We start from the raw sequence: 44,814 nt of genomic DNA, 5'->3' as shown, positions 1-44,814 counted from the left end.
ACTACATGCCCCCGATCGAACGGGAAATGCTGTACGCTACGGCCATCGCCCAACAGGGTGCGGTGGCCTGAACCTCAGCCTCTCGCAGACCCAGGACGGTTCACAACGACGCCATTCCAGCAACGGAATGCTAAGCCCAATCGACTACGAAGCAGCCCACACCGAGCCCGACCACGACCACTGACCTCACACCGTCAGTGTCCGGCGCTGGGGCCAAGCTCATCAAAGTCAAGCTCAGGTCTGGCCAGCCGGCCGAAGAGTCGTGAGCGGGAGGTCGGCGGCCGTGAGCACCGCCGGAACACATGTCGTGGCCGCCACCATCCGAGCCGTCTCGACGAAGTCACGGACCAGGTCAGACGTGTCGTCGCTACGCCAAGCGATCGCCACGTCGGAGGGCGGGATATCCACGACGGGAACCGCGGTTAGCCCGGGGCGGGAGTAGTACCTCAAGGTCGAGATCTGTGTGAAGCCGATTCCGCGGCCCGCGATCACCGCCTCGAGACACTCCTCGAGCTGCGAGATCTGCGCGCCGATGCGCGCCGTATGCCCGCCTCGTTGCTCCGTCGCGAGCCAGAAGTCCCGCCACGAGTCGGGTCCGTTCCGGGCGACGAAGGGCTGGTCCAGGAGCTGTTGGATCGTTACCTCCGACAGGCTGGCCAGGGGAGAGTCGACGCTGACCGCCAACACCCTCGGCTCCCGGAACAGTACCTCCGCGGACAGCCAGTCGGGGAGGTCGGTGGTTGGGCGGATGAAGGCGACGTCGACCGCGCCGTCAGCCAGGCCGACGAACGGGTCGGTGAGATCGCGCGAGCGCATCTCAGACCGCCGCAACGGATAGCGTTTCGCATATAGCGCCAGGATCCGAGGAGTCAGTTCGGCCGCGGCGTTGGCTTGGAACCCGACGAGAATCGACCGCCGATCGCGTTCGCCAGCGTGCCGGGTGACGTGGGCGATCCGCTCAGCGTCGGCGAGGAGAGACCGCGCCTCCGCCAGGAGCGTCTCGCCTGCGCGAGTGAGACTGACGCTCCGGCTCGTCCGCACCAGGAGCGGGACTCCCAGAGCGCTCTCCAGCTTGCGAATCTGCACGCTCAGGGACGGCTGGGCGATGTGAAGTCGTGCCGCAGCCCGACCGAAATGGAGCTCCTCGGCAACGGCGACGAAGTATCGCAGCGTCCGAAGTTCGAACGGTACGTCCATACCAGTGACACTAGCCCCGCAGGACGATCACCAAGAACGATAGGGGCTGGCTATCAATCGATAGTTCGGCAGTCTTGGACTCGCCTGGCCGAGAACGATCTGATGGAGCCGATCACCGCTGCTCGCACCAAGGAACGGGGCGAGCGGCACTCAATGAGGAGAACTCGTGACCACGACACCGGACCGGACCTACCACGGGATGCCGTCCCAACTGTGGGCGCCACCCGCCCCGCAGCTGATCCGGAACGCTCGCATGCTGATTGTCGGCTACGAGGCAGATCGTGCGGCCCTGGAAGCCGTCCTGCCGCCCGGGTTAACCGCGAATCCCAGCAACCTCGTCCAGATGAACATGTACGAGGTCGACTCCGCTCAGACCAGCGGTTTCGGCGGCTTCTCGCTGACCTACCTGACCGTCGAATTGGAGGGGCGCGACAGCGTCGCCGCCGACGGCGCGCTCCGGATCCCCGGCCGGTACTTCGCCTACTACTGGAACTCCTCGCCGCGGATGATCTCTTACGTGCGGGAGGTGGCAGGGATCCCCGCCCTCCCCGGATCCCGACGCAGCACGATCGAGTCAGGAACGCTGACATCGACCCTGACGGTCGACGGCAGGGACGTCATCACGGCCCGAGCCGCCGTCACCGAGACCCCTGCAGGGACACTTGGTGGACATCTCAACTACTACGCGCACCGCCAGTTCCCCGATCTTGCAGGGGGAACTGCAGTGCTGAGTGAGCTCGTCGAACTCCCCCTGCCGTTCGTCGTCGACCTGATCGACGCAACTGTCCAGGACATCACCTTCGACTTCCCGGACGACCATCCCGCGGCGGCGCTCGCCCCCACCTCGCCGCTGCGCACCCCGTCCGTCCTCTACGGCGACGTGACCTTCACCTACTCGACGGGCCGCCGCGTCCGCGACTATCTCGCGACAACCGACTGACTGGCCCGATGCGCCTTCCCTACCCCAGACAGGAGACTGTGATGGACGACATGACCCAGACGATCTCCGTGCCTCATCTCGGCACCTCCACCGTCGGCTACCGGTTCGGCAAGCCGTACAACCCTGCACTGCCCACCCTGGTGCTTACCAACTCGTTCACGACGTCGGTCGATCTCTACCGACCTCAGTTCGCCGACGAGTCGCTCAGCGACATCACCAACCTCCTGGCCATCGAGCCGTACGGCCACGGTGAGACCCGCGCGACTTACGACCAGTTCACATACTGGGACACCGCGATTGCGAACCTGCAGGTCCTCGACGCGCTTCAGATCCCGGAGGCCTTCGTCCTCGGCACGTCGCAGGGCGGCTGGATCGCGGCCCGGATGGCGATGCTCTCCCCAAAAAGGATCAAGGGAATCATCCCGCTCGGTACGTCAATGGACCACGAGAGCGCGCAGAGCCGAGAACTCGGCTGCTGGGACGGGATCGAGTTCTGCACGCCGTCGATCGACGCACTCGCGGGGAGTGTCGGCGATGACTGGGTCGTGCAGGACGAGTTCGTCGACGCCGTCCTCCAGGCTGGGCTGGGCGACTCGGTGTCGGCGGAGGATCGTGATTTCTGGCTCGCCGCGTACCGGAAGCACTACACCGGAGACGCGGGTAGACATCGCCTGCGGGTTAGCACGATCAACCTTCGCGACCGGGACGGTCTCCATGCACGGTTGGACGGGATTCGGTGCCCCGTTCTGTGGATGCACGGCACGGCCGACGCAGTCTACTCGGTGCGAAACGCCGAGCGGACGATCCCGCTGTTCGTCAACTCCGTGGGCGCCGAACTCATGGTCGTCGAAGGGGGCCAACACTTCCTCAGCGCCTCGGATCCCGATGCCGTGAACGCCGCAACCACGGAGTTCATCGCCAGGTGGCGGTAGCCACCACGTCGGCCACGTACCCCCTGGCGCGGGTCGGTGCTGCTGTCGTCGAGCGTGGTCACGTTCCCCGCCGCCCCAAGGCGTCCCAGCGTGGCTGCAGAGACATCCTGGACTTGAGTGTCAACACCGGCCGAATCCTGACCCGGGGTGGTCCGTCTGAAAACTGACCCACCTGGTTGTTGCTGGTCTTCGGTTGTCGGTTTTGGCGGCGGGGACGCGGCCGAGGTCGTGGTCTTTGAGCCGGTAGCTGTCGTGGTGGACGAGGCGGTCGATCATGGCGGCGGCGACGATGTCATCGCCGAATACTCCGCCCCGGCGCCCGAAGGGCTTGTTGCCGGTGACGACCAGGGAGGCGCAGTGGGACTCGGCCGAGCTTGACGAGATCGTCTTGGAGCCGGCCGGAGTGGTGGGCCTTGGCGAGGCGGGCGACCCATACGGCGGCGATGGCGAACAGCGTCCGATGGCTGGCCTGGCAAACGTGGATGCCGAGTCCGATCGACTGGTAGGTCGCCGGCGGGGATGTCGACCGGCGGAACCACAGATCGCACTGCGTCAACTCGACCCGGCTGATACTCGGTGCGCGAGACCGGATCCGGAATCCCGAACAGGGGCCGCAGCTCGGCGATACGCTCGGACAACAGCGTTCGGCCCCGCGTCCATCGCCGGTGCCGTCGGCGCCCGAGCGAACCGGTGCCGCGGTCCCGGTGGCCCCGGCCGGACGCACGGTCGTCGTATGCGACGCACGGGCCAGTGTCTGTTCGTGGCCTTACTACAGCTGTCTGTGCTGGGAAGGCCCGTGCTCCTCGTCGTTCTTTGCGGCGAGGGTGTGGCTGCGGCAGCGACCGCACGGCGGAGTCAGATCGCGTGGCGACCCGGTCCCCGGTGGTGCCCCATTCGGTCCTGCTTGGTCCGCAGGTACCGGATGTTGTGCGGGTTCTCCGCCGGAGGCAGGGCGACCCGGCTGACGATCTCCAGGCCGTGGCCGTCGAGGCCGCCGTACTTCGCCGGGTTGTTGGTGATCAGGCGGATCCGCCGGACACCCAGGTCGGTGAGGATCTGCGCGCCCGTGCCGTAGTTGCGCGAGTCGACGGGCAGTCCCTGTGCGGTGTTGGCGTCGACCGTATCGAGGCCCTGTTCCTGCAGCGCATAGGCCCTGATCTTGTGCGCGAGGCCGATGCCGCGGCCCTCGTGGCCGCGCAGGTACACGACCGCACCGCAGCCCTCGTCGGCGATGGCGCGCAGCGCCTGTTCGAGCTGGGCGCCGCAGTCGCAGCGCAGGGAGCCGAGGATGTCGCCGGTGAGACATTCGCTGTGCACGCGCACGAGTGCGCCGCCCGCGGAGCCGCCGGCCTCGGCCACGTCACCGAGAACCATGGCCAGATGCTCGGTCCCGTCGAGCGTGGAGCGGTAGGCCACGGCGCGGAAGTCGCCGAACACGGTGGGCATGGTCGAGGTGGCGACGTGCTCGATCAGGCGCTCGGTCGCGCGGCGGTAACGAACCAGGTCGGCGATGTCGAGCACGGGAAGGTCGTGCTCGCGGGCGAAGGCGCGGAGGCTCTCGCCGCGGGACATGGAGCCATCCGGGGCGACGATCTCGCCGATGACCGCGATCGGTTCGTGCCCGGCAAGGGTCATCAGGTCGACGGCGGCCTCGGTGTGGCCGGCCCGGACGAGCACGCCGCCGTCGCGGGCGCGCAGCGGGAACACATGTCCGGGACGCCGCAGGTCGGCCGGTCGCGTCGCCGGATCGGCGAGCGCACGCAGCGTCCGTGCCCGGTCCGCCGCGGACACGCCGGTGCCGCTGTCGACGTGGTCGACGCTGACGGTGAAGGCCGTGCCGTGGATGTCGGTGTTGGCGGCGACCATCTGCGGCAGCTGCAGCGCGTCGACCCGTTCCCCGCGCATGGGCGCGCACAGGATCCCCGTGGTGTGCCGGACGATGAAGGCCACCTGCTCGGTGGTGACCGTCGCGGCCGAGGTGACGAGGTCGCCCTCGTCCTCGCGGGCGGCGTCGTCGACGACGACGATCATGCGGCCGGCGGCGAGGGCGGCGACGGCCTGCTGGACCGCGCGCGTGGCCGGCAGCGCTGCGACAGCGTTCGTGGAGGTGTCTGCAGAGCGCGTCATCACAACCCTTTCCCGTGGCGTGCCCGGGGACGCTAATGGCGCATGGGGCGGCGAGCTATCCGCAGAGCGCGCCGCAATATCCACCGACAGGCAGAGGATCAAAGACCCGACGCCCCGCGGATATTCGACTGCCGTTCGCGGATAGTGCGTGACGCGGGCCCTCCATACCGTCGGTTCGCATGGACGACTGCACGCACCTCGATGTGCTCGCCGCCGCCGTGGAGCCGCGCCGACTGCGCGAGGTGCTCGGGCACTTCGCGTCCGGGATCGTCATCGTCACCGCCCACGACCAGCGGGCCCCGATGGGCTTCACCTGCCAGTCGTTCGCCTCGCTCTCGCTCGATCCGCCGCTGGTCAGCTTCTGCCCGGCGCGCACGTCCGCCACCTGGCCCCGCATCCGCGACGTCGGCCGCTTCTGCGTCAACGTGCTCGCGGACCACCAGGAAAAGCTCAGTGATGCATTCGCCCGCTCGGGCATCGACAAGTTCGCCGGTGTGCGGTGGCGCCCTTCGCCCGCCGGATCGCCGATCCTCGACGGTGTCTGCGCGTGGATCGACTGCGTCCTCGAGGATGAGTTCGACGGTGGCGACCACACCATCGTCGTCGGACGGATCCGGGATCTCGCCGCGGACCCCGCCCGGCTGCCGCTGCTGTTCCACCGTGGCGGTTACGGCATCTGCGCGGCCGAGGAGGCGAACTGATGCGCATCATCGGGCTCGTCGGCGGGCCCGAGTCAGGCGGACGCACCTCCACCGCGGTAGCTGAGGTGCTTGCCGGGACCGGCGCGGACACAGAACTGGTCGAGCTGAGCCGGACCGACGGACCGGCGCTCGCCGCGGCGCTCGCCGAGGCCGATGCCGTGATATTCGGCAGCCCGGTCTACCGCGCCACCTACAGCGCAGTGCTCAAGTCGGTCCTCGAGGACACCGAGCGCGGGACATGGGGCGAGACGAGCGCGCCGCTGCAGGGCAAGGCCGCGGCGACCGTCCTGACGGGCGCGAGCGCGCACCACTTCCTCGCCATGAACGACCTGCGCAACGTGCTGGCCGGGTTCTTCGCGGTCCAGGTGCTGTCGCCCGGGCTCTACCTCGACCACGGCGCCTACCTCGATCGAGTCACCCTGACCGAGGACGCGGCGGCGCTGGCGAAGGCCCACGGCGCGGCCTTGGCCGACCTCGCCGCGGCCGTTCGTGCGTCGAGGGCGCTCGCCGCGCTCACCCCGCAGGTGTGACGGATCGGGGCCGCGGCGGGCCGCCCGCGCGGTAGAGGTTGCTCGGCAGGTCGTGCCCGACCGCGCGTTCGACGACGGCGGCCGCGTCGAGAACCCGATCCAGGTCGAGCCCGGTGGCCACGCCGGATCCCTCCAGCAGGTACACGACCTCCTCGGTGGCGATGTTGCCGCTCGCGCCGGGTGCGAACGGGCAGCCACCGAGTCCCCCGACCGCCGCGTCGATCTGCGTCACACCGATCTGCACCGCGGCGAGCACGCATGCCAACCCGGATCCCCGGGTGTTGTGCAGGTGCACCCCGACCTGGACTCCCGGGCATGCCTCGCGGACGGCTTCGACGAGGGTGACGAGCCGGCCGGGGACGGTCGTGCCGATGGTGTCGCCCAGACAGAGCCGGTCGACGCCGAACCCGACCGCCCTGCGTGCCACCTCGACCGTGCGCCGGATCGGAATCGGGCCGTCGAACGGACAGTCCCAGGCGACGGCGAGGATCGCCTCGCACAGTCCGCCGGCGTCATGGGCGAGCCTGGCGATGTCGGCGGTGGCGGCCACCGCGTCCTCGGTCGTGCGCCGCGCGTTGGCGAGGCTGTGCCCGTCGGACACGGAGATGACGTACTCCAGGTTCGGCATGCCCGCTGCGACCGCGCGGCGGGCGCCGCCCAGACCCGCGACCAGCGCAGAGAACTCGAGCCCGGGCCACCGATCGAGTTCGGCGACGATCTGCTCGGCGTCCGCGAGCGCCGGCACCGCGCTGCGGGACACGAAGGAGGTCACCTCGACGCGGCGGACACCGGTTGCCGCCACCGCGTCGAGGATCTCCAGCTTGGCCTCCAGGGGGATGGGCGCCTCGAGCTGGAGGCCGTCGCGGAGCCCGACCTCGCGGAGGTCGACCGCGGCCGGAAGGGCGGTGCTCATCGTGGTCTCCTGCCTGGTCAGACGACGCGGTCGGTGGTGAGCGCGACGAGCTGCTCGTCGGTCAGCCCGAGCAACTCCCCGTAGACCTCGGCGTTGTGCGTGCCGGGCTCCGGTGGACCCGCCCAGCGCACCGTGCCCGGTGTCCGACCCAGCTTCGGGATCACACCCGGGCCGAGGACGTCCTTGCCGATGCCCTCGTCATGGTGGACAAGGAGCATCTCGCGGGCCTGGAACTGCGGGTCGCGCACGACGTCGGCGACGGTGTTCACCGGGCCCACGACGACCCCGGCCTCCTCCAGCAGGCACGTCACGGTGCCGGCGTCGAACCGGCCCGCCCACTCGGCGACGATCGCATCGATCTCGTCCTGGTGGCGGCCGCGGGCGGTGTGGGTGGCGAAGCGCGGGTCGGTGACGAGTTCCGGGCGTTCCATTGCCGCACAGAGCCGGGCGAAGACGGTGTCCTGGTTGGCGGCGATGATCAGCCATCGACCGTCGGCGCAGCGGTAGAGGTTGGAGGGCGCGAGCCCGTCCAGACGTGTCCCGCCCGGACCGCGGACGAGCCCGGTCACCGAGTAATCGGGGATGGTCGATTCCAGCAGCGCCAGGCAGGACTCGGTGAGGGAGACGTCGACGACCTGGCCGCGGCCGGCGTGGGGGCCGCCGTCGCGGTCTCGGGCATACAGCGCCGTGAGCACGCCCTGCGCGGCGAACATGCCAGCCAGCGAGTCGCCGATCGACAAGGCCGCTCGCGGGGGCGGCCCGCCCGGGAAGCCGTTGAGATGGCGCATGCCGCTGACCGCCTCGGCCACCGAGGCGTAGCCGGGGCGTCGGCTGTAGGGGCCGGTCTGGCCGTAGCCGGACACGCGCGCCAGCACGATGCGCGGGTTGCGCTCGCTGAGCATGTCGTAGCCCAGGCCCCAGCGCTCCAGCGTGCCGGGGCGGAAGCTCTCCACGAGGACGTCGGCGTGGTCGACCAGATCGAGGAAGAGCTCGCGGCCGCGGGGACGGCGCAGATCAAGAGTGATGCAGCGCTTGTTGCGGGCATGCACGGTCCAGAAGAAGTGCCTGCCGTCGAGCTCGGCCTGGCCCCAGTCGCGCAACGGGTCGGGCCGGTCCGGGGCCTCGATCTTGATGACGTCGGCGCCATGGTCGGCGAGCAGCCGTCCGCAGAAGGGGCCGGCGATCAGGGTCCCGAGCTCGAGGACCCGAATGCCATGCAGCGCAGGGGATGTGGACTCGTCATCGGGCACGACCCCGACGCTAGGAGGGGTTGCGGCGCAGCGATATCCGCCGAGCGCCGTCGACTATCCACCGGTGGTGCTGCCCTGTGAATCAGCCCGTGAACTGGCTCGCAGCGTGTCCCGGGGCAGCTCGCCGAAGCGCTCCCGGTACTGCTGGGCGAACCGGCTCTGGTGCAGGAAACCCCACCGCAGCGCCACATCCGTGACGCGCACGACGGTCGGGTCGCTGCGCAGGAGCTCGGCGCGAACATGATCGAGCCGGATCCGGCGCAGGTAGCTCATCGGAGTCTCGCCAAGGGCCTGCTGGAACGTGGCGTGCAGCGACCGGACGCTCATACACCCGACGCGGGCCAGTTCCTGCGGGGTGAGTGGTTCGTCGGCGTGCTGCTCCATGTAGTCGAGCACCGGCGCGAGACGACTGTTGCGCACCGGTTCCGCCGGGGCGGCCAGGGCGTCGGTGAACTGGTGGCGACCTGCGTGCAGGAGCTGAGTCATGACGAACGCTTCGAGTTGCTCGCGCGCCAGCGGCAGGTCCGCCAGCCCCCCGGGACGATCCAGCTCGCGAGCCAGGAACTCGACGGACGACAGCAGGGTCGAACCCTGCGGTGTCGTCAGGTCGAGGCCGAAGTCGAAGTCGACGACCTCGTGGACGGGGCGGCCCAGCAGGTCGCCAAGGTGGTTCTCCAGGCTCCGCCGCGGGATCTTGAGGATCAGCTGCCCGGCGTCGGGGGACCACCGGACCGTGTTCTGCTGCTCGGGGGAGAGGACCACACCGCTGCGCCGGGCCCGCGTGGTGGCCCGGTCCCCGTCGGTGCGGTCGGCGTCCGTGCGGCCGGTGACCGTCAGGTTCACGTGGTAGTTGGTCTCGGTCGCGGGCATGACGAGCTTCGCGCACGACTGGTAGGTCAGGTACCCCAGCGTGAGGATGCGGTCGGTCACCGCATTCAGCGTCATCGCGACGTTGTCGTTCGGTGCGGTCAGGTCGTGGTCGAGGTAGACCCGCGTGACCGCCTCCCGCGCCTCCTCCAGGCTCCGCGTTCCCAGCACCGGGAAGCTGCCCAGAGGTGGCACGTCGCTGTTCATGCCGGGAGCTGTCACGGGAACTGCGTTCATCGGAACGGCACCTCCTCGTGTCGGGGCCGCCGCTGACCCAGCGCGGCCTCGGCTCGGTTGAGCGTAGGGAGGCCACCAGGGGCCCACCAGCCGTTGGGCGCACAAGGGCTATCCGCTGAGTGCACGCCTCGTCCCGCAGGACTCTCCTCGCACCCGCCTCGAAGTTCTCTGCGCTCAACGGATCGAGCGCCGCAGCCGACGGATATCGACGGGTTCCGGCCGATCTTTAGCGTCGCCGGGCAACAGCCGCTGCCGTCGCGGTAGCGCCCCACTCCCGGCGAAGGAGAGGTCGATGACGTCCACCCCACCGAGTCAGCTCGAGGAGTTCAAGCTCTTCATCCACGGCACGTCGGTCGACGCCCGCTCCGGTGCGAGCTTCGAGTCCGAGAACCCCTACACCGGCTCCGCCTGGGCACGGATTGCCGACGGGAACGCCGACGATATCGACGATGCGGTGGCGTCCGCGCGGGCGGCGTTCGAGGGCGAATGGGGCGCCATGACGGGCTTCGAGCGGGCAGCGATCATGCGCCGGTGCGGCGATGCCATCGCCGCCAACGCCGAGCGGCTGGCGCGCCTGGAGGTCAACGACTCCGGCAAGCTGCTCCGCGAGATGCGCGGGCAGCTCACGAGCCTGCCGCAGTGGTACTACTACTTCTCCGGGCTGGCCGACAAGCTCGAGGGCCGGACGGTTCCGCCGGTCAACCGGAACTACTTCGCCTACACCCAGCGAGAGCCCGTCGGTGTCGTCGGGGCGATCACCCCGTGGAACTCGCCGCTGCTGCTGCTGACGTTCAAGCTCGCGCCCGCGCTCGCCGCCGGCTGCACCATGGTCGTGAAGCCATCGGAGCACGCGCCGGCGTCGACGGTCGCCTTCGCCGAAGTGCTGCACGAGGCAGGTCTGCCCGCCGGCGTGCTCAACGTCGTCACCGGCCGGGACCGCTCGACCGGTGAGGCGCTGTCGCAGCATCGCGGCGTCGACAAGATCGCGTTCACCGGCTCGTCGGCGACCGGCGCCAAGGTTGCGGAGGCGGCGGTGCGGAACCTCAACCGTGTCACGCTCGAACTCGGGGGGAAGAGCCCGCAGATCGTGTTCCCCGACGCCGACCTCGACGCCGCCGCGAACGGCCTCGTCGCGGGGGTGTTCGCGGCCACCGGCCAGACCTGCATGGCCGGTTCCCGGCTGATCGTGCACGCCGACGTGCACGACGCCCTCGTGGCCAAGGTCGTCGCCCGCGCGAACTCGATCAAGCTTGGTGACCCCACCGAGGCGGAAACCGAAATGGGTCCGGTTGCCAACCGTCCTCAGTACGAGAAGGTCCTCGGGTACCTGAAGGGCGCGGCGGCGGAGGGCGCCACCTTCGCCTGCGGCGGTGAGCCCGACGCGAAGCGCGGCGGTCTGTTCGTCCGGCCGACGGTGGTCACCGACGTGACCCCGGAGAACACCATCGTGCGGGAAGAGGTGTTCGGGCCCGTCCTGGCCGCCTACCCGTTCACCGACGAGGCGGACGCGGTCAAGCTCGCCAACGACACGCCCTACGGTCTGGCCGGCGCCGTGTGGACCAAGGACGTCCACCGCGCCCACCGCGTTGCCGCCAAACTTCGCGCCGGCACCGTGTGGATCAACGCCTACCGGGTCATCGCGCCGAACATGCCCTTCGGCGGCTTCGGTGCGAGCGGCATCGGCCGGGAGAACGGCATCGACGCGCTCGCCGAGTACACGGAGACCAAGTCGGTGTTCGTCGAGCTGACCGGCGGTACTCGCGACCCCTTCCAGCTGGGTTGATTCACCCGCCTCGACTTCCCGGCCGTTCCGGCCCACCAGATGAAGGAGACCGTCATGACCATCACCGCCAACGAACGCCTCGGACTCGCCCCGACCGATCCCCGGCCGGCGAACGAGACCACGCCGCTGGTCGACCGTAGGACGACCAACCCCCTGCTCGGCGACCAGAAGATGAAGCTCGGCCTGTTCGGCACGAACTGCTCGTACGGGCTGATCATGTCGCACGCCCCGAGCACGTACCGCGTCACCTGGGAGCACACCAAGGAGATCGCCCAGCGGGCCGACGCCATGGGCATCGACGCGCTCGTCCCCATCGCCCGGTGGAAGGGCTTCGGCGGCTCGACGAACTTCAACGGCAACTGCTTCGAGACCTACACGTGGGCGGCCGGTATCGCCGAGGCGACCGAGCGAATCGCCGTCGCCGCGACGTCTCACCTGCCCACCGTGCACCCCATCGTCGCTGCCAAGTCCGCCACGACGATCGACCACATCTCTGGCGGCAGGTTCGCGCTCAACCTCGTGATGGGCTGGGTGCCGCCGGAGATGGAGATGTTCGGCAGCGAGCAGCGCGAGCACGATGAGCGCTACGCGTTCGGCCAGGACTGGATCGACTATGCCAACCGCCTCTGGAGCGAGAAGGGCTCCTTCGACGTCGACAGCACGTACTTTCGCGGCCGCCTCGTCGAGGCCTACCCGAAGCCGCACCAGGCGCCCCGGCCCGTTTTGATCAACGCCGGCAACTCGCCCGCGGGCATCGAGTTCTCCGCGCGCAACGTCGACATCAACTTCGCGTCGCTCGACACGCTCGAGAACACCAAGGCCTACACGGACACGGTCAAGTCCAAGGCGCGCAACGAGTACGGTCGCGACATCGCGGTCATGACCTACGGCCTGATCGTCTGCCGCGACACCGAGGCGGAGGCGAAGGCGGATTTCCAGCGCGTCGTCGACGAGGGTGACTGGGGCGCCGCCGGGAACGTGATCAAGATCGCCGGATCGGGTGCGAGCGAGTCGTTCGATCACGCGGTGCGCGAGATGCAGGAGCGCTTCATCGCCGGATGGGCCGGTTACCCGATCGTCGGCACCCCCGAGCAGGTCACCGAGGAGCTCGGCAAGCTCAACGAGGCCGGCATGGAGGGCATGATCTTCGGGATGATCGACTACAACGAGGAGCTCAAACACTTCGACGCCGAGGTCATGCCGCTGCTCCAGCAGGCCGGCCTGCGGCACTGATCGGGGCCGCGCCACCCTGCCGGCACGTGAGGACGAGACCCGGCGGCCCGGTCACGGCACCAGCACTCCTCGCCCGTGCATCCGCCCGCTCTCCAGGTCGGCGATGGCGTCCGCGAACGCGTCCAGCGGGTAGGTGCGGGTGCGGAGGCTCATGCCACCGACCGCGGCGAGTGCGATGAGCTCGCGCAGGTCGTCGTGGGTGCCGACCGCGTTGCCGACCACGCTGATCTCGGGAAGCACCAGGTTGAACGTCGGGACGCGCAGCTGCCCGCCGTAGCCCGGCGACGGCGGGCACCCCTCGTCGGCCCGCCGCCGCCCGGCGGCCAACCACCCCGAGGTTCTCGGGGTGACCGCGCACAGGCTCGCCCCAGCCGGTCGTAAGCCGGTCGCGCCGCGGTCGCAGCGGACTGTGAACGCGGGGGTCAGTGCACGGTCGTCGTGAAGGTGAGTCGGCGGGACCAGCCCGTCATGCCGAGCCGGTCGAACGCGGTGCCCGCCGCAGTGAGGTACGACGCGGCCGCGGCGGCGTCGCCCGCCCTCAGGTGCATGCGGGCTTCGTCGTGGTCGACCACGGCGCGCAGGGGGAGCGCCCCCTGGGCGTCCAGGACGGCACGGGCGGCGTCGAACCAGGTGTGCGCCTCGGCCGCGCGGCCGTCGAGGGCGCACAGCCGGGCCAGGGCGAGCCGGGCGTCGGTCATCGGGAAGCGGAAGTCGGCCGGCAACGCCTTGTCCCGCAGCGCACGCTCGACGACGGCGAGATGGTCGCGGCGGTCGAGCAGCCAGAGCGTCTCGGCGACCTCGCAGGCCGTGCGCGTGTAGTTCGGTGCCCATGCGGGCGCCAGGCTCAGCGCGCGGACGGGCCGGGCGAGCAGGGCCAGCGCCGCGTCGGCACGGCCCATACGAGCCTGCGCGCGGGCACCGACGCCGGCGATCCCGGCGCTGCCCCAGTGCCGGTCCGGGCCCGGGGCCATCCAGGGCGCGAACCGGTCCATGCGTTCCGGCCAGCCCTCGTCGAGCGCCGTCGCCAGCGCATCCTCCGCACCCTGGTGGTGCAGAAGTTGCCAGCCCAACGGGATCCCGGAGAGCCGCGCGACCAGCTGCCGGGTGTGCTCCAGCGTGGTCACGGCTTCGGCGAGGTCGCCGAGGGCGACCTGGCAGCGGGCCTGCCCGGCCCGGCAGTACACCGCCCACGCGAGCCGCCCGTGCGCCTCGGCGTCGTCGGCCTCCTGCGCGAACAGCGGCACCGCGGCGGCGTAGTCGCCGAGCAGGAAGGCCGCGACGGTCGGGTCGGCAGCCGCCGCTGCGGGAATGCGGCTGCGGCGACCGTAGACGGCGGCGACGGCGTAGCGGGCCAGGTCGCCCCGCCGGACGAGCTGCCCGGACTCGTGCAGGATCCGCAGCGCGCCGCGCCGCCCGGGCAGGTCGAGCTGCATCCCCGGATGGGTGGGATCGGCCGCTTCGCGCCGGTCGAGGTCCAGGAGGGTCAGCACCGCCCAGGACTGCGGGTCGTCGCCGTCCGGGCCCGTCGCCGAGCGGACCGCGGTCGCGGCGAGCTGCCACGCGTGCGTGGTGCTGCCCGCCGTCGCGAGCACGGTGGCGACCTGGGCGATCACGGCGGGCCCCGCTCCCGCGGCGGCCGCGGCCCGCGCGGTATCGACGGCGTCGTCGAAGCGCAGTGCCCACGCCAGCGCGGCCGCTCGGCGACCCAGCAGGTCGGCGCGCCGGTCGTCGTTCGCGGGCAGGAGATCGCAGGCGATCTGCAGGAAGGTCGCCTGCTCGTCGTGCGCGCCCGCGGCCCCGGCACGGTCGGCCGCCTCCAGAGCCGGGTCGACACCCGAGCCCGGCTCGCCGCGCAGTGACGCCGCGTGGTGGTACTGGATCGCGACCTCGGCCGCGCTGATCCGGGCCCCGTTCGCGCGGGCGGCGGCGAGCGCGGCCGCGACGTCGCGGTGCAGACGCAGTCGCCGTGACGGGTTCAGCTCCCGGCGGACGGTGTGCCGGATGAGCGCGTGGGTGAAGTCGTAGCGGTCGGGGACCGGGTCGGGGACGACGAGCGCGGCCCGCAGGGCCTCGTCGAGCGCGGCGAGGCCGTCGGCGTCCGACAATCCGGCGGCGCTGCGGATCGGTTCGAACAGGAACGGCCCCTCGACCGTCGCGGCGACGTCGAGCAGTCGGTTCGTGACGTCGGTGAGCCGGCGTCGCCTGCGCGCGATCACCTGGCGGACGCCCTCGGGCACGATCGCGAGCGGCATCCGGGTCCGCAGCGCTCCGTCCGGTCCGGCGTGCAGCTCCCCCTCCTCGCGGAGGTGCTGAACGATCTCGCGAGCGAAGAAGGGGTTGCCGTGGGTCTCGGCCCAGACGGCCTCGACGAGGTCCGCGGCGACAGGGGCGTCCGCGATGGCGCGCATCAGCTGCTCGACCGCCCCGCGGTCGAGCCCGGCGAGCCGCAGTTCGCTGCACTCCGCCTCGCTGCGCAGCGCACCGAGGGCGTCGGCGAGCGGATGCTCGTCGGTCACCTCGCTGGCCCGGTAGGCGCCGACCACCAGGAGCCGATGCCCGAGCGTGCTGCGGGCGACGTGCCTGAGCATGGCGACCGTGCCGTCGTCGGCCCAGTGCAGGTCGTCGACGATCAGCACGACCGGCGCCTCGACGGCGCACCCGACCAGGAAGCGCGCCATCCCGTCCAGCAGGTGCATCCGCCGCTCGTCGGGTTGCAGCGCCGGGTCGGCGGGCGTGCGGCCGTCCTGGAGCAGCTGTCCGAGGGCCGACGGAGCGGGCCGGCCGTCCAGGAACGCCTCGATCGCCTCGACGAACGGATGGAACGGCAACGCGCCGGAACCGTCCAGGCTTCGACCGGCGAGCACGCGTGCGCCGCGGGTGGCCGCCTGCGCCCCCAGCTCGGCCAGCAGGCGGCTCTTGCCGATGCCGGGCTCGCCGGACACGAACGTCACCCGACCCCGGCCCGCGGACGCGTCCGCCAGATGGCTGAGCAGGGTCGCCAGCTCCCGCTCGCGACCGAAGCACGACTCGGCCTGCCGGACGCGGGCCGGCCCTCGCGACGAGATCCGCAGCTGCAGCGCCGGATCCTGGGCGAGGATCGCCGCCTCCAGCTGCCGCGCCTCCGGAGTCGGGGCGACCCCGAGTTCGTCGGCCAGCACGGCGCGCAGCCGCCGGAACGCCTCCAGCGCCTCGCCCTGCCGTCCGTCCCGGTACAGCGCGAGCATGAGCTGCATCCACCGCCGCTCGCGCAGCGGCTCCTCGGCGACCAGCTTCTCGCACTCCGCCACGGCGTCCCGGTGACCGCCCGCGGCCAGGACCGAGGCCATCCGCTCCTCGACGATCGACGCGCGCAGCTGCTCCAACCCGGCCACCTCGGGGCGGGCGAACGCGCGGTCGGCGAACTCGGCGAATGCCGGGCCCCGCCACAGCGCGAGGGCCTCGTCGAACCGGCCGATCGCCGCCGCGTGCTCGCCCCGCTCGGCCGCCCGCCGCCCCTCCACGACCAGCGTCCGGGCCATCGCCACATCGGTGGTGACGCCCTCCAGCGCATAGCCCGGCGGCCGCGTGACAATCGCGGCATCCCCGCAGCCCTCGAGCCGCCTGCGCAGCCGCAGCACGTAGTTCTGCAGCGTCTTCGCCGCCGTCCGGGGTGGCGACTGCCCCCACAACGCGTCGACCAGCCGATCCTCGGCGACGACCTCGCCCACGTGCATCGACAGCACCGCCAGCAGACAACGTTCCTTCGGTCCCGCGGGTTGCACCGCGCCGCCGCCCGGCCCGACCACCTCCACGGTGCCGAGGACTCGCAGCATCGCCTGCACGCCGACCAGGATCACGCCGCCCATCGGACGTGTCCAGGTGCTCTGCTGCGACCCGCGCCCGACCCGGATCTGACAGTCCCCCTCAGTAGGAGGCGGGGAGGTCGAGGCTGTGGTGGGCGATGTGGTTGAGGATCATCTCGCGGCTGATCGGGGCGGTCTTGAGCATGCGGGTGAGGAACCAGAGGTCGGCGAGGCCGTATTCGAGGGCGAGGCCGTTGCCGCCGTGGGTTTGGATGGCTTGGTCGAGGGTGCGTAGGGAGGTGTCGGCGGCGGTGAGTTTGGCGATGTTGGAGGCTTCGGCGGCGTCGGCGCCGGTGTCGAAGAGTTCGGCGGCGCGGTAGGTCATCAGGCGGGAGAGTTGGGTGCCGATGTAGGCCTCGGCGAGGGGGTGGGCGATGCCTTGGTGGGCGCCGATGGGGGTGTGCCAGACCTGGCGGTGGCGGGCGTAGTGGGTGGCCTTGGTCAGGGCGTAGCGGGCGATGCCGTTGCTGATGCAGGCGGCGGTGATGCGTTCGGGGTTGAGTCCGGCGAAGACCTGGCGGAGTCCGTTGCCGGGTTGGCCGATCAGGGCGTCGGGGCCGATGTGGACGTCGTCGAAGTAGACGGTGAACTGGCGTTCGGGTTGGTGCAGGGCGGCGGGGATGGGGTGCCAGGTCAGGCCGGGGGTGTCGGTGGGGACGATGAACAGGGACAGGGGGTGGCGGCCGGTGGGGCCGGGGGTGGGGGCGCGGGTGACGACGAGCACGGCGTCGGCCTCGTCGATGCCGGAGGTCCAGTACTTGGTGCCGGTGATGCGGTAGCCGCCGTAGGTGTCGTCGGGGTGGGCGGTGGTGGTGATCTGGTGGCTGTTGGAGCCGGCGTCGGGCTCGGTGATGGCGAAGGCCATCTTGCGGGTGCCGTCGGCGATGCCGGGTAGCCAGCGTTGTTTGAGCTCGTGGCTGCCGTGGGCGTTGATGATCGACCCGCAGATGGCGGGGGAGATGACCATCATCAGCAGGGGGACGCCCTGGGCGGAGGCCTCCTCGACCACGACGGCCAGATCGGACAGGGTGCCCCCGCCGCCGCCGTAGGCCTCGGGCAGGTGCACCCCGAGGAACCCGGCCGCGCCCAGCTCGCTCCACAGCTCGGTGGGCTCGGCGTGGGCGCGGGCCTTGGCCATGAAGTAGTCGTGCCCGTACCGGCCGACCAGCTTGGCCACCGCCTCGCGCAACACGGCCCGCTCCGCGGTATCAGCAACGATGAGCGAGGTGGTCATGATTCTCCTTCGGCTTCGGCCGCCTCCGCGCGACCGGGAATGGGGTGGACCGGTGCTCAGCGCCCGGTGAAGTCCGGCCTGCGGCGCTCGGTGAAGGCGCGCAGTCCCTCCTGCAGGTCCGCCGAGCGGCCCGCGGCCACGATGGACTCGCGCTCGGCGAGCAGTTGCTCGTGCAGCGGCGTGTCGTGGCTGTCGCGCAGGAGCCTGCGGACCGCCCCGAACGCGGCGGTCGGGCCGGCGGCGATCCGGATGGCCTCGGCGCGTGCCTCCTGCGCCAGCCGGTCGGCGGGTACCACCCGGGTGACCAGGCCCCAGTCGAGGGCCTCCGCGGCGCTCAGCCTGCGCCCGGTGAGGAGGAGTTCGCGGGCGCGACGCTCGCCGACGAGCCGCGGCAGCGTCCAGGACAGGCCGCCGTCCGCGGTCAGCCCAATACCGCCGTAGCCCACGGTGAACACCGCGTCCTGCGCGGCGATGACCACGTCGGACACACAGACCAGCGCCAGCCCGACGCCCGCGGCCGCGCCCTGCACGGCGGCGACCACCGGGGCGTCGAGTGCGGCCAGCCGCTCGATGACGACGGAGATGTCGTCGACCATCGCGCCGAGCGCCCCGGGCAGATCCGTCGCGGCGGTCGACCGGAAGTGCTCGATGTCGCCGCCCACGCTGAACATCGGACCCGCGCCGGTCAGCAGCACGGCGCGCACCGACCGGTGCGCAGCCAGCGCCCGGGTGAGGCGCACGAGGTCGGCCCCCATCCGGGCGTCGACCGCGTTGTGCTGCGCGGGACGGTCCAGCAGCACGGTGGCCAACCCGTCCGCGACGGTCAGCCGCAGAGTCTCGTACGGCGCCGCGGCCTGCCGCCACAGCGCGGTGTCGGTGAACTGTTCGAGGGCGGTGATCCGGCCCTCGGACAGCGTGAGCAGGTGGGCGAAGCCGGCGTCGAGCTCCGCCCCGCCGCGACGGCCGGACCCGCGGTAGCGGCCGAGCACCAGCAGCCTGCCGCCCTCGACGGTGTGGAAGCGCTCGGGTACCGCGCGGACGGCGAAGTGTCTGCCGATCTCGCCCCAGCCTGCGCGCCACATCTCGTCGGGGCCCTTGTGTTCGCCGCCGACGCCGACGGGCATGCCGTCGGCCAGTCGTCCGACGAACTCCGGGGCCAGCAGGTCACCGAGGGAGGCGGTGTCACCCGCGGCCAACGCGTCGTAGAGGCGACGGGCCACCTCGGCGTCGGCGCCGGAGGTCTCGACCCGGGTGTCGGGGTTCGCGGGCACCGCGGTCACCGTCCCTTCTTTTCTAATACAGAATAGAGAGGGGTGCGAGGTGTCGTCAACGCGAGTGGATCGGCGCGTCCTCCGTCGCGCGGGTCGACTTGACAGGTCGGACCGGGCGTGGTGTCCTCCGTAGTCGTTAATACAAGTTAAAAACGGGTGCTCGGGTCGCGCTGCCGGACGCGGGCCGGCGCCCACCGAGGAGGTCGGTCATGCGAGTGCACGCCGACATGGCCAGATGCACGGGACTGGGGCTGTGCGAGTCCATCGCCCCCGAGTTCTTCGAGATCCAGGACGACGGCACGCTGGCGGTGCTGCGGTCGGACGTCGAGGAGGCGGACCGCGCGGTCCTGACCGAGGCGATCCGCGCCTGCCCCACCGAGGCCCTCCGGATCGAGGGATGAGCGTGGCCGGGTCCCGCGCCTGACCGGACGACGACCGCCACCAGGAGGAAGGAACGAGGGTGACGCTCACGGACAGGCCCGGTCGGGCGGCCGGGCCCGCGGCCCCTTACGACGAGCTGATCCAGCCGGAGCGCGTGCACGGGTCGCTCTACACATCGCCGGAGATCTTCCGGGACGAGTTGGAACAGATCTTCTACCGCTGCTGGGTCTACGTCGGCCACGTCAGCGAGATCGCCGAGCCGAACGACTACGTGCGCAAGAACATCGGCCCGCAGGACGTCATCATGACCCGGGGCCACGACGGACAGGTGCATCTGCTGCTCAACCGGTGTGCCCACCGCGGCAACCTGGTCTGCGAGGCCGACCGGGGCAACTCCAGCTCCTTCCGGTGCCCGTACCACGGGTGGACCTACCGCAACAACGGCGACATGCTGGGCTACCCGTTCCCTCAGGGATACGGGGGTCGCGGCAGGTTGAACCTGGGGCTGGGCCGGGTGCCGCGGGTCGGTGTTTACCAGGGCTTCGTGTTCGGCAGCTTCGCCGAGGACGGGCCATCGCTGCACGAGCACCTGGGCGAGGCCAAGGGCGAGATCGACCGCCTCGTGCGGCTCTCGCCGGAGGGCGAGGTCCAGCTGACCGCGGGCTTCCTCAAGCACCGCGCCCGCGCGAACTGGAAGCTGTTGGTCGAGAACGAGACGGACGGCTACCACCCGCAGTTCGTGCACGCGTCGATCTTCAGCGTCGCGGAGAGCGGCATCGGCGCGCTGTACGGCGAGAAGTCGACCGCGGTGACCCGCAACCTGGGGAACGGGCACAGCGAGAACGACCTGCGCCCCGAGTTCCGCAGGCTGGCCACGCCGCTGGGCTGGTTCGGCACCACGGAGCGGAAGATGCCGAACTACGTGGCGGCCATGAAGGACCGGTACGGGGACGCGGCGCAGGAGATCCTCATCGAGGGCGCCCCGCACGTGATGGTGTTCCCGAACCTGTTCATCGCCGAGATCCAGCTGTTCCAGATCCAGCCGCTCGCCGCCGATCTCACGGTCCAGCACGTCACGGCCGTGCAGCTCAAGGGCGCCCCGGAGATGAACGCCCGGATGGTGCAGCAGTGCATCGGTTCGGTGGGCCCGGCCGGCATGTTGCTCGCGGACGACACCGAGATGTACGAGCGCAATCAGGTCGGCGTGGCCGAGCTGCGTCCGGAATGGCTCGACATCCGCCGCGGCGTGCAGCGCGAGCAGGTCGACGAGCGTGGCCTCACCATCGGCGGCGCTACCGACGAGACCGGCATGCGCGGGTTCTGGCAGCACTACAAGCACCTGATGACGAAGGGGCGCGCCCGGTGAGTACGTCCATCACCCCGACCACGACGACCGCGCCGCAGGGCCCGCTCGGGGACCCGGTGGAGGCGCCGTCGCCCCGTCCCGACGGGCACGGCCCGCTGGACATCCGCGACGTCGAGCAGTTCCTCTACCGCGAGGCGCGCTACGCCGACGAGCACCGGTACGACGAGTGGGAGGGCCTCTGGACCTCCGACGCGCTCTACTGGGTGCCCGCCAACGACGACGACGCCGACCGGATGACGCAGATGTCGATCGTGCACGACAACCGCAACCGCATCGGCACCCGGATCCGGCAGTTCAAGACCGGCCGCCGGCACTCCCAGGTGCCGCGCTCGCGGCTGCGCCGGGTGGTCTCGAACATCGAGATCGAGGGCGTCGCGGAGAACGGCGACACGATCGTCGGCGCGAACTTCGTCCTGGTGGAGTCCCGGGAGCGCAGCAAGGAGCTGTGGGCGGGGCGCTACACCTACCGGCTGCGCGTGGTGGACGGCGCGATCGCCCTGGCCTACAAGAAGGTCGCGCTCGTCGACAACGCGCGGGCCATTCCGACGATGTCGTTCCTCATCTGAGGAGGCCGCCGATGCAGATCCCGCCCGACATCGTCGGCAACGAGTTCGCGGAGGTCTCGGTCCGGATCGACGCCGAGGCCAACAGCCGCAGGCTACGGCTGGAGGACCGCAAGACCGGCAAGGTCCGCTTCCTGGACGCCCTGGAACTGGAGACGCTGGTCTGGCTCCCACCGGGCCACCTCGCGAAGCTGTTGGACCCCGCCGCCGACCGCTGGCGCGAGGACGACGGGTGACCGGCGTCGACGTCGAGCGGCCGGTCCTCAGCCGGATCGAGCAGCGGGCCGCGGGCCGCGTCGCGCATCTCGTCCTGAACCGGCCGCAGGCACGCAACGCGATCACCCTCTCGCTGGCCACCGCGCTGCGCGACGGCCTGTCCGCGGCGGCGGACCGGGCGGACGTGATCGTGATCCGGGGCGCGGGCGGGCACTTCTGCGCCGGCGGGGACTTCCACGAGGTCGCCCGGCTGCGCGCCGGGGGCGCCGAGTCCCTCCGCCCGCTGTTCGAGACGTTCATCGGGGCCTGCGAGCTGATCGCCGAGCTGCCCGTCCCGGTGGTGGCCGCCGTGGAGGGCTACGCCATGGCGGGAGGGTTCGAGCTCATCCAGTCCGTGGACATCGCGGTGGTCCGCGAGGACGCGGTGCTGGCGGACAACCACGCCAACTTCGGGATGATCCCCGGGGGCGGCGGCTCGCAGCGGCTGCCGCGGATCGTCGGCACGCAGCGGGCCCTCGGACACATCCTGCTCGGAGACCGGCTGAGCGGGGCCGAGGCGGCCGCGTGGGGTCTGGTCTACCGGGCTGCACCGGCGGACCGGTTCGACGCGACGGTCGACGCCGTCGTCGACAATCTGGCCGGCAAGGACTCCGGAGCCCTGACCCGGATCAAGCGTCTCGTCCGCGGCGGCCTGCGCGGCTCGTTGACCGAGGGGCTCGCCGCGGAGGTCGAGGAGACCCTGGCACACCTCGCCGGGCAGGACGCGGGGGCCGGGATCGACCGGTTCCTCGGGAAGGAGCGCGCATGAAACTGATCGAAACCGGGATGGTGCTGCTGGACCTCGACGACGACGGCGTCGGCCACCTGCGGCTGAACCGCCCCGAGGCCTCGAACGGGATGAACGTGCCGTTCCTGCGCGCGCTCTACGACGGCGTCATGGTCGCCACCGTCCGGCCGGAGCTGCGGGTTCTGCTGCTCACCGGCGAGGGCCCGAACTTCTGCGCCGGCGGTGACGTCAAGACGTTCGCGAGCAAGGGCGAGGCGCTGCCGGACTACCTGCGCGAGGCGACCGCCTGGCTGCAGAACGTGGCGCAGGGCCTGCTCGCGCTGCCGGTCCCGGTCGTCGCCGCGGTCCACGGCTTCGCCGCGGGCGGTGGGGGACTGGGCCTGGTCTGCGCCTCGGACATCGTCGTCGCAGCGGAGTCGGCGAAGTTCATGTCCGGCGCGGCCCGGGTCGGGATGGCGCCGGACGCCGGGTCGTCGGTGACGCTGCCGCAGCTGGTCGGGGTCCGCAAGGCCCTGGAGATCCTGTTGCTCAACCCCACCCTGACCGCGGCGGAGGCCCTCGAGATCGGGCTGATCACCACGGTCGTCCCGGACGCGGAGCTGCACGAGCGGGCCTGGGCGATCGCCCGCACCCTCGCCGCGGGTGCCCCGCGGGCGCTGGGTGCGGTCAAGCGTCTGGTCTGGTCGGGCCTGGGCTCGCGGGTCGAGGCGCAGCTGCCCGAGGAGGCGCGGACGGTGTCGGAGCTCTCCGGCACCGCGGACGCCCGGGAGGGCCTGGCCGCCGTGCTCGAACGCCGGGCCCCGTCCTTCACCGGCCGCTGAGCGGGGGACCGGGGTGAACGAGGAGAGGGTGACCGTCCGGCTCGACAACGGCATCGCCCGGATGCGGCTGACTCGGCCGTGCGCCGGCAACGCCATCGACCGCGACATGGTCGAGGCCCTGCACGAGGCCGTCGGCGGGCTGGAGGCGGCGGTCGAGGCACGGGACGCCCGGGTCGTGCTGCTCACCGGGGAGGGCCCGGCCTTCTGCGTGGGCGGGGACCTGACGTACTTGGGTGAGCGGGTGGATGAGCTCCCCGCCGAGCTCGAGCACATGATCGGCCGCTTCCACCGCTCGGTGCTGCCGCGGCTCGCGGCGCTGCCGGTCCCGGTCGTGGTGGCCGCTCAGGGCGGGGTCGGTGGCGGCGGGCTCGGCCTGCTCTGGCTCGCCGACATCGTGCTGGCCGCCGACGATCTGAAGCTCGCCACCGGGTTCGTCAAGCTCGGGATGACCGGGGACGGCGGCAGCAGCTGGTACCTGCCGCGCCTGGTCGGCCTGCGCAAGGCCCTGGAGCTGAGCCTGCGGAGCACCCCGGTGACCGCGTGCGAGGCGTGTGAGCTGGGGCTGGTGACCCGGGTCGTGCCGGTCGCCGATCTGGCGAAGGCCGCCGACGAGCAGGCCGCCGAGTTCGCCGCCGGGCCGACCTGGGCGTACGGGGGTATCAAGAGGCTCTACGCGCAGACCTGGTCGCGCAGCTACCCCGAACAGCTGGTCGCCGAGTACGACGCCATGGTGGCGGGTGCCTCGCGCGGCGACGTGCGCGAGGGGATCCTGGCGTTCGCGCAGCGCCGGGCGCCCGAGTTCGACGGGCGCTGACCCACCGGCGCGTCCCTCAGCGCCCGGTGAACCTCGCGGGGCGCTTCTCCAGGAAGGCGGCCCGTCCCTCGGCGTAGTCGGCCGTGGCGCCGTTCCGGTGCTGCAGGTCCGCCTCCAGCGCCAGCTGCTCGCGCAGCCCGCGCTGCGCGGCGGCGGTGAGGGCGGTCTTCATGCCGCCGAGCGCGACCGTCGGCGCACTCGCGAGCCGGGAGGCCAGCTCGGCGGCCCGTTCGTGCAGCTCGGCGGCCGGGTGGACGCGGTTGACCAGGCCCCAGTCGAGGGCCGTGGTGGCCGGGAGCTTCTCGCCGAGCATGCACAGCTCGGCCGCGCGCGTCAGACCCACCCGCTCGGCGAGGAACGCGGTGACCCCGGCGTCGGGCATCACGCCGATCCGCACGAAGGCCAACAGCAGGTAGGAGTCCTCGGCCGCGACCAACAGGTCGCATGCCAGCGCGAGGGACACGCCGAGGCCGGCGCAGGCGCCGTGGATCCCGGCCACGAACGGCTTCGGGGTCGCCCGGATGGTCTCGATGATCGGGTTGTAGATCTCGCGGAGCCTGCTCGACAGGTCCGGGTAGCCCTCGGGCGTCAGCTCCCGCCGGTCCTTGACGTCCGCGCCCGCACAGAAGGCCCGCCCGGCTCCCGTGACGAGCACCGCCCGGACCTCGTCGTCGGCCGCGGCCCGGCGCACGGCGTCGAGCAGCTCGGCCGCCATCGCGGGGGTCCAGGAGTTGAGCGCCTCGGGCCGGTTCAGCTCCAGGTGGGCCACCCCGCCGGTGACGCCGTAGCGGATGTCGGTGTAGGTCGTCGCGGTCACGGACCGAACCTACGTCGTCGAATCCTGATTCGAAAGCTGGGTCAGGGGCGCAGCGCGTGCAGGACCATCGACTGGGTGGTGCGGATGACGTCCTCGAGGGAACCGCGCTCGGGGCGCCACCACTCCGCGGTCCAGTTGAGGGCGCCCAGCACGATCATGCGCCCGACCGAGGGATCGACGTCCTCGCGCAGCTGCTGGGCGGCCGCGAGGTCCTCGATCAGTCCGCGCCACAGCTCGTAGTACGCGGTCACCTCGGCCTTCGCCCGCTTGCTCAGCGACGGGGGCAGTTGGTTGGCGTTTCGGGTGATCGCCTTGGCATAGTCGGAGATCTCCAGCTCGAGGCGGAGGTGGGCCTCGACCGCCGCCGCGATCCGCGCGGCGGGCGGCGTGCCGTCCGGGAGCTCGGCGAGCGTCTTCTCCAGGTTGTTGCGGATCGCCGAGGCTCCGGTGGTCATGACCTCCTCGATGAGGTCCTCGCGCGAGGGGTAGTAGTAGTAGATCGCGGGCGCCTGCACCTGCGCCTGTGCGGCGATGTCGGACAGGCGCGTGCCCGCGAACCCCTTTCGGGCCAGGACCGCGGCCGCGGAGTCCAGCAGGCGCTGACGGGTGCGCGCGGACTTGGTCGCGGCGGCCTCGCCGTCGGTCGGCTGGTCGTCGTCCGGCGGTGGTGCGGTCTTCCTGGGCACGTCGCGATCCTAAACGCTGCGGTCAGTGACGCCTTGACGTAGTGAAAGCCGTCGTCATGAGCACGTCGGTGGAGCGGTTCTCGGGGACCCGGCGGGTCCGGCACCACCCGACGTTGACGTGTCGAGGGACAAAGTTTACTCTAAATTCAAATACGTTTCGGAGGAAGGTTCGCCGATGCCGCCGTCCCAGGGCCGTCGTCTCGTGATCGTCGGCGCCTCACTCGCGGGTCTGCGGGCTGTCGAGGCCGCGCGCGCGGCCGGTCACCCGGGCCCGGTCACGTTGATCGGTGCCGAGGAGCACCTGCCTTACGACCGCCCGCCGCTGTCGAAGGCCTACCTCGACGCCGGGCCGGTTCCGCCGGTCCGCTTCCGTGAGCGGGAGTACCTGCGCGACGAGCTGGGCGTCGAGCTCATGCTCGGCGAGCCGGCCAGCGGCCTGGACCCCGACGCCCGCGAGGTCCTCGTGGGGGACCGCCGGATCGGCTACGACGGGCTGGTGATCGCCACGGGCGCGCGAGCCCGCACCCTGCCGGGGACGGAGCACCTCGTCGGCGTGCACACCGTGCGCACCCTGGACGACGCGGTCGCGGTGCGGGCAGCGCTCGACGCCGGGGCGCGCACCGTGGTCGTCGGGGCCGGGTTCATCGGCTCCGAGGTCGCCTCGGGCGCCCGCAAGCGTGGGCTGCCGGTCACCCTCGTCGAGGCGCAGGCGACCCCGCTGGTCCGCGCGATCGGCGGGGAGATGGGCACGGCGCTCTCGGCCCTGCACACGGCCCACGGGACCGACCTGCGGTGCGGCGTCGGCGTCGAGACCGTGGAGGGCACCGACCGGGTGACCGGTGTGCGACTGGCGGACGGCACCGTGCTGGCGGCCGATCTCGTCGTCGCCGGCATCGGCGCCACCCCGCAGACCGAATGGCTCGAAGGTTCGGGCCTGACGCTGGACGACGGCATCGTCGTGGACGAGACCCTCGCGACGGACCTGCCGGGCGTGTACGCCGCCGGCGACGTGGCGCGGTGGCGCAACCCGCTCTTCGCCGACCTGCCGACCGGTGGGCCGATGCGGATCGAGCACTGGACCAACGCCGCCGAGCAGGGCGCGGTCGCCGCCCGCAACGCCGTGGCGCCGGAGGCGAGAACGGCCTACGAGACCGTGCCGTACTTCTGGTCGGACTGGTACGAGAGCCGGATCCAGTTCGTGGGGATTCCCGCGGCGGACGAGATCCGCGTCGTGTCGGGCTCGGTCCGGGAGCGGAGGTTCGTCGCGCTCTATCGGACCGGGGACCGGCTCACCGCGGCCCTGACCCTGGACCGCCGCGCGGACGTCATGAAGTACCGGGTGCAGATCGGCAGGCGCAGCAGTTGGGAGGCTGCCCTCGAACTCGCCGAGAAGCGCAACGCCGCGGCCGCCGCCACGCAGGCGGCGGGCGGCGCCTGACGCGCCACCCGGCCCGAACAGACCGCGGCCCGGCCGGGCCACGGTCCCTGTGGAGGAGGAAGTTGATGGGCGAGGCCTTCATCGTCGACGCCGTCCGGGCCCCGGTCGGCCGTCGCAAGGGCGGGCTGGCCGCTGTGCATCCGGCGGACCTGGCTGCGCATCCGATCACGCACCTGGTCGAGCGGACCGGCGTGGACCCGTCGGCGATCGAGGACGTCATCTACGGCTGCCTCGACACCATCGGGGCCCAGGCGGGCGACATCGCGCGCACCGCGGCCCTGGTGGCGGGCCTGCCGGACACCGTCCCGGGCACCACGGTCGACCGGCAGTGCGGGTCGAGCCAGCAGGCCGTGTCGTTCGCGGCCCAGGCGGTCATGTCCGGCACCCAGGATCTGGTGATCGCCGGTGGCGTCCAGGTCATGAGCCAGTACCCGATCCTGTGCTCGTTCACCGCGGGCGAGCCCTACGGCGCCGTCGACCCGTGGAACGGCAGCAGGGGCTGGGCCGAGCGCTACGGCACCCAGGAGATCACCCAGTTCCGCAGCGCGGAGATGATCGCCGAGAAGTGGGAGCTGTCCCGGGAGGACATGGAGGTCTTCGCGCTGGAGAGCCACCACCGCGCGATCCGGGCGATCGACGAGGGCCGGTTCGAGCGCGAGATCGTCCCGTTCGGGGACGTCGCCGTCGATGAGGGCCCCCGCCGGGACACCTCGCTGGAGGCGCTGGCCGGGCTGAAGACCCTGCGTCCGGGCGGGCGGCTCACCGCCGGCGTGTCGAGCCAGATCTCGGACGGCACCGCGGCCCTGTTGATCGCCTCGGAGAATGCCGTGAAGACCCACGGGCTCACCCCGCGAGCCCGCATCCACCACATCTGCGTGCGCGGCGCGGATCCGGTGTGGATGCTCACCGCGCCGATCCCCGCCACCGAGTACGCCCTGAAGAGGACCGGGCTGTCCATCGGGGACATCGACACCGTCGAGATCAACGAGGCCTTCGCCTCCGTGGTCCAGGCCTGGATCAAGGAGACCGGCGCCGACCCGGCCACGGTCAACCCGAACGGTGGCGCGATCGCGCTCGGGCACCCGCTGGGCGCCACCGGGGCCCGGCTGATGACCACCATGCTCCACGAGCTGGAGCGCACGGGAGGCCGCTACGGCTTGCAGACGATGTGCGAGGGTGGCGGCCAGGCGAACGTCACCATCATCGAGCGGCTCTGAGCCGACTCGCCGCCGGAACGGGGGACGGGCCGTGTGGCCCCGTCCCCCGTTCCCGTCCGCGGCCCGCCGTGCGGGTCAGGCGGGCCGGCAGCGGGTGGCCACCTCCCGGCCGATGAGCTCCTTCATGATCTCCGTGGTGCCGCCGTAGATCGTCTGGATGCGGGAGTCGACGAACGCGCGCGCCACCGGGTACTCGAGCATGTAGCCGTAACCCCCGTGCAGCTGCACGCAGCGGTCCACGATCCGCTTCTGCAGCTCGGTGACGAACCACTTGCCCTTCGCGGCGTCGGTGGGCGTGAGCTCGCCCGCATTGAACGCCAGCACGCACTTGTCCACGAAGGCCTCGGCGACGTCCAGCTCGGTCTCCATCTCGGCGAGCTGGAACCGCGTGTTCTGGAAGTCCCCGATGGCCTGCCCGAAGGCCTGCCGTTCGAAGCAGTAGCGGGCGGTGTGCTCGTAGACGGCTCGCGCGGACGTGATCCCCGAGGCGATCAGCCCCAGGCGCTCGTGCGGCAGGTGGCTCATCAGGTGCATCAGGCCCTCGCCCTCGACCCCGATGAGGTTGGCCGCCGGGACGCGGACGTCGGTGAAGAAGAGCTCGCCGGTGTCCTGCGCGTGCAGCCCGACCTTGTTCAGCTGGCGCCCGCGCGCGAAGCCCGGCATGCCCCGCTCGACGACGAGCAGGCTGAAACCGCGCGAGCCCGCCTCCGGGTCCGTGCGGACCGCGACGATCGCGAAGTCGGCGCTGAGCGCGCTGGAGATGAAGGTCTTCTGCCCGTTGAGGATCCAGTCGGCGTCCGGCCCGTCGCCGTCCCGCCGGGCCGTCGTCCGGATCCCCTGCAGATCGCTGCCGGTGCCGGGTTCGGTCATCGCCAGCGCGCCGAGCAGCTCGCCCTGGGCGAAGGGGACCAGCCAGCGCTTCTTCTGCTCGTCGTCGGTGAGGTCGAGCAGGTAGGACAGGACCAGGTCGTCCTGCAGGCCCAACGTCATGCCGAGGGAGGTCGCGCCGATCCGGGCGATCTCCTCGTTGACGACCATCCGGTAGCGGTAGTCCCGCTCGCCGGAGCCGCCGTACTCCTGCGGCACCGAAAGGGCGTACACACCCTGCGCGGCCGCGGCCCGGAACAGGTCGCGGTCGATGCCGCGCTCCTCCTCCCAGCGCAGGAAGTGCGGCTCCACCTCGCGGGCCAGGAAGGTACGCACCATCGCGCGGTACTGCTCGTGGTCGTCGGTGTAGAGAGTGCGCCGCATCGTCGGTTCGGTCCCTTCGGTGGGTGGCGGCCGTGCCGTGTCTATTTAAATGATAGTAAAATTGTTGAGGGTGGGTGGGGAGCGGCATCGCCGGGTCAGGGTCGCCGGGTCAGGGGCGCAGCCCCCGGAGCACGAGCCGGCGCGCGGTGGAGATGGTCTCCGGCAGTGGGCCGCGCTCCTCGCTCCACCACTCCGGGGCCCAGTTGAGCGCCCCGAGGACGAACATGCGGGCCGCCCGCGGATCGAGGTCGGAAGAGATCTCGCCCGCGGCGACCCCGTCCTCCATCAAGGTCCGCCACAGGGCGCCGTAGCGGCGCTCGTCGAGCAGCTGGACCTCGCGGATCGGGGCCGGCAGCTCCGCCGCGTGGCGGATGGCCGCCGAGGCGTACTCGGAGTCCCGCAGGACGATCTCGAGGTGCGCACTCACGGCGCACAGGATCCGGTCCATGGCCGTGCTCCCGTCCGGCAGGGCCGCGAGCGCCGCCCGGACGTGCGCGAGCACCCGCCGCAGCCCGACCTGGACGACCTCCTGGATCACCTCGTCGCGGGACGGGAAGTAGTAGTAGATGGCGGGTGCCTGGAGCTGGGCCAACTCGGCGATGTCGGCGAGCCGGGTGCCCGCGTACCCCTTGCGGTTGAGCACCACGGCCGCGGCGTCGAGGATGCGCTCCCGTGTCTTGGCGGCCTTGCCCTCCTCGCGGGAGGACTCCGGGTCGAACCGGGACGGCCCGCCCCGACGGCGTCCCCGGGGACGCGCGGACGCCGCGCGGTCGGTGTCGCCGCTGGTGTCAGAGGGCACGACCGCGTCCGCGGCGCCCACCCGGCCTCGTGCCTCCGTCATGGCGAGCACCCTAGTGCTGAATCGAGATGAGAAAAATGGTGCGACGCCGAGACGTACGCGGTGCAACCCTCCGGTGACACGCGGTTGAGCAGCGCGGACGGATCGGACCCGCGCTTGAACCGGACGTCGGTGCTCACTAATCTATCGGAGATTAAGTGAGTTGAGGAGGGCGCCGATGACCGAATCGTTGGCAGACCGCCGGGCCGCGCTCGAGGCGCGTTTCCCGACGTGGGAGCCGATGTCTCTGGACCAGCGCCTCGAGCGCTGCGCCGCCGAGTTCCCGGACCGGCCGCTGGTCATCACCGATGACCGGAGCCTGACCTACCGGGAGACCGCGGCGTGGGCCCGCCGGCTCGGCGACGGCCTCGCCGCGCTCGGCGTGCAGCCGGGCGACCGGGTCGGCCTGCTGATGGCCAACTACCTCGAGTTCACCCCGCTCAAGTTCGCCATCGCGCGGGCGGGGGCCGTCGCCATCCCGTTCAACTTCCTGTACCGCACGGAGGAGCTCGCGTACGTGCTGCGCCAGTCGCGGTGCAACGTGCTCATCACGATGACCGGGTTCGCGGGGCTGGACTACCCGGCGATGCTCGACGAGATCGCCCCGGGCTGGGTGGACGGGCCGACCGAGCAGCTGCCGGACCTGCGCGCCGTCGTGCAGCTGTCCACCGACGGCAGGCTGCGGGAGGGGGTGCGTTCGGTCGAGGAGCTCGACGCGCTGGGGCGGGCGAACGAGGGCGCGGCCGACGGGCGCAGCGCGGACCCGAACGACCTGGGCGACATCCTCTACACCTCGGGCACCACCGGGTCGCCCAAGGGCGTCATGGTCGTCCACGACGCGCCCCAGCGCACGGGGTACGCCTCGGCCCTGACCCGCGGCTTCGAGGACGGCCGCCGGATCCTGTTCTCGCTGCCCTGTTACCACATGTTCGGGTACGTCGAGGGCCTGCTGGCCGTCATGTTCGTCGGTGGCGCGATCATCCCGCGGACCAGCTTCTCGCCCGCGGACTACTTCGCGGCCATCGAGCGGCACCGTGCCACCGAGATCCTCTGCGTGCCGACGATGACGGTGGCGCTGCTCGAGCACCCGGACAAGGCCACCCGCGACCTGTCGTCGGTGTTCGCGGTGCTGTCCGGGGCCGCACCCGCGCCGGTGTGGCTGTGGGAGAAGGTGCGTGACGAGCTCGGCATCACCGAGATCACCACCGGCTACGGCATGACCGAGTGCGGCGGCGCGATGACGATGACCCTGCCCGAGGACCCGCTCGAGCGGCACTCCGGCACGGTCGGGCGGATCAAGCTGGCGGGCGTCGCGGGCATGCCGGAGCACGGCGACGGCATCTGCCGCTACCGGACCGTGGACCCGGTCACGGCCGAGGAGCTGCCCGCGGGCAGCGAGGGCGAGCTCATTTCGACCGGGCCGACGCACATGCTGGGTTTCTGGGAGAAGCCGGCCGAGACGGCCGCCGCGCTGCGCGACGGCTGGGTGTTCTCCGGGGACCTGGGCCGGGTCGGCGAGGACGGCTACCTCCAGATCACCGGCCGGAGCAAGGAGCTCTACAAGTCCGGCGGCGAGCTGGTCATGCCGAAGGAGGTGGAGGAGCTGCTGACCCGGTACCCGGGGGTCAGCCAGGCCTACGCCGTCGGCGTGCCGGACGACCGTTGGGGCGAGGTGGGCTGCGTGTGGATCGTGCCCGAACCCGGCGCCGTCGTGGACCCGGCGGCGGTGATCGAGCTGTGCAAGGAGAAGCTCGCCCGCTTCAAGGTGCCCAAGCACGTCCTGCTCACCACGGCGGACGAGCTGCCGACCACGCCCACCGGCAAGGTGCAGAAGTTCAGGCTCGCGCAGAAGGCCGCCGAGCAGCTGACGGGCTGACCGGACCCGGCGCGGGAGGTTCCGGGACCTCCCGCGCCGCCGTCGCCTCACGGCATCGACGACCCGCCGCCGACGGCGACGACCTGGCCGGTGACCTGGCGGGACACGACGTCCGAGGCGAGCCAGGCCACGGCGTTGCCGATGTCCTCGGGCGTGGTGAGCCTGCGCAGCGCCTGGGTCTTCACGATCGACTCGACCTGCTCCGGGGAGAACAGCGTGTCCCGGCCTCCGGCCCACACGCTGTGCTCGCCGACCGGCACGTCCTCCGGCGGCAGCACGAGCCCGGGCGCGACGACGTTGGAGCGGATGCCGTAGCGCCCGTTCTCCCTGGCCACGGTGCGGGCGAGCGCGATCAGCGCGGCCTTGGTGCTGCCGTAGATGCCCTGGCGCACCGCGCCGAACGCGGCGTCGCTCGACAGGAACACCACCGAGCCGCTGCGCGCCTCCTGCATCGGCACCAGGGCCGCCTGCGTGCAGTCGACGGCCGCGAGCAGGTTCAGGTTCACGGTCCGGTGCCACAGCTCGCGGTCGGTCTGTTCGGTGAACCAGCCGGGTCTGCTCCAGCCCGCGTTGTTGACCAGCACGTCGATCCCGCCCCAGGCCTCCAGCGTCCGGCCGACCACGCGGCCCCCGGCGCCCGCGGAGGTCAGGTCGAGCGCGAGCGCGGCCGAGTCCGGGGCACCGAGCTCGCGCAGCTCGCCCGCGACGCGCTCGGCCCGCTCGCCGTCGATGTCGACGACGAGGACCCGCGCGCCCTCGCGGGCGAACACGTGCGCGATGCCCCGGCCGATGTTGGCCGCCGCGCCGGTGACGACAACGCGGGCCCCCGCGTGTCCCAGGTCCATGGCTTTCCTCCGTCGTCGAGGTGGCGGGGCGCCGGCCTGCGACCCCCGATCTTCGAATCTAGATTAGATCGATGCCACGTTGCCCCGTGCGGGCCCATCATGTCTACTCGGATTTAGAAAAACCGTCGACCAGTGGGAGTGCGCAGTGGAGCACGCGGTCATCGTCGATGCCGTCCGGACCCCGGTGGGAAAGGGGAAGAAGGGGGGCGCGCTCTCCGAGGTCCACCCCTCCGACCTGCTCGCGGGTCAGCTCGCCGCGCTCGTGGAGCGGACCGGCATCGACCCGGGACTCGTCGAGGACGTCATCACGGGCTGCGCCCAGCAGGTGAAGGAGCAGGCCGGCAACATCGGGCGCAACGCGGTCCTCGGCGCGGGTTTCCCGGCGTCGGTGCCCAGCACCACGCTGAACCGGCAGTGCGGGTCGAGCCAGCAGGCCGCGGCCTTCGCCGCGCAGGCGATCATGGCGGGCGTGCACGACGTGCTGATCGCGGCGGGCATCGAGTCGATGAGCGCCGTCCCGATCGGCAGCTCGCGGCCCACGAGCATGGGCGCCCGCGCCGCGGCTCGGTACCCCGAGGGCCTGGTCAACCAGGGGGTCTCCGCCGAGCTGGTGGCCCAGCGCTGGAAGCTGGAGCGTGCCGAGCTCGACGCCTACTCCGCCGAGTCGCACCGGCGGGCCGCCGCCGCCTGGGCGGACGGCGCGTTCAACACCGAGGTCGTCGGGGTTCCCGAGGCGCCGCAGCTGAGCACCGACGAGACGATCCGGGTCGGCACGACGGCCGAGGGGCTCGCCGCCCTCGAGCCCTCGTTCCGGACGGACGAGATGGCGGCCCGGTTCCCGGACCTCGACTGGAAGATCACGCCGGGCAACTCCTCGCCGCTGACCGACGGCGCCTCAGCCGTACTGATCATGAGCGAGCAGCGGGCGAACCGGCTGGGGCTGCGGCCCCGGGCGCGTTTCCACGCGTTCTCGGTCGTCGGCGACGACCCGCTGTACATGCTCACCGGGCCGATACCCGCGACCCACAAGGTGCTGGCGCGAAGCGGGCTCACCCTGAACCAGATCGACGCCTACGAGGTCAACGAGGCCTTTGCGCCGGTGCCGCTGGCGTGGGCCCGCGAGTTCGGTGCCGACCCGGCGAAGCTGAACCCGCGCGGAGGGGCGATCGCGCTCGGTCACGCGCTCGGCTCGTCCGGCACCCGGCTGTTGGTCACGCTGCTGCATCACCTCGAGGCGACCGGTGGCCGCTACGGCCTGCAGACGATGTGCGAGGCCGGCGGCATGGCCAACGCCACCATCATCGAGCGTCTCTGACCCGGCGGACCCGTCCCCGTGAACGAGCGAGTCAAACGAGGAGTCGACGTTGCCTGAGCGCACATCGGACACCGCCGCCCGCGGGCCCCTGGCGGGCCGGACCGTCATCGAGCTCGCGGGGATCGGGCCCGGCCCGTTCGCCGGGATGCTGCTGGCCGACATGGGGGCGGACGTCATCCGGGTCGAGCGGCCCGGTGCCTCCGCGCCGCAGGGCTCTGCCTGGACGGACGTCACGAACCGCGGCAAGCGGTCCGTGGTGCTCGACCTGAAGAAACCGGCGGCGGTCGAGGCGGTGCTCGCACTGGTCGAGCGCGCGGATGTGATCTTCGAGGGCAACCGGCCCGGCGTGGTGGAGCGCCTGGGGCTCGGTCCCGAGGACGTGTGGAAGCGCAACCCGAAGATCGTCTACGGCCGGATGACGGGGTGGGGCCAGGACGGGCCGCTCGCCCCCACGGCCGGGCACGACATCGGGTACATCGCCATCACCGGTGCGCTGGGGTCGATGGGTGACCCGGACGTACCGCCGCAGATCCCGCTCAACCTCGTCGGGGACTTCGGCGGTGGGTCGATGTACCTGGTCACCGGCATCCTGGCGGCGCTGCTCGAGGCCGAGCGCACGGGCCGCGGTCAGGTCGTCGATGCGGCCATCGTCGACGGCGCGGCGAACCTGTTGGCGACGGTCCACGCCCTGATGGCCCAGGACCGCTGGGTGGACCGGCGCGGCTCCAACCTGCTCGATGGCGGCACGCCCTACTACTCGGTCTACGAGACCGCGGACGGGCGGCACATGGCCGTCGGGCCGATCGAACCGAAGTTCTATGCGGAACTGCTGCGACTCCTGCAGGTCGATCCCGCCGAGGCCGCCCCGGCCGACCAGAACGACCGCTCGACCTGGCCTGCCCTGCGCTCGATCCTGGCCGGCCGCTTCGCCACGCGAACGCAGGCGGAGTGGACCGCGGTGTTCGAGGGCACCGACGCCTGCGTGGCGCCCGTCCTGGGGTTACGTGGCGCGCTGCAGCACCCGCATATCGCGGCTCGCGGCACGCTGGTCGAGGTCGAGGGCGTCCTGCAGCCCGGCCCGGCCCCACGGTTCTCGGCCCACCCGGTGTCCACCCCGGTCGAGCCGCCCACCCCCGGCCGCGACACCCGGGCGGTGCTGTCCGAGGCCGGTCTCGATGCCGAGGCGCTGTTGAGCGCCGGGGCCGCCGTCCAGGCCTGACCCTCCCGGCGGCCCCGGTCCGGCGCGGCCGAGGGCGGTCGCCCGGCCGACGCCTCGCCGGGTGCCCGCGGTGCGTCGGAGCTTCTTCGAATTTATATTCAATCCATGTCCGAGGACGGGAACATCGTGAGACCGAATGTGGCCGAGCAACCGCAGGACTGGACCGAACCGGGCACGCACGCCGTCGTCGCCGGTGTGCACCGGATCCCGCTCCCGCTGCCGTTGTCCGGACTGCGTGCGGTCAACGTCTACGTCATCGACGCTCCCACCGGACCCGTGCTCGTCGACTCCGGCTGGGTGGGTGCCGACGGCGGCGAGAGCCTCGAGCAGGGGCTGGGTGCCCTCGGCTACCGGCTCGGGGACGTCGACCGGATCGTCGTCACCCACGCCCACCACGACCACTACACGCAGGCGCTCGCGCTGCGCGAGCGGTTCGGGTCGCGGGTGCAGCTCGGCCGTGGCGAGCTGCCCTCGGTCGAGGCCATGCTGCGCAGGCGGACCGACGGCGAGCGGGCTCCCCAGCCGCAGCTGCTCCGGCGGGCGGGCGCGACGCGGCTCGCCGACGACATGGCCACGCTGCTGAAGGCGCTCGACGAGAAGGACGACGCCCCCTGGGGCGCCCCCGACGGCTGGCTGGACGACGGCCAGGAGGTCGGCGTGGGGGAGCGGCGGCTGGAGGTCCGGGCGACCCCCGGCCACACCCGCGGACACATCGTGCTGCGGGACGCGCCCGCGGGCCTGCTCTTCTCGGGCGATCACGTGCTCCCGCACATCACGCCCTCGATCGGCTACGAGCGCGCCCCGGAACCCGCCCCGCTGCGCAGCTACCTCGCCTCCCTGCGCCTGGTCCGGGACCTGCCGGACGCGCTCATGCTGCCGGCGCACGGCCCGGTCTCGCCGAGCGTGCACACCCGAGTGGACGAGCTGCTACGCCACCACGAGGAGCGGCTCGACGCGTCGCTGACCCAGCTCAAGGCCGGCGCGAGCACGGCGTACGAGGTCGCCGCCGGGCTGCCGTGGACGCGCCGGATGAGCACGCTGGACGACCTGGAGACCGAGCACGCCTCGCTCGCCGTCCTGGAGATCGCCGCGCACCTGGACCTGCTCGTCACGGATGGGGCGGTGACCGCCTGTGAGGTCGGCGGGGTCGTGCACTACGCGCCCGCCTGACCCGGGCGGGTCGGGCGGGCCCACGCTGCTGTCGACCTCAGACGAGCTCGCGCAGCTCACCCTCGGTGATCGACTGCACGAGCTTGAACTTCTGGACCTTCTGGGTGGGGGTGAGCGGGAAGTCCGTCGTCACGAACCACCGGGCGGGCAGCTTGTAGGGCGAGAGCCGCTCGCGGCAGTGCGCGATCAGCCGCTCGCGCAGGTCCGCGGGCTCCGCACCGCGCACGCGCACGACCGCCGCGACGAGCTCCCCCAGCGTCTCGTCCGGGATCCCGACGACCGCGGCGTCGATGACGAACTCCAGCTCGGCCAAACAGGACTCGATCTCGGCCGGGGCGATGTTCTCGCCCTTGCGGATGATGAGCTCTTTCAGCCTGCCGGTCAGCCGGATGTACCCCCGGGAGTCCATCGTGCCCAGGTCGCCGGTGTGCACGAAGCCCTCGGCGTCCACCGTCGCCGCGGTGGCCTGCGGGTCGTGGAGGTACTCGATCAGCTGCTGGTAACCCCGCGCACAGATCTCGCCGGGGGTGTCCAGGGGAACCACCTCGCCGGTCGCCGGGTCGACGATCTTCACGTCGACCTGTGGCAGCGGGTGGCCGACGGTCTGCAGCTGGTCGGACCGCGAGTCGGTCGGCCGGGTCGCGGTGAGGACGGGGGCGAGCTCGGTCTGGCCGAACAGGTTGATCACCGCGGCGCCGAACACCCGCTCGGCCGCCTCGATCATGGTGGGCGACACGTTCGACGCACCGCCGAGCACCGTGCGCAGCCGGGGCGCGGGTTCGGTCGAGGACCGCTGGACCTCGAGGAGGGCACCCAAGACCGCGGGCACGTAGAACAGCACGGTGACGTTCTCCCGCCGCATGGCGTCGAGGACGCCGACCGGGTCGAACTGTTCGATGAGGATCTCGGTCCCACCGATCCACAACGGCCCGAGGGTGCCGATGACACAGGAGGCGGTGTGGAACATCGGCAGCGGGTTCAGCCCGACCGCGCCCGCCTCGACGTCGATGGCCTCCATGGTCAGCTTCGCGACGTTGACCAGCGACCGGTGCCGCAGCAGGACGCCCTTGGGGCGACCGGTCGTGCCCGAGGTGTACTGCAGCATGACCGGCGCGGCCGGATCGGTCGGGGCGGCCGCGAGGACCGCCGGGTCCGGCTCGGCGGGCCGCCAGCGGTCGGTCTCGGACAGGCTCAGCACGGTGAGCTCCGGGATCTGCTCGCCCAGCTGCTTCGCCACGGTGGCCATGTCGTAGGTCCGGCTGCTGTCGGCGTGCAGCAGCACCGTCGCCCGGGAGTGCCGCAACGCATACTCCAGTTCCGCCTGCCGCAGGACGGGGTTGAGCGCGACCAGGGTGACGCCCGCGAGTGCGGCCCCGTACTGGATCATCGGCCACTCGACCACGTTCGGCGCCCAGAGCGCGACGAACGAGCCCGGCGCGGCGAGCCGGGACAGCCCGGTCGCCACCCGCTCGGCCTCGGCGAGCAGCTCGGCGTAGGTCAGGCGCAGCTCGACGCCCGAGCCGTGCCGGGTGCCGATGAGGGCCAGGCGGTCCGGGTGCTCGCCGGCCCGCTGACGCAGCAGGTCGCCGACGGTGATCTCGACGAGCGGGGTGGAGTCGTCGGCGGGCAGGTACGCGCGATCGAGCATCAGGGCTGGTTCCTTCCGTGCACGGCGTCGTCACACTGGGCGGAGCTGAGCGGACCGCGGTCGACCACCTGGGACGCTCAGGCGCGACGGTCTCATAATTTTGATTAGAATATCGAGGGTGCGGCACCGTCGCAACGACGGGAAGCCCCGGGTGCGGCGGCCCGGTGACGCCGGAGGGCAGCTCGCGAGGCTGCCCCGACCGTGACCGTGCCGCGCGCCTGCGCGAAGGGCCGCGTCCCGGTGGAGCCGCGGCGCGCAGGCACCCGGGTGGCCGCGTTCAGGAGCCGGCCGGCGGGAAGTCGGCCTTGATCTGCTCCACCACGATCTTGGCGGTCTCCGCGCAGGCGGTGGTGCCGCCGTTGGCGTACTCCTTGACGCCGTCGCCGACGTTCCACAGGTTGGCGATCGGGGTCTCGGGCCGCAGGTCGTAGCCCGCGACGGCGCGCTGCGGGGGCCAGTCGTCCTTCATGACGTTGATCGAGAGGATCCGGGCCTTCTGCGTGAAGCCCTCGATCTGCTCGGCCAGGTCCTTCGTGAGAAGCGCGATCTCGGCCTCCTCGTCGAACGGGCCGACGGCGGGCTTGGGCACCGAGGCCGCCACGTAGAGGTGCCAACCGGGCGGCGCCATCTCCGGGCAGGTCGCCGTGAAGTTCGCGACGTAGCAGAGCCGCTCGGTGACCGAGAACAGCAGCATGCCCGGCACGTCGATGAGCGGCTCCTGGCTGGCGAAGTTCAGCGCCAGCATCGAGCACGGCCGATCCTTGATCTTGACCTGCTCCAGGTATTCGCCGGGTAGGGCGCTCTCGCCGACGAGGCGGACCGTCCCCGCGGGCCCGATGTCGCTCACCGCGACCGTGCAGGCGATCTCGATGCTCCGGCCGTCCCGGCGGATGGTGGCGCCGGTGACCCGGCCGTCGTCGACGTGCAGCTTCTCGACCTCGCTGGACAGCCAGACCTGCCCGCCGCGGGCGGTGACGGTGGCCGCGAGGGACTCCCAGACGCCGATGGTGCCGTCCGGGCAGAAGCCGAACTTCTTGAAGGCCGACTTGCGGGTGAAGTAGGTGAGGAACACCCGGGCGGGGAGCTCCTCGGAGGAGACCGCGAAGATCGAGGCGCACATGTTGCGGAACACGCCCTGGGCGGCCTCGCTCTTGGTGTACTTGCGCACCCAGTCGGCGGTGGAGAGCTCGCTGCCGGGCAGGGCGTCGTCGTCGGTGCGCGCGGCGCCGATCCCGCTGACGATCTTGGCGCCCTGGCGGGTCAGCGTGGAGAGCAGCAGGCCCCAGCCACCACGCGTGACGTCGAGGTTCTTCTTCCCGACGCGGTAGAGCACGGGGACCTCGGGGGCGCGCACGTTGAACTCGGCCCCGACCTCGGCGAAGGTCTGCTCGGTGATCGTGCCGGTCTCGATCACGATCGCACCGTCGTTGACCTTGAACCCGTCGATGTCGGTGGTGGAGGCGCGGCCCCCGACCTTGTCCAGGCGCTCGACCACGAGGGTCGTGTAACCGGCGTGGGCGAGCCGGGCGGCGGCGAACAGGCCGCCCGCCCCGGCGCCCACCACGAGCGCATCGAACGTGCTGTCCGGGGAAGGCACGATCATCTCCTCCGATCAGATGTTTAATCGAGATTTTATAATTCAGAGTAGGCACCGCGCCCATGGCGGTCAAAGGGGCGTGGCGAGACAGCGGCATCGCTCCGCTCCGGTCGATGCCGCCGACTTGACAGCGACGAGGCGACATGGTGGGCTACGGCATTGTATTAATTTGCGTTAAAAACGGGTGCCGTCGCTCGCGGGTCGGCACCGATCTCGAAGGACGGAGTGTGGACGATGAGGACCTTCGCGTCCGTGGAGGAGCTGCTGCAGGCGAAGGGCATCTCGTTCGGCCCGACCGAATGGGTCGAGATCGACCAGCGGCGGGTCGACCTGTTCGCCGAGGCCACCGGTGACCACCAGTGGATCCATGTCGATCCCGAGCGTGCCGCCACGGGGCCCTTCGGCGGCACCATCGCCCACGGCTTCCTCACGCTGTCCCTGCTGCCGGACCTGCAGAGCAGGCTCTACGCGGTCGAGAACGTCAGGATGGGGATCAACTACGGCCTCAACAAGGTCCGGTTTCCGGCGCCGGTCCCGGTCGGCAAGCGGGTGCGGCTGAGCTCGACCCTGACCGACGTGCGGCAGGGCGACGGTTTCGTGGAGACCGTCGTGACGTCGGTGCTCGAGGTCGAGGGCTCGGACAAGCCTGCCTGCGTGATCGAGAGCGTCGGGCGCCTGTACGTGTGAGCGGGCCCGGCATCGTCATCGAAGAGGGGTGGTCGGAGAAATGGCAGGAGTCGAAGGCCGCGTCATCGCGGTGACCGGAGCGGGCAACGGGCTCGGTAGGGAGTACTCGCTCGTGCTGGCGCGGGCGGGGGCGAAGGTCGTCGTCAACGACCTCGGCGGGGCGCGCGACGGCAGCGGCGCCGGGTCCGCGGCCGCCGACGCGGTGGTGGCCGAGATCACGGCGGCGGGCGGCGAGGCCGTCGCGAACTACGACAGCGTCGCGACCCAGCAGGGCGGCAAGGCCGTCGTCCAGACCGCGCTGGACGCGTTCGGCCGGATCGACGGGGTGGTGGCCAACGCCGGGATCCTGCGGGACAAGGCGTTCCACACGATGTCCGCGGACGACTGGAACGCGGTGCAGCAGGTCCACCTCTACGGCGGCTTCTACCCGCTGCACGCCGCGTGGCCGCACTTTCGCGCGCAGTCGTTCGGGCGCATCGTGGTCGCCACCTCGACCTCGGGCATCTACGGCAACTTCGGCCAGGCCAACTACGGTGCCGCCAAGGGCGGACTGATCGGCCTGATCAACACCCTCGCGATCGAGGGTCGCACGTACAACATCACCGCCAACGCCATCGCGCCGATGGCCGCGACCCGGATGACCGAGGACATCGCGCCACCGGAGCTGCTCGCCCGGCTCACGCCCGGCTTCGTCGCACCGGTCGTCGGGCACCTACTGACCGAGGAGAACACCGAGACCGGCAGCGTGCTGGTCGCGGGCGGCGGCCAGGTGCACCGCGTCCGGCAGTTCCAGTCGAAGGGCGTCACCTTCGCCGAGGTGCCCACGATCGAGCAGGTCGGGGACCGCTGGGACGAGATCGTCGACCTGGACGGTGCCGTCCCGGGCACCAACCCGGTCGGCTGACCACGTTCCGCCGCGGCCGGTGCGGCGCCGACGCGGGCCCTGCGGACGGCAACGACAAGGACCACGTGGTCACGGTCCGCAGGCCGACGAGCGAGATCGCCCCCGAGTTCGAGGGCGGTGACGAAGGGATGGCGGCGTTGGTGGAGTTCCGGGAGTTCTGCTGCGGGGGGTGCGGGGTGCGCTTCGACACGGAGATCGCCGCCGTGGCCGACGCCCCGCTGTGGGACCTGCGGCTGGGGAGCGCGTGACGACCGGTCCCGAGGCCGAGGAGGCGCTGGCGGGCTGGCTCGCCGGCCACGTCGAGCGGCTCGCCGCGCCCCTGCGGATCGACCGGCTCGGCGCCGGACAGTCCAACATCACGTCGGTGGTGACGGACGCCGAGGGCAGGCAGTGGATCCTGCGCTGCCCGCCACCCGGCGCCCCTGCGGGCGCTCACGACGTGCACCGCGAGGTCCGCATCCTGCGCGCCCTCGCCGGAACGTCCGTACCGGTCCCGGTGGTGGTCGCGGCGGGGGCGGATGCCGCCGGGATCGGCGGTGCGTTCTGCGTGATGGAACGGGTTCGGGGCGTCGCCCTCGCCGACGAGCGGGACGCGGGCGCCCTGAGCCCGCAGGAGCGCGGCCGGCTCTCGGTCGAGACCGTTGAGGTGCTCGCCCGCATCCACGACCTGGACCCCGACTCGGTCGGACTCGGAAACCTGGGCCGCCGGGACGGCTACCTCGATCGCCAGATCGACCGGACCCGGCGCAACTGGGAGGCGTGGGGCGGTGGCTCCGCAGCGGCGGGCGCCTGGCGGGAGTGCCTGCGCCGGCTCACCGGCGCCGTCCCGAGGCAACAGCGGGTCGTGATCGCGCACGGCGACTATCGGCTGTCGAACCTCCTGGTCGAGGACGGTGGGATCACCGCCGTGCTGGACTGGGAGCTCTGCACCCTCGGCGACCCGCTCGCGGATCTCGCCTGGCTGGTCGACGACTGGCGCTCGCCCGGCGACCCGGCGATCACCATGCCCAGTCCCACCCGTGTCGGTGGCTTCGCCTCCCGGGAGAGGCTGATCGCGGACTACGCGGCCCGCACCGGGCTGGACGTGGGCGGGCTGGGCTACTACCGGGCCTTCACCCACTGGAAGGCGGCCACCCTGCTGCAGGGCGTCCTGCTTCGCCGCCGGTCCGGCAGTCTGGGTGACCACGGCGCGCTCGACCTGATCGATCTCGAGCACACCATCGCCTACCTGCTCGACGCGGCCCTCGCCCACGTCCGTTCCTGACCGAAGGAGAGCGACACCGTGCGTCCCGAGGACGACTACACCCATCCGGTGGGTCCCGAGCCCAACTTCAACGAGTCGATGTACTTCCACTTCCACGATCCCGAGGCGCGGCTCGGTGGGTTCGTGCGAATGGCGAACCGCCCGAACGAGGGGCGGGGCGAGGTCACCGTGTGCCTGTTCCTCCCGGACGGCAGCCTGGGCTTCTTCTTCGCCCGTCCGGAGGTGACCTCCAACGAGGCCTTCGAGGGGGCCGGCATGGCCTTCCGCGTGCGGGAGCCGTTCCGGCACATCGATATCTCCTACTCCGGACCGATCTCCGTGGTGGCCGACCCGGCCGCGATGGACGACCCGAAGCTGGCGCTCGGCGGCAGCCCGCGGGTGGACTGCACCGTCGAGCTGGCGATCCGCGGGATGGCCCCCGCGTTCGACCACAGCTTCGACACCGAGGAGGGCTCGTTCGCGCCGAACCACTACGAGCAGCTGCTCTCCGCGGAGGGCCGGGTCGTGGTCGACGGCACCGAGACCGCCCTGCGCGGCTTCGGCCTGCGTGATCACTCCTGGGGACCACGCTACTGGCAGACCCCGTGGTTCTACCGCTGGGTACACGGCGCCACGGACGGCTTCGGCTTCATGGGCGCCTGGTTCGGCAGGCCGGACGGCTCCTCGATCCGCGGCGGGTTCGTGTGGGACGGCGAGACCCTGCACGAGGTCGACGGCCTGGACATCGTCACCGAGCGCGACGACCGGGACGAGCAGGCCGGTATCGCGGTCGTGCTGCGCTGCGCGCGGCGCGAGTGGAAGGTCCAGGGCCGCGCCCTGGCGACCGTGCCGCTGCGCAACCGGCGCGACGATGGCAGCGGAACCCTGTCGGTCACGCGCATCGTCGAAAGCCTCATGGTCTGGACGCTGCACGACGGCCGGACCCTGCACGGCATGTCGGAGTACCTGGACCAGATCCTTCACGGCAGGCCGGTCGGCCTGGAGGTCTGAGCCGCGGCGGCGGCCGGATCGTCGGTCCCGTGGTCGCCGTCGTCCGGCGGCCGCGGGCTTGGGCCGGCTGCGCCGGGAGCCGTCGACCGGCTGTCAGGCGGAAGACCACCCAGGTCCCGACGGTCTCCATGTCCCGGCTGCGGTCCGACCACTCGGCGGTCTGGTTGAGCGCACCGAGGATCACGTCGACGGCTCGTCGCACCGCTTCGCCAGGACTCGGTGACCGAGGATGTCGACTACGAGTGGTCGAGTCCATTGGTGAACAGCGGCGGCGCCACAGAAGGAGCCCCGACGAGCAGGAGCCCGTGGGCGACCGCCAATGCCGCCGCCTGTGCCCGGAGGCGCAGCTCAGCTTCGCGAAAATCCGTTCCACGTGTGTCGAGACGGTTCGGGTACTCACGACCAACACGTCAGTCGACCGATCCGGTCACGGCCCACAACGGTGCCGGACCGGCAGCCAGGGTTGCCGGGGGATCGCGGCCCGTGACGCCGAGCAGTCGGCCGGGGTCTCGACGCCCCGGCCGACCACGGGTCAGCGGGTCAGGCCGGGCGGGCCAGCAGCTCGCCGAGGTGGCGGTCGATCTGGGGCATGTAGGAGGGGGCGATGCCGAACAGTCCCAGGTGTCCGCCGATGTCGTCGATGATCCGCAGCTCGCTGCCCTTGATCAGCTCCTGCTCGGCGCGGCAGTCACGCACCGGGAAGAACATGTCCTCGTTGATCGGCAGCACGAAGGTGGTGGCGGTGATCCGGCCCAGCGCCGCGGCCAGGTCCCCGCCGGTGTGCCGGGCCACGTCCCCGCGCTGCCACTTCCACGCCATGCACAGCAGGTCGTTCGGGTCCATCACGGTGAAGTAGGGCTCCAGGAACCCGGTCAGGAACGCCTCCTTGGAGTCGAACTCCAGCGCCCGCCACACCTCCTGCTTCCAGAACTCGGTGGAGAACCCCATCACCGCCCAGATCCCGGCGTGCCGGCGCAGCCCGGCGGCGACCTCGGTGTGGGAGGCGTACTCGCCCCCGTTGAACCCCGGGTCCGAGGTGATCGCCGT

41 protein-coding genes and 1 pseudogene are annotated in these 44,814 nt (G+C 71.5%); 24 read left to right on the top strand and 18 right to left on the bottom strand.

Annotation, left to right across the window (positions count from 1 at the left end; all coding sequences use genetic code 11):
• Positions 1–234: 234 nt before the first annotated feature.
• Positions 235–1,197, bottom strand: coding sequence for a LysR family transcriptional regulator (locus ACFQE5_RS12550; RefSeq protein ID WP_379585051.1), 963 nt, complete (start codon positions 1,195–1,197; stop codon positions 235–237).
• 166 nt (positions 1,198–1,363) lie between these two features.
• Between ACFQE5_RS12550 and ACFQE5_RS12545 the strand changes: the two genes are divergently transcribed.
• Positions 1,364–2,137, top strand: coding sequence for an acetoacetate decarboxylase family protein (locus tag ACFQE5_RS12545; protein ID WP_379585050.1), 774 nt, complete (start codon positions 1,364–1,366; stop codon positions 2,135–2,137).
• 41 nt (positions 2,138–2,178) lie between these two features.
• Complete coding sequence (locus ACFQE5_RS12540; protein WP_379585049.1) at positions 2,179–3,069, top strand: alpha/beta fold hydrolase; 891 nt, start codon at positions 2,179–2,181, stop codon at positions 3,067–3,069.
• Between the two features lie 120 nt (positions 3,070–3,189).
• Here the strand turns inward: ACFQE5_RS12540 and ACFQE5_RS12535 are convergent, their stop codons facing one another.
• Together ACFQE5_RS12535 and ACFQE5_RS12530 are read right to left on the bottom strand one after the other, a co-directional pair.
• Positions 3,190–3,417 (bottom strand): ATP-binding protein, encoded by a 228-nt coding sequence (locus ACFQE5_RS12535; protein WP_379585069.1) that lies wholly within the window; start codon positions 3,415–3,417, stop codon positions 3,190–3,192.
• A 507-nt stretch (positions 3,418–3,924) separates the two neighbouring features.
• On the bottom strand, positions 3,925–5,196 hold the full coding sequence (locus tag ACFQE5_RS12530; protein WP_379585048.1) for a bifunctional 3,4-dihydroxy-2-butanone-4-phosphate synthase/GTP cyclohydrolase II: 1,272 nt from the start codon (positions 5,194–5,196) through the stop codon (positions 3,925–3,927).
• Between the two features lie 179 nt (positions 5,197–5,375).
• Between ACFQE5_RS12530 and ACFQE5_RS12525 the strand changes: the two genes are divergently transcribed.
• Together ACFQE5_RS12525 and ACFQE5_RS12520 are read left to right on the top strand one after the other, a co-directional pair.
• Positions 5,376–5,897 carry a flavin reductase family protein gene (locus ACFQE5_RS12525; RefSeq protein WP_379585047.1) on the top strand — a complete coding sequence of 174 codons (522 nt, stop codon included), beginning with the start codon at positions 5,376–5,378 and terminating at the stop codon, positions 5,895–5,897.
• Entirely contained in the window at positions 5,897–6,427 is a 531-nt protein-coding gene (locus ACFQE5_RS12520; protein WP_379585046.1) for an NAD(P)H-dependent oxidoreductase, read from the top strand. Before ACFQE5_RS12525 ends, ACFQE5_RS12520 begins: the two co-directional genes overlap by 1 nt.
• Here the strand turns inward: ACFQE5_RS12520 and ACFQE5_RS12515 are convergent.
• The 3 genes from ACFQE5_RS12515 to ACFQE5_RS12505 are packed head-to-tail and all read right to left on the bottom strand — an operon-like array spanning position 6,411 to position 9,694.
• On the bottom strand, positions 6,411–7,340 hold the full coding sequence (locus ACFQE5_RS12515) for a hydroxymethylglutaryl-CoA lyase (protein WP_379585045.1): 930 nt from the start codon (positions 7,338–7,340) through the stop codon (positions 6,411–6,413). The genes ACFQE5_RS12520 and ACFQE5_RS12515 overlap by 17 nt on opposite strands.
• 17 nt (positions 7,341–7,357) lie before the next feature.
• Positions 7,358–8,590 carry a CaiB/BaiF CoA transferase family protein gene (locus ACFQE5_RS12510; RefSeq protein WP_379585044.1) on the bottom strand — a complete coding sequence of 411 codons (1,233 nt, stop codon included), beginning with the start codon at positions 8,588–8,590 and terminating at the stop codon, positions 7,358–7,360.
• Between the two features lie 54 nt (positions 8,591–8,644).
• Positions 8,645–9,694, bottom strand: coding sequence for an AraC-like ligand-binding domain-containing protein (locus ACFQE5_RS12505; RefSeq protein ID WP_379585043.1), 1,050 nt, complete (start codon positions 9,692–9,694; stop codon positions 8,645–8,647).
• 292 nt (positions 9,695–9,986) lie between these two features.
• Between ACFQE5_RS12505 and ACFQE5_RS12500 the strand changes: the two genes are divergently transcribed.
• Both ACFQE5_RS12500 and ACFQE5_RS12495 read left to right on the top strand, forming a co-directional pair.
• Positions 9,987–11,477: an aldehyde dehydrogenase gene (locus ACFQE5_RS12500; protein ID WP_379585042.1), complete on the top strand. Its 1,491-nt coding sequence runs from the start codon at positions 9,987–9,989 to the stop codon at positions 11,475–11,477.
• Positions 11,478–11,531: 54 nt separating this feature from the next.
• A complete protein-coding gene (locus tag ACFQE5_RS12495; protein WP_379585041.1) occupies positions 11,532–12,710 on the top strand; it encodes an LLM class flavin-dependent oxidoreductase in 1,179 nt (392 codons plus the stop codon).
• A 51-nt stretch (positions 12,711–12,761) separates the two neighbouring features.
• Here the strand turns inward: ACFQE5_RS12495 and ACFQE5_RS12490 are convergent, their stop codons facing one another.
• The 4 genes from ACFQE5_RS12490 to ACFQE5_RS12475 form a co-directional block, all read right to left on the bottom strand.
• A complete protein-coding gene (locus ACFQE5_RS12490) occupies positions 12,762–13,037 on the bottom strand; it encodes a hypothetical protein (RefSeq protein ID WP_379585040.1) in 276 nt (91 codons plus the stop codon).
• Between the two features lie 95 nt (positions 13,038–13,132).
• On the bottom strand, positions 13,133–16,555 hold the full coding sequence (locus ACFQE5_RS12485; RefSeq protein ID WP_379585039.1) for a BTAD domain-containing putative transcriptional regulator: 3,423 nt from the start codon (positions 16,553–16,555) through the stop codon (positions 13,133–13,135).
• 58 nt (positions 16,556–16,613) lie between these two features.
• The gene (locus ACFQE5_RS12480) at positions 16,614–17,786 is read right to left on the bottom strand and encodes an acyl-CoA dehydrogenase family protein (protein WP_379585038.1); all 1,173 of its coding nucleotides are present in this window, start codon (positions 17,784–17,786) and stop codon (positions 16,614–16,616) included.
• A 56-nt stretch (positions 17,787–17,842) separates the two neighbouring features.
• Entirely contained in the window at positions 17,843–19,066 is a 1,224-nt protein-coding gene (locus ACFQE5_RS12475) for an enoyl-CoA hydratase-related protein (RefSeq protein WP_379585037.1), read from the bottom strand.
• Positions 19,067–19,266: 200 nt separating this feature from the next.
• Here ACFQE5_RS12475 and ACFQE5_RS12470 point away from each other — a divergent pair, with 200 nt between their 5' ends.
• Genes ACFQE5_RS12470 through ACFQE5_RS12440 form a run of 7 tightly spaced genes read left to right on the top strand, consistent with a single transcriptional unit; the run spans position 19,267 to position 24,005 of the window.
• Positions 19,267–19,458 (top strand): ferredoxin, encoded by a 192-nt coding sequence (locus ACFQE5_RS12470; RefSeq protein ID WP_379585036.1) that lies wholly within the window; start codon positions 19,267–19,269, stop codon positions 19,456–19,458.
• A 59-nt stretch (positions 19,459–19,517) separates the two neighbouring features.
• Positions 19,518–20,804 carry an aromatic ring-hydroxylating oxygenase subunit alpha gene (locus ACFQE5_RS12465; protein ID WP_379585035.1) on the top strand — a complete coding sequence of 429 codons (1,287 nt, stop codon included), beginning with the start codon at positions 19,518–19,520 and terminating at the stop codon, positions 20,802–20,804.
• Complete coding sequence (locus ACFQE5_RS12460) at positions 20,801–21,370, top strand: aromatic-ring-hydroxylating dioxygenase subunit beta (RefSeq protein WP_379585034.1); 570 nt, start codon at positions 20,801–20,803, stop codon at positions 21,368–21,370. The genes ACFQE5_RS12465 and ACFQE5_RS12460 overlap by 4 nt, the downstream gene beginning before the upstream one ends.
• A gap of 11 nt (positions 21,371–21,381) precedes the next feature.
• Positions 21,382–21,603, top strand: a complete 222-nt coding sequence (locus ACFQE5_RS12455) for a hypothetical protein (protein WP_379585033.1) — start codon at positions 21,382–21,384, stop codon at positions 21,601–21,603.
• On the top strand, positions 21,600–22,391 hold the full coding sequence (locus ACFQE5_RS12450; protein ID WP_379585032.1) for an enoyl-CoA hydratase/isomerase family protein: 792 nt from the start codon (positions 21,600–21,602) through the stop codon (positions 22,389–22,391). The genes ACFQE5_RS12455 and ACFQE5_RS12450 overlap by 4 nt, the downstream gene beginning before the upstream one ends.
• Entirely contained in the window at positions 22,388–23,191 is an 804-nt protein-coding gene (locus tag ACFQE5_RS12445) for an enoyl-CoA hydratase/isomerase family protein (protein ID WP_379585031.1), read from the top strand. Before ACFQE5_RS12450 ends, ACFQE5_RS12445 begins: the two co-directional genes overlap by 4 nt.
• A 28-nt stretch (positions 23,192–23,219) precedes the next feature.
• On the top strand, positions 23,220–24,005 hold the full coding sequence (locus ACFQE5_RS12440; RefSeq protein ID WP_379585030.1) for an enoyl-CoA hydratase/isomerase family protein: 786 nt from the start codon (positions 23,220–23,222) through the stop codon (positions 24,003–24,005).
• A gap of 16 nt (positions 24,006–24,021) precedes the next feature.
• Here ACFQE5_RS12440 and ACFQE5_RS12435 read toward each other — a convergent pair whose 3' ends face one another.
• Complete coding sequence (locus tag ACFQE5_RS12435) at positions 24,022–24,822, bottom strand: enoyl-CoA hydratase-related protein (protein WP_379585029.1); 801 nt, start codon at positions 24,820–24,822, stop codon at positions 24,022–24,024.
• Between the two features lie 41 nt (positions 24,823–24,863).
• On the bottom strand, positions 24,864–25,508 hold the full coding sequence (locus tag ACFQE5_RS12430) for a TetR/AcrR family transcriptional regulator (protein WP_379585028.1): 645 nt from the start codon (positions 25,506–25,508) through the stop codon (positions 24,864–24,866).
• Positions 25,509–25,683: 175 nt separating this feature from the next.
• Here ACFQE5_RS12430 and ACFQE5_RS12425 point away from each other — a divergent pair, with 175 nt between their 5' ends.
• Positions 25,684–26,946, top strand: a complete 1,263-nt coding sequence (locus ACFQE5_RS12425; RefSeq protein WP_379585027.1) for an NAD(P)/FAD-dependent oxidoreductase — start codon at positions 25,684–25,686, stop codon at positions 26,944–26,946.
• 65 nt (positions 26,947–27,011) lie between these two features.
• Entirely contained in the window at positions 27,012–28,163 is a 1,152-nt protein-coding gene (locus ACFQE5_RS12420) for an acetyl-CoA C-acetyltransferase (protein WP_379585026.1), read from the top strand.
• 75 nt (positions 28,164–28,238) lie between these two features.
• On the opposite strand, the gene ACFQE5_RS12415 is transcribed toward ACFQE5_RS12420, so the two are convergent.
• Entirely contained in the window at positions 28,239–29,414 is a 1,176-nt protein-coding gene (locus tag ACFQE5_RS12415) for an acyl-CoA dehydrogenase family protein (RefSeq protein WP_379585025.1), read from the bottom strand.
• 109 nt (positions 29,415–29,523) lie between these two features.
• A complete protein-coding gene (locus tag ACFQE5_RS12410; protein WP_379585024.1) occupies positions 29,524–30,255 on the bottom strand; it encodes a TetR/AcrR family transcriptional regulator in 732 nt (243 codons plus the stop codon).
• A gap of 175 nt (positions 30,256–30,430) precedes the next feature.
• On the opposite strand from ACFQE5_RS12410, the gene ACFQE5_RS12405 reads away from it, so the two are divergent.
• On the top strand, positions 30,431–32,128 hold the full coding sequence (locus ACFQE5_RS12405) for a class I adenylate-forming enzyme family protein (protein ID WP_379585023.1): 1,698 nt from the start codon (positions 30,431–30,433) through the stop codon (positions 32,126–32,128).
• 47 nt (positions 32,129–32,175) lie between these two features.
• Here the strand turns inward: ACFQE5_RS12405 and ACFQE5_RS12400 are convergent, their stop codons facing one another.
• Positions 32,176–32,973, bottom strand: coding sequence for an SDR family NAD(P)-dependent oxidoreductase (locus ACFQE5_RS12400; RefSeq protein ID WP_379585022.1), 798 nt, complete (start codon positions 32,971–32,973; stop codon positions 32,176–32,178).
• A 145-nt stretch (positions 32,974–33,118) separates the two neighbouring features.
• Here ACFQE5_RS12400 and ACFQE5_RS12395 point away from each other — a divergent pair, with 145 nt between their 5' ends.
• The 3 genes from ACFQE5_RS12395 (at position 33,119) to ACFQE5_RS12385 (ending at position 36,677) form a co-directional block, all read left to right on the top strand.
• Positions 33,119–34,288, top strand: a complete 1,170-nt coding sequence (locus ACFQE5_RS12395; RefSeq protein WP_379585021.1) for a thiolase family protein — start codon at positions 33,119–33,121, stop codon at positions 34,286–34,288.
• A gap of 49 nt (positions 34,289–34,337) precedes the next feature.
• Positions 34,338–35,507, top strand: coding sequence for a CaiB/BaiF CoA transferase family protein (locus tag ACFQE5_RS12390; protein ID WP_379585020.1), 1,170 nt, complete (start codon positions 34,338–34,340; stop codon positions 35,505–35,507).
• A gap of 105 nt (positions 35,508–35,612) precedes the next feature.
• Positions 35,613–36,677 carry an MBL fold metallo-hydrolase gene (locus ACFQE5_RS12385; RefSeq protein WP_379585019.1) on the top strand — a complete coding sequence of 355 codons (1,065 nt, stop codon included), beginning with the start codon at positions 35,613–35,615 and terminating at the stop codon, positions 36,675–36,677.
• Positions 36,678–36,714: 37 nt separating this feature from the next.
• Here ACFQE5_RS12385 and ACFQE5_RS12380 read toward each other — a convergent pair whose 3' ends face one another.
• The gene (locus ACFQE5_RS12380) at positions 36,715–38,325 is read right to left on the bottom strand and encodes a class I adenylate-forming enzyme family protein (protein ID WP_379585018.1); all 1,611 of its coding nucleotides are present in this window, start codon (positions 38,323–38,325) and stop codon (positions 36,715–36,717) included.
• Between the two features lie 277 nt (positions 38,326–38,602).
• On the bottom strand, positions 38,603–39,922 hold the full coding sequence (locus tag ACFQE5_RS12375) for a phytoene desaturase family protein (RefSeq protein ID WP_379585017.1): 1,320 nt from the start codon (positions 39,920–39,922) through the stop codon (positions 38,603–38,605).
• Positions 39,923–40,156: 234 nt separating this feature from the next.
• Here ACFQE5_RS12375 and ACFQE5_RS12370 point away from each other — a divergent pair, with 234 nt between their 5' ends.
• From ACFQE5_RS12370 to ACFQE5_RS12350, 5 genes are all read left to right on the top strand, one after another.
• Complete coding sequence (locus ACFQE5_RS12370; RefSeq protein WP_379585016.1) at positions 40,157–40,609, top strand: MaoC family dehydratase; 453 nt, start codon at positions 40,157–40,159, stop codon at positions 40,607–40,609.
• Between the two features lie 40 nt (positions 40,610–40,649).
• Positions 40,650–41,513 carry an SDR family NAD(P)-dependent oxidoreductase gene (locus ACFQE5_RS12365; protein ID WP_379585015.1) on the top strand — a complete coding sequence of 288 codons (864 nt, stop codon included), beginning with the start codon at positions 40,650–40,652 and terminating at the stop codon, positions 41,511–41,513.
• 65 nt (positions 41,514–41,578) lie between these two features.
• Complete coding sequence (locus tag ACFQE5_RS12360; RefSeq protein WP_379585014.1) at positions 41,579–41,761, top strand: hypothetical protein; 183 nt, start codon at positions 41,579–41,581, stop codon at positions 41,759–41,761.
• Positions 41,758–42,777 (top strand): phosphotransferase family protein, encoded by a 1,020-nt coding sequence (locus ACFQE5_RS12355; RefSeq protein WP_379585013.1) that lies wholly within the window; start codon positions 41,758–41,760, stop codon positions 42,775–42,777. Before ACFQE5_RS12360 ends, ACFQE5_RS12355 begins: the two co-directional genes overlap by 4 nt.
• An 18-nt stretch (positions 42,778–42,795) precedes the next feature.
• Positions 42,796–43,767, top strand: a complete 972-nt coding sequence (locus ACFQE5_RS12350; protein WP_379585012.1) for a DUF7065 domain-containing protein — start codon at positions 42,796–42,798, stop codon at positions 43,765–43,767.
• 540 nt (positions 43,768–44,307) lie between these two features.
• Here the strand turns inward: ACFQE5_RS12350 and ACFQE5_RS12345 are convergent.
• Positions 44,308–44,814 (bottom strand): annotated as a pseudogene (locus tag ACFQE5_RS12345) (hypothetical protein); the annotation flags it as partial.

The organism is Pseudonocardia hispaniensis (assembly GCF_042658695.1).
GTDB lineage: Bacteria > Actinomycetota > Actinomycetes > Mycobacteriales > Pseudonocardiaceae > Pseudonocardia > Pseudonocardia hispaniensis.
The sequence above is the reverse complement of the archived record's forward strand: the minus strand, read 5'-3'. Positions and strand labels throughout refer to the sequence as shown.

Coding starts and splice junctions, on each gene's coding strand:
- ACFQE5_RS12380 (WP_379585018.1), bottom strand. CDS start 38,325: ATGCTCGATCGCGCGTACCTGCCCGCCGACGACTCCACCCCGCTCGTC.
- ACFQE5_RS12365 (WP_379585015.1), top strand. CDS start 40,650: ATGGCAGGAGTCGAAGGCCGCGTCATCGCGGTGACCGGAGCGGGCAAC.
- ACFQE5_RS12525 (WP_379585047.1), top strand. CDS start 5,376: ATGGACGACTGCACGCACCTCGATGTGCTCGCCGCCGCCGTGGAGCCG.
- ACFQE5_RS12410 (WP_379585024.1), bottom strand. CDS start 30,255: ATGACGGAGGCACGAGGCCGGGTGGGCGCCGCGGACGCGGTCGTGCCC.
- ACFQE5_RS12405 (WP_379585023.1), top strand. CDS start 30,431: ATGACCGAATCGTTGGCAGACCGCCGGGCCGCGCTCGAGGCGCGTTTC.
- ACFQE5_RS12445 (WP_379585031.1), top strand. CDS start 22,388: ATGAAACTGATCGAAACCGGGATGGTGCTGCTGGACCTCGACGACGAC.
- ACFQE5_RS12505 (WP_379585043.1), bottom strand. CDS start 9,694: ATGAACGCAGTTCCCGTGACAGCTCCCGGCATGAACAGCGACGTGCCA.
- ACFQE5_RS12385 (WP_379585019.1), top strand. CDS start 35,613: ATGTCCGAGGACGGGAACATCGTGAGACCGAATGTGGCCGAGCAACCG.
- ACFQE5_RS12480 (WP_379585038.1), bottom strand. CDS start 17,786: ATGACCACCTCGCTCATCGTTGCTGATACCGCGGAGCGGGCCGTGTTG.
- ACFQE5_RS12530 (WP_379585048.1), bottom strand. CDS start 5,196: ATGACGCGCTCTGCAGACACCTCCACGAACGCTGTCGCAGCGCTGCCG.
- ACFQE5_RS12550 (WP_379585051.1), bottom strand. CDS start 1,197: ATGGACGTACCGTTCGAACTTCGGACGCTGCGATACTTCGTCGCCGTT.
- ACFQE5_RS12400 (WP_379585022.1), bottom strand. CDS start 32,973: ATGGACCTGGGACACGCGGGGGCCCGCGTTGTCGTCACCGGCGCGGCG.
- ACFQE5_RS12520 (WP_379585046.1), top strand. CDS start 5,897: ATGCGCATCATCGGGCTCGTCGGCGGGCCCGAGTCAGGCGGACGCACC.
- ACFQE5_RS12485 (WP_379585039.1), bottom strand. CDS start 16,555: ATGGGCGGCGTGATCCTGGTCGGCGTGCAGGCGATGCTGCGAGTCCTC.
- ACFQE5_RS12495 (WP_379585041.1), top strand. CDS start 11,532: ATGACCATCACCGCCAACGAACGCCTCGGACTCGCCCCGACCGATCCC.
- ACFQE5_RS12415 (WP_379585025.1), bottom strand. CDS start 29,414: ATGCGGCGCACTCTCTACACCGACGACCACGAGCAGTACCGCGCGATG.
- ACFQE5_RS12540 (WP_379585049.1), top strand. CDS start 2,179: ATGGACGACATGACCCAGACGATCTCCGTGCCTCATCTCGGCACCTCC.
- ACFQE5_RS12425 (WP_379585027.1), top strand. CDS start 25,684: ATGCCGCCGTCCCAGGGCCGTCGTCTCGTGATCGTCGGCGCCTCACTC.
- ACFQE5_RS12455 (WP_379585033.1), top strand. CDS start 21,382: ATGCAGATCCCGCCCGACATCGTCGGCAACGAGTTCGCGGAGGTCTCG.
- ACFQE5_RS12420 (WP_379585026.1), top strand. CDS start 27,012: ATGGGCGAGGCCTTCATCGTCGACGCCGTCCGGGCCCCGGTCGGCCGT.
- ACFQE5_RS12500 (WP_379585042.1), top strand. CDS start 9,987: ATGACGTCCACCCCACCGAGTCAGCTCGAGGAGTTCAAGCTCTTCATC.
- ACFQE5_RS12470 (WP_379585036.1), top strand. CDS start 19,267: ATGCGAGTGCACGCCGACATGGCCAGATGCACGGGACTGGGGCTGTGC.
- ACFQE5_RS12515 (WP_379585045.1), bottom strand. CDS start 7,340: ATGAGCACCGCCCTTCCGGCCGCGGTCGACCTCCGCGAGGTCGGGCTC.
- ACFQE5_RS12370 (WP_379585016.1), top strand. CDS start 40,157: ATGAGGACCTTCGCGTCCGTGGAGGAGCTGCTGCAGGCGAAGGGCATC.